The organism is Pandoraea pnomenusa (assembly GCF_040391475.1).
GTDB classification, from domain to species: Bacteria; Pseudomonadota; Gammaproteobacteria; order Burkholderiales; family Burkholderiaceae; genus Pandoraea; species Pandoraea pnomenusa_C.
On sequence record NZ_JBEBXS010000001.1, the window covers coordinates 230,687 to 287,686 of the forward strand.

At 65.5% G+C, this 57,000-nt stretch carries 53 protein-coding genes (1 of these 53 running past the window's edge); 31 read left to right on the forward strand and 22 right to left on the reverse strand.

Annotation, left to right across the window (positions count from 1 at the left end; genetic code table 11):
- Window positions 1-123: 123 nt before the first annotated feature.
- From ABWO90_RS00925 to ABWO90_RS00940, 4 genes are all read left to right on the forward strand, one after another.
- On the forward strand, window positions 124-651 hold the full coding sequence (locus ABWO90_RS00925; protein WP_353189320.1) for a Csu type fimbrial protein: 528 nt from the start codon (window positions 124-126) through the stop codon (window positions 649-651).
- Window positions 652-666: 15 nt separating this feature from the next.
- On the forward strand, window positions 667-1,422 hold the full coding sequence (locus ABWO90_RS00930) for a fimbrial biogenesis chaperone (RefSeq protein WP_353189321.1): 756 nt from the start codon (window positions 667-669) through the stop codon (window positions 1,420-1,422).
- 154 nt (window positions 1,423-1,576) lie between these two features.
- Entirely contained in the window at window positions 1,577-4,108 is a 2,532-nt protein-coding gene (locus tag ABWO90_RS00935; RefSeq protein ID WP_353189322.1) for a fimbria/pilus outer membrane usher protein, read from the forward strand.
- Between the two features lie 23 nt (window positions 4,109-4,131).
- Entirely contained in the window at window positions 4,132-5,100 is a 969-nt protein-coding gene (locus ABWO90_RS00940) for a Csu type fimbrial protein (protein WP_353189323.1), read from the forward strand.
- 9 nt (window positions 5,101-5,109) lie between these two features.
- Here ABWO90_RS00940 and astA read toward each other — a convergent pair whose 3' ends face one another.
- The 6 genes from astA to ilvB form a co-directional block, all read right to left on the reverse strand.
- Window positions 5,110-6,258, reverse strand: coding sequence for an arginine N-succinyltransferase (gene astA, locus ABWO90_RS00945; protein ID WP_353189324.1), 1,149 nt, complete (start codon window positions 6,256-6,258; stop codon window positions 5,110-5,112).
- Window positions 6,259-6,392: 134 nt separating this feature from the next.
- On the reverse strand, window positions 6,393-7,634 hold the full coding sequence (locus ABWO90_RS00950) for an aspartate aminotransferase family protein (RefSeq protein WP_353189325.1): 1,242 nt from the start codon (window positions 7,632-7,634) through the stop codon (window positions 6,393-6,395).
- A 219-nt stretch (window positions 7,635-7,853) separates the two neighbouring features.
- Window positions 7,854-8,576 carry an amino acid ABC transporter ATP-binding protein gene (locus ABWO90_RS00955; RefSeq protein ID WP_353189326.1) on the reverse strand — a complete coding sequence of 241 codons (723 nt, stop codon included), beginning with the start codon at window positions 8,574-8,576 and terminating at the stop codon, window positions 7,854-7,856.
- Entirely contained in the window at window positions 8,560-9,312 is a 753-nt protein-coding gene (locus ABWO90_RS00960) for an amino acid ABC transporter permease (protein WP_353189327.1), read from the reverse strand. Before ABWO90_RS00960 ends, ABWO90_RS00955 begins: the two co-directional genes overlap by 17 nt.
- A gap of 150 nt (window positions 9,313-9,462) precedes the next feature.
- The gene (locus tag ABWO90_RS00965) at window positions 9,463-10,242 is read right to left on the reverse strand and encodes a basic amino acid ABC transporter substrate-binding protein (protein ID WP_353189328.1); all 780 of its coding nucleotides are present in this window, start codon (window positions 10,240-10,242) and stop codon (window positions 9,463-9,465) included.
- Window positions 10,243-10,489: 247 nt separating this feature from the next.
- Window positions 10,490-12,310 (reverse strand): biosynthetic-type acetolactate synthase large subunit, encoded by a 1,821-nt coding sequence (gene ilvB, locus ABWO90_RS00970; RefSeq protein WP_353189329.1) that lies wholly within the window; start codon window positions 12,308-12,310, stop codon window positions 10,490-10,492.
- Window positions 12,311-12,481: 171 nt separating this feature from the next.
- On the opposite strand from ilvB, the gene ABWO90_RS00975 reads away from it, so the two are divergent.
- From ABWO90_RS00975 to trhA, 3 genes are all read left to right on the forward strand, one after another.
- The gene (locus tag ABWO90_RS00975; RefSeq protein WP_353189330.1) at window positions 12,482-12,982 is read left to right on the forward strand and encodes an Lrp/AsnC family transcriptional regulator; all 501 of its coding nucleotides are present in this window, start codon (window positions 12,482-12,484) and stop codon (window positions 12,980-12,982) included.
- Window positions 12,983-13,132: 150 nt separating this feature from the next.
- Window positions 13,133-13,690 (forward strand): peroxiredoxin, encoded by a 558-nt coding sequence (locus tag ABWO90_RS00980; protein ID WP_353189331.1) that lies wholly within the window; start codon window positions 13,133-13,135, stop codon window positions 13,688-13,690.
- A 10-nt stretch (window positions 13,691-13,700) separates the two neighbouring features.
- Window positions 13,701-14,366, forward strand: coding sequence for a PAQR family membrane homeostasis protein TrhA (trhA, locus tag ABWO90_RS00985; protein ID WP_353189332.1), 666 nt, complete (start codon window positions 13,701-13,703; stop codon window positions 14,364-14,366).
- On the opposite strand, the gene ABWO90_RS00990 is transcribed toward trhA, so the two are convergent.
- Window positions 14,357-15,979: a sensor histidine kinase gene (locus ABWO90_RS00990; protein ID WP_353189333.1), complete on the reverse strand. Its 1,623-nt coding sequence runs from the start codon at window positions 15,977-15,979 to the stop codon at window positions 14,357-14,359. The two genes, trhA and ABWO90_RS00990, sit on opposite strands and share 10 nt — an antisense overlap.
- 488 nt (window positions 15,980-16,467) lie before the next feature.
- Between ABWO90_RS00990 and ABWO90_RS00995 the strand changes: the two genes are divergently transcribed.
- Window positions 16,468-18,111 carry a methyl-accepting chemotaxis protein gene (locus tag ABWO90_RS00995; protein WP_353189334.1) on the forward strand — a complete coding sequence of 548 codons (1,644 nt, stop codon included), beginning with the start codon at window positions 16,468-16,470 and terminating at the stop codon, window positions 18,109-18,111.
- A 175-nt stretch (window positions 18,112-18,286) separates the two neighbouring features.
- On the opposite strand, the gene ABWO90_RS01000 is transcribed toward ABWO90_RS00995, so the two are convergent.
- Together ABWO90_RS01000 and ABWO90_RS01005 are read right to left on the reverse strand one after the other, a co-directional pair.
- Window positions 18,287-18,571, reverse strand: coding sequence for an acylphosphatase (locus ABWO90_RS01000; protein WP_353189335.1), 285 nt, complete (start codon window positions 18,569-18,571; stop codon window positions 18,287-18,289).
- 110 nt (window positions 18,572-18,681) lie between these two features.
- Window positions 18,682-21,303, reverse strand: a complete 2,622-nt coding sequence (locus tag ABWO90_RS01005) for a PepSY domain-containing protein (protein WP_353189336.1) — start codon at window positions 21,301-21,303, stop codon at window positions 18,682-18,684.
- 353 nt (window positions 21,304-21,656) lie between these two features.
- Between ABWO90_RS01005 and otsB the strand changes: the two genes are divergently transcribed.
- The 3 genes from otsB to ABWO90_RS01020 all read left to right on the forward strand — a co-directional run bounded on the left by otsB (window position 21,657) and on the right by ABWO90_RS01020 (window position 24,784).
- Entirely contained in the window at window positions 21,657-22,478 is an 822-nt protein-coding gene (otsB, locus tag ABWO90_RS01010; protein WP_353189337.1) for a trehalose-phosphatase, read from the forward strand.
- Entirely contained in the window at window positions 22,475-23,893 is a 1,419-nt protein-coding gene (otsA, locus tag ABWO90_RS01015) for an alpha,alpha-trehalose-phosphate synthase (UDP-forming) (protein ID WP_353189338.1), read from the forward strand. Before otsB ends, otsA begins: the two co-directional genes overlap by 4 nt.
- A gap of 84 nt (window positions 23,894-23,977) precedes the next feature.
- The gene (locus tag ABWO90_RS01020; protein WP_353189339.1) at window positions 23,978-24,784 is read left to right on the forward strand and encodes a crotonase/enoyl-CoA hydratase family protein; all 807 of its coding nucleotides are present in this window, start codon (window positions 23,978-23,980) and stop codon (window positions 24,782-24,784) included.
- 33 nt (window positions 24,785-24,817) lie between these two features.
- Here the strand turns inward: ABWO90_RS01020 and ABWO90_RS01025 are convergent, their stop codons facing one another.
- The 5 genes from ABWO90_RS01025 to mltG all read right to left on the reverse strand — a co-directional run bounded on the left by ABWO90_RS01025 (window position 24,818) and on the right by mltG (window position 29,228).
- Complete coding sequence (locus tag ABWO90_RS01025) at window positions 24,818-25,486, reverse strand: ankyrin repeat domain-containing protein (protein ID WP_353189340.1); 669 nt, start codon at window positions 25,484-25,486, stop codon at window positions 24,818-24,820.
- 86 nt (window positions 25,487-25,572) lie between these two features.
- Complete coding sequence (locus tag ABWO90_RS01030; RefSeq protein WP_353189341.1) at window positions 25,573-26,355, reverse strand: TatD family hydrolase; 783 nt, start codon at window positions 26,353-26,355, stop codon at window positions 25,573-25,575.
- Between the two features lie 29 nt (window positions 26,356-26,384).
- Window positions 26,385-27,425, reverse strand: coding sequence for a DNA polymerase III subunit delta' (holB, locus tag ABWO90_RS01035; protein ID WP_353189342.1), 1,041 nt, complete (start codon window positions 27,423-27,425; stop codon window positions 26,385-26,387).
- A 139-nt stretch (window positions 27,426-27,564) separates the two neighbouring features.
- On the reverse strand, window positions 27,565-28,236 hold the full coding sequence (tmk, locus tag ABWO90_RS01040) for a dTMP kinase (protein WP_353189343.1): 672 nt from the start codon (window positions 28,234-28,236) through the stop codon (window positions 27,565-27,567).
- On the reverse strand, window positions 28,233-29,228 hold the full coding sequence (gene mltG / locus ABWO90_RS01045) for an endolytic transglycosylase MltG (protein WP_353189344.1): 996 nt from the start codon (window positions 29,226-29,228) through the stop codon (window positions 28,233-28,235). The genes tmk and mltG overlap by 4 nt, the downstream gene beginning before the upstream one ends.
- A gap of 197 nt (window positions 29,229-29,425) precedes the next feature.
- Between mltG and ygfZ the strand changes: the two genes are divergently transcribed.
- From ygfZ to ABWO90_RS01145, 20 genes are all read left to right on the forward strand, one after another.
- Entirely contained in the window at window positions 29,426-30,556 is a 1,131-nt protein-coding gene (gene ygfZ / locus ABWO90_RS01050) for a CAF17-like 4Fe-4S cluster assembly/insertion protein YgfZ (protein ID WP_353189345.1), read from the forward strand.
- Window positions 30,557-30,578: 22 nt separating this feature from the next.
- Window positions 30,579-30,893, forward strand: coding sequence for a DUF4936 family protein (locus tag ABWO90_RS01055; RefSeq protein WP_353189346.1), 315 nt, complete (start codon window positions 30,579-30,581; stop codon window positions 30,891-30,893).
- Complete coding sequence (locus tag ABWO90_RS01060; protein ID WP_353189347.1) at window positions 30,884-31,723, forward strand: NRDE family protein; 840 nt, start codon at window positions 30,884-30,886, stop codon at window positions 31,721-31,723. The genes ABWO90_RS01055 and ABWO90_RS01060 overlap by 10 nt, the downstream gene beginning before the upstream one ends.
- Window positions 31,724-32,091: 368 nt before the next feature.
- A complete protein-coding gene (locus ABWO90_RS01065) occupies window positions 32,092-32,937 on the forward strand; it encodes a beta-ketoacyl synthase chain length factor (protein ID WP_353189348.1) in 846 nt (281 codons plus the stop codon).
- Window positions 32,924-33,799 carry a lysophospholipid acyltransferase family protein gene (locus ABWO90_RS01070; RefSeq protein WP_353189349.1) on the forward strand — a complete coding sequence of 292 codons (876 nt, stop codon included), beginning with the start codon at window positions 32,924-32,926 and terminating at the stop codon, window positions 33,797-33,799. The genes ABWO90_RS01065 and ABWO90_RS01070 overlap by 14 nt, the downstream gene beginning before the upstream one ends.
- Window positions 33,780-34,043: a phosphopantetheine-binding protein gene (locus tag ABWO90_RS01075; protein ID WP_353189350.1), complete on the forward strand. Its 264-nt coding sequence runs from the start codon at window positions 33,780-33,782 to the stop codon at window positions 34,041-34,043. Before ABWO90_RS01070 ends, ABWO90_RS01075 begins: the two co-directional genes overlap by 20 nt.
- A gap of 33 nt (window positions 34,044-34,076) precedes the next feature.
- On the forward strand, window positions 34,077-34,322 hold the full coding sequence (locus ABWO90_RS01080) for an acyl carrier protein (RefSeq protein ID WP_353189659.1): 246 nt from the start codon (window positions 34,077-34,079) through the stop codon (window positions 34,320-34,322).
- 8 nt (window positions 34,323-34,330) lie between these two features.
- Window positions 34,331-34,990 (forward strand): COG4648 family protein, encoded by a 660-nt coding sequence (locus ABWO90_RS01085; RefSeq protein WP_353189351.1) that lies wholly within the window; start codon window positions 34,331-34,333, stop codon window positions 34,988-34,990.
- Window positions 34,987-36,882, forward strand: coding sequence for an ApeI family dehydratase (locus ABWO90_RS01090; protein ID WP_353189352.1), 1,896 nt, complete (start codon window positions 34,987-34,989; stop codon window positions 36,880-36,882). Before ABWO90_RS01085 ends, ABWO90_RS01090 begins: the two co-directional genes overlap by 4 nt.
- Window positions 36,879-38,633: a glycosyltransferase family 2 protein gene (locus ABWO90_RS01095; RefSeq protein ID WP_353189353.1), complete on the forward strand. Its 1,755-nt coding sequence runs from the start codon at window positions 36,879-36,881 to the stop codon at window positions 38,631-38,633. The genes ABWO90_RS01090 and ABWO90_RS01095 overlap by 4 nt, the downstream gene beginning before the upstream one ends.
- 92 nt (window positions 38,634-38,725) lie before the next feature.
- Entirely contained in the window at window positions 38,726-40,264 is a 1,539-nt protein-coding gene (locus tag ABWO90_RS01100; RefSeq protein WP_353189354.1) for an HAL/PAL/TAL family ammonia-lyase, read from the forward strand.
- Window positions 40,254-40,712 (forward strand): acyl-CoA thioesterase, encoded by a 459-nt coding sequence (locus ABWO90_RS01105; RefSeq protein ID WP_353189355.1) that lies wholly within the window; start codon window positions 40,254-40,256, stop codon window positions 40,710-40,712. Before ABWO90_RS01100 ends, ABWO90_RS01105 begins: the two co-directional genes overlap by 11 nt.
- Window positions 40,697-41,368, forward strand: coding sequence for a LolA family protein (locus ABWO90_RS01110; RefSeq protein WP_353189356.1), 672 nt, complete (start codon window positions 40,697-40,699; stop codon window positions 41,366-41,368). Before ABWO90_RS01105 ends, ABWO90_RS01110 begins: the two co-directional genes overlap by 16 nt.
- Window positions 41,365-43,788 (forward strand): MMPL family transporter, encoded by a 2,424-nt coding sequence (locus ABWO90_RS01115; RefSeq protein ID WP_353189357.1) that lies wholly within the window; start codon window positions 41,365-41,367, stop codon window positions 43,786-43,788. Before ABWO90_RS01110 ends, ABWO90_RS01115 begins: the two co-directional genes overlap by 4 nt.
- Entirely contained in the window at window positions 43,785-44,996 is a 1,212-nt protein-coding gene (locus tag ABWO90_RS01120) for a beta-ketoacyl-[acyl-carrier-protein] synthase family protein (RefSeq protein ID WP_353189358.1), read from the forward strand. Before ABWO90_RS01115 ends, ABWO90_RS01120 begins: the two co-directional genes overlap by 4 nt.
- Window positions 44,989-45,456, forward strand: a complete 468-nt coding sequence (locus ABWO90_RS01125) for a hotdog family protein (RefSeq protein ID WP_502922518.1) — start codon at window positions 44,989-44,991, stop codon at window positions 45,454-45,456. The genes ABWO90_RS01120 and ABWO90_RS01125 overlap by 8 nt, the downstream gene beginning before the upstream one ends.
- On the forward strand, window positions 45,453-46,178 hold the full coding sequence (locus ABWO90_RS01130; RefSeq protein WP_353189360.1) for a 3-ketoacyl-ACP reductase FabG2: 726 nt from the start codon (window positions 45,453-45,455) through the stop codon (window positions 46,176-46,178). The genes ABWO90_RS01125 and ABWO90_RS01130 overlap by 4 nt, the downstream gene beginning before the upstream one ends.
- Complete coding sequence (locus ABWO90_RS01135; protein ID WP_353189361.1) at window positions 46,178-47,407, forward strand: beta-ketoacyl-ACP synthase; 1,230 nt, start codon at window positions 46,178-46,180, stop codon at window positions 47,405-47,407. Before ABWO90_RS01130 ends, ABWO90_RS01135 begins: the two co-directional genes overlap by 1 nt.
- Before the next feature lie 104 nt (window positions 47,408-47,511).
- Entirely contained in the window at window positions 47,512-47,994 is a 483-nt protein-coding gene (locus ABWO90_RS01140; protein ID WP_353189362.1) for a hypothetical protein, read from the forward strand.
- Entirely contained in the window at window positions 47,994-49,241 is a 1,248-nt protein-coding gene (locus ABWO90_RS01145; RefSeq protein ID WP_353189363.1) for a beta-ketoacyl-[acyl-carrier-protein] synthase family protein, read from the forward strand. The genes ABWO90_RS01140 and ABWO90_RS01145 overlap by 1 nt, the downstream gene beginning before the upstream one ends.
- A 33-nt stretch (window positions 49,242-49,274) precedes the next feature.
- Here the strand turns inward: ABWO90_RS01145 and ABWO90_RS01150 are convergent, their stop codons facing one another.
- The 8 genes from ABWO90_RS01150 to ABWO90_RS01185 all read right to left on the reverse strand — a co-directional run.
- Complete coding sequence (locus ABWO90_RS01150) at window positions 49,275-50,015, reverse strand: class I SAM-dependent methyltransferase (RefSeq protein ID WP_353189364.1); 741 nt, start codon at window positions 50,013-50,015, stop codon at window positions 49,275-49,277.
- Window positions 50,016-50,151: 136 nt separating this feature from the next.
- Entirely contained in the window at window positions 50,152-51,147 is a 996-nt protein-coding gene (locus tag ABWO90_RS01155) for an NADP-dependent oxidoreductase (protein WP_353189365.1), read from the reverse strand.
- Between the two features lie 89 nt (window positions 51,148-51,236).
- The gene (locus ABWO90_RS01160; RefSeq protein ID WP_353189366.1) at window positions 51,237-51,677 is read right to left on the reverse strand and encodes a PaaI family thioesterase; all 441 of its coding nucleotides are present in this window, start codon (window positions 51,675-51,677) and stop codon (window positions 51,237-51,239) included.
- Between the two features lie 109 nt (window positions 51,678-51,786).
- Window positions 51,787-52,392, reverse strand: coding sequence for a bifunctional nicotinamidase/pyrazinamidase (gene pncA, locus ABWO90_RS01165; RefSeq protein WP_353189367.1), 606 nt, complete (start codon window positions 52,390-52,392; stop codon window positions 51,787-51,789).
- A gap of 93 nt (window positions 52,393-52,485) precedes the next feature.
- A complete protein-coding gene (locus ABWO90_RS01170; RefSeq protein WP_353189368.1) occupies window positions 52,486-54,582 on the reverse strand; it encodes a 3-hydroxyacyl-CoA dehydrogenase NAD-binding domain-containing protein in 2,097 nt (698 codons plus the stop codon).
- A gap of 91 nt (window positions 54,583-54,673) precedes the next feature.
- On the reverse strand, window positions 54,674-55,399 hold the full coding sequence (locus tag ABWO90_RS01175; protein ID WP_353189369.1) for an ABC transporter ATP-binding protein: 726 nt from the start codon (window positions 55,397-55,399) through the stop codon (window positions 54,674-54,676).
- Complete coding sequence (locus ABWO90_RS01180) at window positions 55,392-56,210, reverse strand: ABC transporter ATP-binding protein (RefSeq protein WP_353189370.1); 819 nt, start codon at window positions 56,208-56,210, stop codon at window positions 55,392-55,394. The genes ABWO90_RS01175 and ABWO90_RS01180 overlap by 8 nt, the downstream gene beginning before the upstream one ends.
- On the reverse strand, window positions 56,207-57,000 hold the 3' portion of the coding sequence (locus tag ABWO90_RS01185) for a branched-chain amino acid ABC transporter permease (RefSeq protein ID WP_353189371.1). Its footprint extends 463 nt past the window's final position; only the last 794 of its 1,257 coding nucleotides appear in the window; its start codon lies off the right edge, out of view — the gene reads right to left on this strand; its stop codon occupies window positions 56,207-56,209. Before ABWO90_RS01185 ends, ABWO90_RS01180 begins: the two co-directional genes overlap by 4 nt.

Below are 57,000 nucleotides of genomic sequence, written 5' to 3' on the forward strand. Positions count from 1 at the left end.
TTCCTAAACTACGCAGAAAGCGTCTACGGACAGCGAGATTCCCGTCATGAGCTACGCAGTCGTCGTCCATTACCGTCGGTCGAGCCATTCGATTTTCAAATAGGACTCCAAAGGAGTGTAACAATGAACCGATCACTGCTCAGTCTCACCGTCTCGGGCATGGTCTGCCTGATGAGCCAGACCGTCCCCACGCAGGCGGCCGTCTACACCAACGGCTCTGCCACGGCCCAGATGCGGGTGCAATTGACGATACTGCCCGGCTGCACGATTGCGGCCACCCCCATGACGTTCAACGCCGTCCAGGGATCGGCGTCAGGTCCGGTGTCGAGCACGTCGTCACTGACCGTCATATGCACGACGTCGACGGGGTACAACATCGGCCTGAACGCCGGCACCGTGCCGAACTCCACCGAGACCAATCGTCTGCTCGCCGGCACGATCACCGGCAACACCACGACGATTCCGTTCGGCCTGTATCAGGACGCCAGTTACGCCACGCCTTGGGGCAACACGCAGGGCAGCAACACGCTCGGCGACTCGGGCAGCGGCGTCGCAAAGACCTACACGGTCTACGGACAGGCCACGCTATCGGCCACCATGCCGACACCGGACGTCTACTCGTCAACGGTTACGGCGACCGTCTATTTCTGAGGCGCAGGATCGATCATGCGCGCCAACAGACCTGCCCACCGTCTTACCGCGTACGCGTACTACGGCGTGCTCGTCGCGCTGCTTCTACGCTGCGTGACACTCGGCAATGCGGCGACCCTGCAAGTCTCGCCGGTCATTGTCAATCTTCCGCCCGCGCAACCGGCTACCACGCTCACGCTCGGCAATTCCGGCGACGCGCCGATTCACGGCCAATTACGGCTGTATGCGTGGACACAAGATCATGGCGCCAACGTCCTCGCGCCGACCGACGACCTCATCGCGAGCCCGCCCATCGTGCGCATAGCACCCGGCGAGCGACAGATCGTGCGTCTCGTGCATGTGGCCAGACCGCCCGCACGGCAGGAACGCAGCTACCGGCTGCTGGTCGACGAGTTGCCGCCGCTCGACGCGCCGCGCGGTGAAGGGGTATCGATCCGGCTGCGTTATTCGCTTCCCGTTTTCGTTCAGGCTGAACAGGCGAGTGCGCCAGCGCTGCACTTCGGCGTCGACACGAACACGGGCGCGCTGGAGGTACGCAACAACGGCGACCGGCATGCCCAGTTGGGGGCCACGAACGTGCGCGACGCCACGGGCCGAAACGTCGAGCTGAGCCGGGGATTGCTCGGCTACGTACTCGCCGGCCAGACGCGCCGCTTCGCCGTACGCTGGCCCTCGGGGGCGCCGCCCCTTGCGCCCTTCACCGTAGAGTCGCGCATTGACACTGTCCCGATGCGCTTCGCCGCCGACGAAGTGCCGGATGCCGAGCGTTAACGGTGCACCGCTTCGCCGCCCACTGCACCGCGCCGCAGCAACGCCAAACGCCGGCGGTGACCGCCAGTCTTTCCGCAAGCATTCGCGCACGCGGGCCGCAGCCGGATGGCGGCGTGCGATGGCCGGCGCCGCCCTCATGGCCGTCGTCACATCCATGACGCTCACTGCCCCCCTTGCCGGCGAAACGGCACGCACACACGCCACGTCGTCGGCGACCGCAGGGCCTGCCCCATCGCCCCGGACGTCGACATCCGGCCCCGGTCGAGACGCCTACGCGGCGCGGCAGCCATCGAATCCCGCCTCCGGCACTGCCTGGTTCGACGACGGTGCGTTGGCGGCGTCGCCGGGCTCAGCGCCGCAAGCGATACGCACAAGCGAGGCCTTGCGGCTTGACGGGCCCTATGTGCTGGACGTCGTCATCAATGGCGAGCCGACAGGCCGCATCGCACCCTTCACGCGACGTCACGGACGCTGGTTCGTCCGCGCAGGCGATCTGCGTGCCCTGGGTCTGACATCGGCCGCACTGCCTTCCGGCGACACCACCGAAGTGGCGCTCGACGCGCTCGACGGTGTCCGCGCCACGTACGACGCCGCAACGCAGACCCTCGACCTCAAGGCCGACGACGCGTGGCTCGCGCCCTTCGCACTCGGCACGCCGCCGCCGGTCGTCGTGAACGCCACGGCAAGCCACGGCGTGATCGTGAACTACGACGGTTTCGTGCAGCGCGACCGGTTCACCCGCGCCGCAATCTGGAGTGAAGTGCGCGCATTCTGGCCGGGCGGCACGCTGCGTCAGACCGGTCTTGCCGAACATTCCCGATGGCGGCGTGACTATCGTCGCTACGACACGTGGTGGCAGCACGACGACCCCGCGCGCCTGACCAGTTGGACGGCCGGCGATCTCATCACCGGATCGCTTTCGTGGACGCGCTCCCTGCGCATCGCCGGGCTGCAATGGCGCCGTAACTTCAGCCTGCGTCCGGACCTGGTGACGTTTCCGGTTCCGGCGTTGCATGGCAGCGCCGTCGTGCCGTCGTCGGTCGACCTGTATCTCGACGGTGTGCGCCGCATGGGCGGCCGCGTGCCGCCGGGCCCGTTCGTGATTCAGGAAGCGCCGGGGCTGACCGGAGACTTGCAGGCCAGCGTGGTGACGCGCGACGCCCTTGGCCGCGAGCAGATCACGACCGTGCCCCTGTATATCGATCCGCGCCTGCTGGCGCGAGGCCTGTCCAGTTTCTCCCTGGAGGCGGGATTGCCTCGCGACGATTACGGCGTACGCTCGTTCGCCTATCGGCGCCATCCCGTGGCTTCGGTCGCCGCACGCTATGGCGCGACGGACACGCTCACCGTGGAAGCGCAGGCACAGGCCGGGCGTCGCCTTGCACTCGGCGGTGCGGGCGCCCTTTTCGCCATCGGCCGCGCCGGTGTCGTGAGTGTTTCTGCGGCAGCGTCGAGCGGACGTGGCAGCGGCATGCAGGCCAGCGCGGGCTACCAGTACATTGCGCGGCGCCTGAGCTTCGACGCCCAGTTCATTCGCACTGCCGGACGCTTCCGCGATATCGCCACGCTCGACGGCGTGCCCGTGCCACGAGCCAGCGACCGCATCAGCGTTTCCGTTCCGTTCGCCCGCGCGAGCGCCGCGTCGCTCGCCTGGTTCTCGCAACGTTCGCCAGGCCAACCGGCCACGCGTGTGCTGTCGGCGAGCCTCACGTTGCCCGCCGGTACGCGCGGCATGCTCTCCGTCGGCGGCTTTCGCGATTTCGCGCGACGTGGCATCCACGGTGTCTTCGCCATGCTCAGTGTGCTGCTCGGCGGCAACGCACTGGGCACCGCGTCGCTCTCGCAGCAAGACGGTCAGACGCAGGCGTGGGTGGGCGCGAGCCGGGCCCCGGACTACAACGGCGGATGGGGCTGGCAGGTGCTCGGCGGACGTGCCTTCTCGCGGAACACCGCACAAGGCGAGGTGCAGTACCTGGGACGCCACGGTCAGGTGTCCGCGCTCGCGCAACAGGTCGGGCGTCAGTCCGGGGCAGCCCTCGGCATGACCGGGGCCGTCGTCGTCATGGACAACAGCGTGCACGCCACGCGACGCACGTACGATGCCTTCGCGCTGGTGAGTACCGACGGCCAGTCCGCCGTGCCCGTCTTGCGCGAAGCGGTGCCCGTCGGCCGCACCGACGCGCGCGGGTACTATCTCGTGCCCGACCTGAACGGTTTCGAGGCCACGCGCATCGGCATCGACCCGATGCATCTGCCCGCCGATCTGGAAGTCACCACGACGGAACGACGCATTGCCCCGCAGGCCGGCAGCGGCGTGCTGGTGCGCTTTCCCGTTCGTCGCTATCGCGCGGCACTTGTCACGCTCGTCGGCGCGCAGGGGGAGCCGTTGCCTCCCGGGACCGCAGTGCGACATGTGCAAAGCGGATTCGTGACGGTCGTCGGCTACGACGGCCAGGTGTTCATCGACGACCTCGGCATGCGCAACACACTCGAGGCACACGAAGGCAGGCAGCGATGCCTCGCGTCCTTCGATTGGGCGCCACCGCCACACGGCGAGATCGCGCGCATCGGTCCATTGGAATGCGTGGCATTCGGCACGCTTGCCGACGACCAGCCCGCCGCCCGCGAACCTGCGCGCGGGCCCTCGCCCCGACCCTCGGGCGCACCGACGGCGGATCGGTCATGACGCGCGGCAGGCAGTGCTCGCCAATGCCCCGGCGCTGCCGGCGGTTCGCAGGTGCCGCCACGCTCGTTGCCGCAGGCGCCATCAGCGCCCCCGCAGCGGCACAGACCTGCTCGCTCGGCACACCGACGCTCGCGTTTCCCGCGTTCAGCCCGATCTCCGGCGCGGCGCTCAACGCCACGGGCACCCTCCCCGTGACCTGCAACTGGCCAGTGCTGGGCGCCAACCCGAACGTCAAGCTCTGCCTGGCCCTCAACGCCACGCAGCCGCTCACCCTCACCAACGCGGGCAATGCGATCAATTTCGGACTCTTCACCGATGCGACCTATGGGAACGCGTGGGGCCGCAGCCCGGGCAACGTGATCTCGATCACGATGACAAGCCCGTTGCTGGGCGGTTCGCTGACACAGAACGTCAGCTTCTACGCGAGGATCGCTTCGGCGCAGCCCACGGTACCCACGGCGGGCAACGGCAATACGGTCTATTCGAGAACCTTCAGCGCGGCCGACACGTCGTTGCAATACGCGTCGTATGGACTGCTCGCCCCCGCGCCCGCGTGCGGCACCGCCATGACCGTGGTACCCGGCACGCCGTTCACCACGAACGTGACGGTCATCAACAATTGCACCATCGCCGCCACCGACATTACGTTCGCCTCGCAATCGACGCTCACCAATGCCGTCGCAGGCAGCGGGCAACTGAGCGTGCAATGCACGAATAACGATGCCTTCCGCGTCAGCCTGTCCGGCGGCTTGCAGGGCACCGTCGCGGCACGCCGCATGACGGGCCTCACGGGAAGCAGCGTCAACTATCAGCTGTATCTCGACGGCGGCTACACCACGATCTGGGGGGACGGTACGGCGGGTACGTCGCAACTCACAGGCGTCGGCTCCGGACACGTTCAGTCCATTCCGATCTACGCGCGCGTGCCCGCGCAGTCAACGCCCGCACCGGGCGTCTACACCGACGCGGTCACCGCGACGATTCAGTTCTGAGCGCGCACGTCAGACCGCCTCGGCACGCGGTGGCTTGAGCGGCAGCACCTGAATGCGATCGCCCTGCTTCACGCCGAGCGCTTGCGCCGCTTGCGGGTCAAGCGTGAACGCCCGACGCTCGGGGCGCCCTGTGACCAACGTCGCGCGAAAGCCCTCCAGGCCGAGACACGCAACGAGGTAAGGTTCCGCATTGGCAGCCGGCGCGGGCGCCACAGTGCCGTCCCCGGCATCCGCCGCCACGTTCACGCTCAGATACCGACTGTCACGCGCAGCGCGAAGGTCGGCCACCCGAGCTTCGAGCACCGGGCCGCTGTCGAAGATGTCGACGTGTGCGCCGGAGCGCATGCCTTCCTGCTCCAGCAGACGCCGCGCGGGCAACGTGTCGCGATGTGTTACGCCGATTGCAGCCTGCGCCTGCGGCGACAGGAAGTCGACATAGATCGGATACTTCGGCATCAACTCGGCGACGAACGACTTCTTTCCGACCGAAGTCAGGTAATCCGCCTGATCGAAGTCGATCTTGAAGAAGTGCTGCCCGAGCGACTGCCAGAACGGGCTCTGGCCGTCGTCGTCGAAGAAACCGCGCAGCTCGGCGCAGACGTGCGGGCCAAAACGCTCGGGAAACTGCGCCATGAACAGGAAACGCGCCTTCGACAACAGCGCGCCATTGCCGTGACCCCGCCATGCCGGATCGAGCAGCAACGAACAGAGTTCGCTGTAGCCCGTCAGGTCGTTGGAGAGCGAGAGCGTGAGCATGCGCGACCACACGCTCAACTCGCGGCTGGCGTGCACGATCGTGTCCTTCCGATACGTGTAGAACGGCTGGTCCAATCCCACCGCGGCCTCGAGGCCGCACACGCCAGCGATCTCGCCCGAGGCCACGTCTTCCATCACGAACAGATACCCTTGCTCGGCCGTGGGCGCGTGTCCTTCAAGCGTCGCCGCCACCCGGGCCAGACGCGCCTCCAGCGCCGCCTGATCGGGCTTGAACGACGTCATGCCCGGCCCCGCCAGCGCCGCGAGCTTCAGCAATGCCGGCAAATCGCCCGGATGCGCGAGCCGGACCACGCGGAGCGACGTCGACGCCTCGTCGGTCGTCGATTCGGGTATGCCGGCCGGCACTCGGGACTGCGTGGTCATTTTCGGTTGGCGGGTCATGGGCGAGTCCGGCGAAGAGAGAGAAACGAGACCGCAGGTGAAACAAGGGCCGGAGCAGCGTCATCCGCCGGTCCGGCCCGTGATCCCGAGCATCGGGGGCTCAGGTTGGCTCAAGTCGTCGTGTCGGGCGCCGTTCAGGCCGCCTTTGCCGTCGCGGCGACCGTTGCCACTGCCTTTTCCAGCGACGCAAGACCCGCATCGATGTCGGCGAACGGAATGTTGAGCGACGGCGCGAAGCGCACCACGTCGCCACCGGCCACCAGCAGCATCAGGCCGTTCTTCTCGGCTTCCGCGACGATGTCCTTGGCGCGACCGGCAAACTCCGGCTTGAGCACGGCGCCGATCAGCAGGCCCATGCCGCGCACTTGCGCGAACACGCCATGACGCGCGTTGATCGCTTCGATGCCCTTGATGAAATGGTCATGACGCGACTTCACGCCGTTCAGCGTTTCGGCCGTGTTGATCAGCTCGAGCACGCGCCCGGCGATCGCCGTGGCCAACGGATTGCCGCCGTACGTGCAACCGTGGGTGCCCGGCGAGAAGCTCGCGGCGATCTTGCTCGTGGTCAGAATGCCGCCGATCGGATAGCCATTACCCAGCGCCTTTGCCGTCGTCAGGATGTCCGGCGTGACGCCGTATTGCTCGTAGGCGTAAAGCGTGCCGGTGCGACCCACGCCGGTTTGCACTTCGTCGAAAATCAGCAGCGCGCCGTGCTTGTCGCACAGGGCACGCAGGCCCTTCAGGAACGCCGGATCGGCGGGCAGCACACCGCCCTCGCCCTGCACCGGCTCGACGATGACGGCAGCCGTGGCGTCCGAAATCGTGGCTTCGGCGGTCTTCAGGTCGTTGTACGGCAGGTGCATGATGCCGGCCGGGATCGGACCGAAACCTTCCGTGTACTTCGCCTGACCGCCCACGCTCACGGTGAACAGCGAGCGGCCGTGGAACGAGTTGTAGAACGAGATGATCTCGCTCTTTTCCTTACCGCCGCGATCGGCGGCGTGGTCGTAGGCGTAACGGCGCGCGAGCTTGAGCGCGGCCTCGTTCGCTTCGAGACCCGAATTGCAGAAGAACGCCTTGTCGGCGAAGGTCGCTTCGGTCAGCGCCTTGGCCAGACGCAGCACCGGCTCGTTGGTGTAACCGTTGCCGATGTGCCAGACCTTGCGTGCCTGCTCCTCGATGACCTTCACCAGTTCCGGATTGGCGTGGCCGAGCGCGTTGACCGCGATCCCGCCGGTGAAGTCGACATACTCACGACCCTGCTGGTCCCACATGCGCGAGCCTTCGCCGCGCACGGGCACCATCTGGGCGGGAGCGTAATTGGGCACCATCACGTCGTCGAACGTCTGGCGGGTCACAGCGATTGGCTGGCTCATGACTACCTCGTGAAATCGGAGTGCAATCTGCGATTGCGGTGCAGGCCCGGGCAATGAAGGCGGGTCGCTGCGTGTGAAATAAACCTGGCTGGGGGCACAGGGCGCCGGCGGAATTCTCGTGCTCGCGCCGCCACCCTCGGGCACTCGACGCGCGTACCCTCGCATTGTAATCAGATGCGGCGCGCGGATATACCTCCGCGCGCATGCCAATGGCGAGAATTACAGCACTTTGCGCAAGAATTCTCGCGTGCGTTCGTGCTTCGGTGCCGAGAAGATCTGTTCCGGATGGCCTTCTTCCATGATTACGCCCTGATCGATGAAGAAGACGCGGTCGGCGACTTCACGGGCAAAACCCATTTCGTGCGTCACCACGACCATCGTCATGCCTTCCCCGGCGAGCGACTTCATGACTTCCAGCACTTCGCCCACGAGTTCCGGATCGAGTGCCGAGGTCGGTTCGTCGAACAGCATCACCGTCGGCTTCATCGCGAGCGCACGGGCAATGGCCACGCGTTGCTGCTGGCCGCCCGAGAGCTGGTTCGGGAAGGCGTCGATCTTGTCGATCAGCCCGACCTTGCGCAGCAGTTGCTCGGCGATGGTCACGGCCTCGGCGCGCTTGATTCCGTTGACCTGCATCGGCGCGAGAATCAGGTTCTCCAGCACCGACATGTGCGGGAACAGGTTGAAGCGCTGGAACACCATGCCCACGCTCGCGCGCATGGCGTTCATGTCGGTTTTCGGATCTTCCACATGGAAGCCGTTCACGAGCACTTCACCGCCGCTGATCTCTTCGAGACCATTCAGGCAGCGCAGGAAGGTGCTCTTGCCCGAGCCCGACGGCCCGATCACGCACACGACTTCCTTCTCTTCGATGCGGCAGGAAATGCCGCGCAGTACGTGCGCATCGCCGTACTGCTTCTGCAGGTTATTGACGACGATCACCTTTGCCGTACCTCGTTTCCAGATGTTGAACAAATGCCGACAGCACCAGCGTGATCACCCAGTAGATGAGCGAAATCGTCAGATACGGCTCCCAGTAACGCGCATACGCCCCGGAGACGGTACGTGCGGCGTAGGCCAGTTCCGCCAGGCCGATAGCCGACGCCAGCGACGAGTCCTTCACGATCGCGATGGCGTTATTACCCAGCGGCGGCAGCATGCGACGGAACGCCTGCGGCAGCACCACCTTGCGCAGGGTCTGCATGTACGTCATGCCCAACGAGCGGGCCGCCTCGGCCTGACCGCGATCGATCGACTGAATCCCCGCGCGGAAGATTTCGGAGACGTACGCACCGGCGTTGAGCGAAATGGCCAGCACCGCCGACATGAATGCGCCGTACTGCGAACGGATCTCGCGCGCGAGATCGCCGCTGATGAGCAGCCCTTCCGAGGGATTGATCAGCACCGGCATCAGCGCGAAGTGGATCAGCAGAATCTGAACGAACAGCGGCGTGCCACGGAAGAAGCTGACGTAGAAGCGTACGGGGTACTGAACCGCGTAGCGAAGGAAATACTTGTAGAAACCGTGACGCGCCTCGGCCAGACGGCCAACGCCAAGCACGAGCCCAAGTAGCGTACCGGCGATCACGCAGATCACCGTGCACTTGAGCGTCATCAGCGTGCCCTCGACAAACAGGGGCATGTACTCGCTGATGATGTTCCACTGGAACCCACCCATGAAGCACCTTTCTCACAAAATGAAACAAACCGGCTGCCCGGCAGAAAAACGCTCGCGGCCCGGGGGTTGACGTCGGGAGTCGACGGTCAGCTCACGGGCCGCGAGAGGCCAGATTCCTGGCGCGCGTGGCGCGAATCTTACACGCGTTGCTTATTGTTGCGGCAGCGTCGGCACATCGGCGTCGAACCACTGCTTGTAGATCTTGGCATAGGTGCCGTCGGCCACGATCTTCTTCAGACCCGTGTTGATCTTGTCGAGCGCGACCTTGTTGCCCTTCTTCACGGCAATGCCGAAGTACTGACGCTTGAACTTGTTGTCGTAGACCAGCTTGAACGGCTTTTCCGGGTGGCTCTTGATGTAGAACTTGATCACGCCGACGTCGCCCACGGCAGCGTCAACACCACCGCGATACAGCTCTTCGAGCATGAGCGGCGTGTTGTCGAAGCGGCGGATCGAGGTGCTTGCGCGGCCCAGTTCCTCCGACACGGAGATGTCACCCGTGCTGGAGTTGACCACGCCCACCTGCAGCTTCTTCAGGTCGGTCAGACCGGTGACCTTGGCGCCCGGCGAGGTGATGATGACCTGATCGGCCGGGAAGTACGGCGCCGAGAAGTCGACCATTTCGCGACGCTTGTCGGTAATGGTGATGCCGGAAATGATGATGTCGCGATCGCCCTGGTCAAGCGTGGCGAAGATACCTTCCCACGGCGTGCTGATCAGCTTCACGTTGAAACCGCCCGCCTTGCCGATTGCCTTGATGACGTCGATATCGAAGCCGACGAGTTCCTTCTGCGGCGTTTCGAACTCGAACGGACGATACGTGCCGCCCGCGCCCACGGTGTACGTGGGATCAGCGGCCTGCGCGGCAGGCACCGCGGCGAATGTCGTCAGAAAACAGGCGGCAGCCAGCACGAGGCGCTTCGTCAACATGTTGATTTCCTTGGCGAGAATTCTTGAAAGAGCGCAATGATACTCCTCGGCGTCAGGGAAACGAAAAAAACCCGCCGGAGCGGGTTTTGCCGTTGCGATCTCGCGACGAGCGCAGCAATTCTCAATGGATGGGAATCAAAGGCTGGCGCGGTTTGGCATCGTGCCCCGATCCGCCGCGCCTGCCGCCTGCCGCCTGTCGCCTGTCGCCTGTCGCCTGTCGCCTGTCGCCTGCCGGGCGAGCATAACCTCAGAATGCGCCCGCAGCGATCGGTCCTGCTGCCTGGCCCGGACCGAAAACGACGTCCCGATAGGTCTTGCCTGCGGGAATCATCGGATAGACGTCGTCTTCGCGCGCCACGAGCACGTCGAGCAGATACGGCTCGCTCGGGTCTGCCAGCATGCGCGCGAGCGCCGCAGGCAGCTCGTCGGCACGCGTGACGCGCGCTCCGGCCACCCCGTAACCCGCCGCAATCGTGACGAAATCCGGGTACGGACGGCCGTCGTCGGCACCGTCGGGCGCGCTCGGATCCACCAGCGACGACGCCACACGATTGCGCGCGTAGATCATGTCCTGCCACTGCCGAACCATGCCCAGCCATTGATTGTTGATGACCAGCACCTTGACGCCCAGACCATAGCGACGGCACGTGGAAAGTTCATTGACGGACATGTTCAGGCTGCCATCGCCGTCGATATCGATCACGGGCACGTCAGGCAACGCGACCTTGGCGCCGATGGCGGCGGGCAGGCCGAAGCCCATCGTGCCGAAGCCCGCACTCGACAGGAAGGTACGCGGCGCACGCAGGCGCAGATGCTGCATGGCCCACATCTGATGCTGGCCGACGCCCGTGGTCACGACCGCCTCGGGGGGCAACAGCGCCGCCAGTGCAGCAATGACGTCGACACCCGTGAGCACACCGGGGGCATCGGTCGACGTCGGTGCCGGCGCGCGCAACGGATGCGCCTCGCGACGTTCTCGCAGGTAGGCATGCCACTGCGGCACGTCACGACGCTTCGCGTGAGCGAGCAGCCCGGCGAACGCATCGCGCAGATCCGCGTGCACGCCGAGCGTGACTGGCTTGTTCTTGCCGATCTCCGCAGCATCCACATCGATATGCACGATTTTCGCGTGGCGCGCGAACGACGCCGGGTCGCCGATCACCCGGTCGTCGAAGCGCACGCCGAGCGCCAGCACGAGGTCGGCTTCGTTGACGGCGACGTTTGCCGCATAGGCGCCGTGCATGCCGAGCGGGCCGAGGAACAGCGGATGGTCGTCTGGCATCGCGCCCAACCCCATCATGGTGAGCGCCACCGGGCAATCGAGTGCCTCGGCAAGCGCCGCGAGCCGTGCGCCGGTGCCCGACGCGATTACACCGCCTCCGGCATAGATCACCGGGCGCTCGCTCTGTGCCAGCAGCGCGGCGATGCGCTGGGCCGTCTCGTCGCTCATGCCTGCCGGGACCGGCGCGGTGAAACGCTTGTCGGTGGGCTGGTCCGGGCGCGCCTGCTGGATATCCTTCGGAAAGTCGAGCAGCACCGGACCGGGACGGCCGGCCAGCGCGCACGCTGCGGCTTCGCGCAGCGCCGCCGGAATATCGCGTGCCTCGCGCACCTGGCGCGCGAGCTTCGTCACCGGCTTGGTGATGGCGACGATGTCGACTTCCTGAAACGCATTCTTGCCGAGCCAATGGGTGGCGACGTTACCGGTAATGGCCAGCACGGGCACCGAATCGCTGGCGGCGTCGGCGATGCCGGTCACAAGGTTGGTGGCCCCCGGCCCAGAAGTGGCAAGACAGACGCCGAGCTTGCCCGTGGCGCGGGCGTAACCCTGCGCACCGAAGACCGAGCCCTGTTCATGCTCGGTACGCACCAGCGTGATCGCCACGCGCGAGAGCGCATCGAGCATTTCGAGGTTGGCCCCGCCCGGATAGCAGAACACCGTATCGACACCGATCTCGACCAGCGTAAGCGCAATGAGGTCGGCACCCTTGGCTGACAAGGGGGCGACGGGCTGGGCAACGGCCCCGGTCGCGGCTTCGGCGGCGGGCAAGGTCAGGTCGAGTTTCATGGGTTCGTGTTTCCTGCAGATTCCGTCGAACGGCGACGGATTGTTGCGGCAAATGCGCCTAATAGATACCAAGCTTACGGAAATTCGCCGGTAAATGCTTCGCGTATCGTTGACAATTTCCCTCCGATTTCACATGATTCATTCCCATACAAGGCTTTCGAGGAATAAATCATGCACCTCGATGAATTCGACGAAAAAATCCTCGCAATTCTGCAGGAAGACGCCTCGCTTTCGGCGGCCCAGGTTGGGGAGCGGATCGGACTTTCGCAGTCGCAATGCTGGCGACGAATCGACCGGCTCGACGCGGAGGGCGTCATCGAACGGCGTGTAGCCCTTGTCGACCGGAAGAAGGTCGGGCTGAACGTCATGCTCTTTGCGCACGTGAAGCTCGCCGGGCATAACCGCAACGCCCTGCCGGAATTTTCGAAGGCGATTCAGGAATTCCCCGAAGTCCTCGAATGCCATGTGCTCATGGGCAACGTTGACTTCCTGCTTCGCATCGTCACGCGCGATGTCGATGCCTACGAGCGCTTCTTCTTCGAGCGCCTGTCCCAACTGCCCATGGTGCAGGAGGTGAACTCGATGATCGCGCTGTCGCAGATCAAATCGACCACGGTGCTGCCCATTGGCAATGCTACGGCGAGCGGCCTCACTGCATCGCCCGGCACGTGATGACAGCACGCTGACCGCTGCCTGGCACGAGCCTGACCCGTCAGCCCGACCGGTTGGAGAATCGTGATACGCGCGCCACACATGACGGCGGCGCGTTGGACAGTGTCATCGCAAGCCTCTATGCTTAATCATTCACTCCGGGAGCCCCGCATGAAACGTTGGTTCGGACTGACCGCCGCTGCTGCCATCGTCGGTATCACGGCCTGGTGCTTTATCCCCGCTCACGCCGCGCTCAAGAATGGCGCGCCCGCACCGGACTTCTCGGCGCAGGCCTCGCTCGGCGGTAAAGTCTTCACGTTCTCGCTCGCCGACGCCCTCAAGAAGGGCCCCGTCGTGCTCTACTTCTATCCGGCGGCATTTACGCAGGGCTGCACCATCGAGGCCCACGACTTCGCCGAAGCCACGGACACCTTCAAATCGATGGGGGCGACCGTGATCGGCGTGTCGCACGACAACATCGATACGCTCAACAAATTCTCCGTCTCGGAATGCCGCAGCAAGTTTGCCGTGGCCGCCGATACCGATCAGCACATCATGCGCGCCTACGACGCCGTGCTCTCGCTCAAGCCTGACTATGCCAACCGCGTCTCGTACGTCATCGCGCCCGACGGCAAGGTGATCTACAGCTACGTCAGCCTCGATCCCGACAAGCATGTCGCCAACACGCTGGAGGCCGTGCGCCAGTGGCGCAAGTCCCACCCTGCTTGAGGGTGGGCGCATGTTGAACGCCGAATCCCGCGCAAAGGCGTTGGCCCGCGCGCAAACCCGTAGCGAAGAGCTCGCCAACAGCGTCAGTCACGGCATTGCCTGCCTCGCGGCGCTGGCCGCCATTCCGTTCCTGTTCGGCGCCGCCCGTCCGCCACTGCCCAGCACCGTCCAGCAGATTGGTCTCGGTGTGTTCGCCGTCACGATGGTGGTCGTGTATCTGGCGTCGGCGCTGTATCACGGGCTGCCCGATGGCCGGGCAAAGCGCTTGTTCATGCGCGTCGACCACTGCGCCATCTTTCTCTTCATTGCCGGCACGTACACCCCTTTCACCATCAAGATCCTGCACGACCCGTGGGGCCTGCCACTGCTCACCGGCGTGTGGACGATGGCGATTGCCGGACTGCTGGCAAAGGCGTTCGGCCTGCTCGACCGCCCACTCGTGTCCACGTTGCTCTACATCGGGCTGGGCTGGATGGCCGTGCTGGTGGCAGGCCCCGTGCTCGCGGCCATCCCGGGGCCCGGGGCCGGATGGCTCTACGCGGGAGGTGCCGCGTACACCGTCGGTGCGATCTTCTATTCGCTCGACGGCCACATCAAGTTCGGCCATCTCGTGTGGCACCTCTTCGCCATTGGCGGCACCGCCTGCCACTACCTCGCCGTCTGCCGCTATCTGTGATCGTCCGCAGGATCGGTCACTGGTTCGGCGACCGGATTTGCCGCCGGTTTTGCCCAGCCAAGGCGCTGCCGACAATTCGCCAGCTTCTCGGCGAGCCGGTCGCACCGGGCGGTCAACGCCGGATCGCCGAACATCCGGCAGGCGCCGCGCATTCGGTGCAGCAACCGCTGCGCGGCATCGGGGTCGTGCCCGACCAGCCGCCGGAAGCGCGCCAGATCTTTCGCCATTTCCTCCCGCATCAGTCGTCGCGCGTAGGGGTCCTCACGCAATGGCTGACGAACCGGCTTCCCTCCCGTCGCCTCGGCGGTCGGCCACGCTGACGGCCCAGGCGGCCGTGCGCGTTCCATAAGGTCGCGTGACGCCGATATCCCATGCGGGCGAGGGACGTTGTCCGGCGCCACCCCGTCGTCCGGCCATCGCACTGCCAGTACCTGCGCAAGACGCTGGCCCGTCACCGGCTTGGTCAACACCTCATCGATGCCGGCCTCCCGTGCGCGGCGCGCCGATACGACAGATCCCGTCAGCGCGAACACGACGGGGCGCGGCCGACCCAGTCCCTTCGACAGCACGTCGAGCGCCCTGGCCAGCGTCAGCCCGCAGGCACCGCCGAGCTGAACGTCCGTGAGCACGACGTCGTAATCGCCCACCGCCCAGCGTGACAGCGCTTCCGTGAGGTCTTGCGCCTGATCGACGACGCAGCCCAGCGACGACAAGCGCTCCGTCACGACCACGCGATTCATGATGTGATCGTCCACGACCAGCGCGCGCAATCCCGGACGCACGTCGACGTGCGCAACGGGCACCGGCACGGGTTCGGCCGCGTCGACCGGCACTTTCGGCGGCATCGCGCCCTGCGCGCCAACCGTGTCAGGCCTGTCAGGCGTGCCAGGCGTGCGGAATGGCACCGACAAACGGAACCGCGCGCCGGACGCGGGGGATTCCGCCCGGAGCGAGCCGTGCATGCGTTGCGCCCATTGCCGGGCGATCCACAGCCCCAGTCCGCTGCCCGCTACCGAACGATCCACGCGGGCGAATGCCGCGAAAACGGCGTTCTCCATGCCGACCGGTATCCCCGGTCCCGTGTCGCTGACGTAGAGCACGAGCCGGCCAGTTCGCGCGGCGTCATCCCCCGACGCGCTGTGCGAATGCAACGGTGAGCCACCACCGCTGTCCTCTGCGGCCGCCCCGGCGTGCTCCCGGCGCCACGACACCGTCACCGCAACACCGCCGCATGCGGTGAACTTCAACGCGTTGTCCAGCAGCGTGCGCAGAATCTGCCCCAATCGCACGGCGTCCCCATGCAGCAACGCGGGCACGTCGTGGGCAATGTCGCAGGTCAGGCAGAGCCCCTTCGAATGCGCGGCACCCGCGAATGCGACGACCGCTTCATCGAGGCAGGCGCGAACCTCGAAGACGGCCTCACGCAGCGACAGCCGCGAAACGTCGCCGTCCCCGAGTCGGAGCACGTCTTCCACCGCGCCGGTCGCCAGATCCAGCACATGCCGCATGGCACGCAAACGGTCCCGGGGGGCCAGCCGGGCCTCCTGCACCATGCCGCTCACGGCGGCCGGCGACGCTTCGTGTGCCAACAGCGCCTCCAGATGTCCCGACATGATCTGAAGCGGCGTGCGCAGCTCATGCACCAACGCAAGCCGAAACGTGCCGATATCCGAATCGCCGGTCCTTGCCTGACCTTTACGGGGCTCATTTCCGCAGACATGCGCCCACGCATTCGCGTCTGGCGCAGTCGCCCCGTGCGGCAAAACACCCTCTTCGTGCCGCCCGGTATCGGCATGCCCGCGCCGGGAATTGGATTTATCGAGATTCATCGCATCGTTGACGCCGCGTCACGATTCACGCGTTTCGGCGTACTGAGGAAAGCTGAAGAGTCTCGAAGTCTGGCCTTTTGCCGGCTTTCTGCGAGTGCGCAAATTCCGATCTTCATTTCTAGACACAAAGTTTTCGGAATCGTCCGAACCGAATGGCTCAAGTTCTGCCTCTCATCTGCCGATAATCCCTATGCCCCGCTTTGCACACTCCGATCGGCGGGGAGGCCGCACGCTCTCACTTCGCGACCCGGGCATTCAATCCATCGATCCATATGTATAAGAACATTACGATTCGGACCAGCCTGACACTGGTCCTCGGTTTGCTTGGTGCATTACTCGTTCTCGTCAGCGTTCTGGGCCTTCAGGCGCTGAGTTCGAGCAACGAATCCCTCAGCAAGATGGCCGAGGAAGACACCCCCGCGCTGGCCGAACTCAAGGGGACCGGAGAGCAGATCCTGCGGACCCGCTTGTCCATGGCGACCTACGCGTCCTACGTCAGCCTAGGCGCCGATCCGGAAGAATCCGAAAAAGTGCTCAAGCGCGGCATGCAGTACGTCGCCGCATCGGACGCACTTTGGAAGGACTATCTGAATCGTCCCAAAGAAGATGCGCACGAAGCGGAGGTCGCCAAGGCCGCCGACGAGAAGCGCCGCGCGTTCTTCGACAAGGTCATTACGCCCGCGCAAAACGCCCTGAAACAAGGCGACGTGGCCGGCTTCCACCAGATTCAGGCACGCGTCGCCCCGGCCGCCTACAACGCGGTCGATACGCTGATCCGCGAGTTGCAGGACATTCAGGTGGCTCGGCAGAAGGCCCGCTTCGACGCTGCCCAGCAGCGTTACAACGTCATGCGCATTGCCCTGGGCGCCACGCTCGCCGCCGCGCTGCTGCTCGCCCTGTGGGGCCGAGCAATGCTCGCTCGCGCCGTGTTGCGTCCGATTCGCGAAGTCATCACCCATTTCGAACGCATGGCTGCCGGGGACCTGAGCCAACGCGTCGAACAACACACCAACAACGAGATGGGCCAGCTTTTCGGCGCCCTCGGACGCATGCGCGACGGCCTTGCGAGCACCGTCGGCACCGTGCGCGAAAGCACGGAAGCCATTCACGGCAGCGCCCGCGAGATCGCCGACGGCAACGCCAACCTGTCGCAGCGCACCGAATCGCAAGCATCGTCGCTGGAGCAGACGGCTGCGAGCATGGAGGAGCTCACTGCTGTCGTGAAGCAGAACGCCGAGAACGCGCGTGCCGCCAGCCAACTGGCCGTGACGGCATCGGAGACTGCCTCGCGAGGCGGCGAGGTGGTGCAGGAAGTCGTGACGACCATGCGTGACATTGCCGATGCGTCGCAGAAGGTCACCGATATCCTGACGGTGATCGACGGCATCGCCTTCCAGACGAACATCCTGGCGCTGAACGCCGCCGTGGAGGCCGCGCGGGCAGGCGAACAGGGGCGCGGCTTTGCAGTGGTCGCCGGCGAAGTGCGCACGCTGGCGCAACGCAGCGCATCGGCCGCCAAGGAGATCAAGGGATTGATCGAAGCGTCGGGCAATCGCGTGGAGACGGGCACGCGCCTCGTGGAGCGCGCGGGCGCGACGATGACGGAAGTCGTGCAGTCGGTCAAACGCGTGACCGACATCATGGGCGAGATCTCGGCGGCCAGCGTCGAGCAATCAAGCGGCATCGAGCAAGTCAACCGCGCGGTCACACAGATGGATGAAATGACGCAGCAGAACGCCGCGCTGGTGGAAGAAGCCTCGGCTGCCGCCGCTGCACTCGAAGCACAGGCGGCCCGCTTGCGCGAGTCGGTCGCGCTGTTCCGCCTGTCTGCTCACGAAGCGTCGTACGCCCCGGCTTCCAGCCACGGCGAGCCCACGCTGACGGCGGCACCGGGCGCCCTCGCCCTCGCCGCCTGATCGCCCCGCGCGCCACGGCGCGCCTGCCATTCAACCGGCGGGGATCCCCCGCCGCATCTCGATGTTTCTCGCCTCTGGCATCCGGCAGCCTCCTTTGACGTCACGTCGCGCGCAAAGGGGGCGGTCCCCGGGACGGTCATGTCCTTGACGGGATGTGTCCCCCGCCCGACGCCCCTCAAATACTGGCGCGCTGCTCGAAGCCCTTGAGCGGCGTTTCCGCCACCCACGCCCGATCCACGTCGCAAGACGATACCTGCGCCCCCGGCGGCCCCTCACGCATCCACTCGCACAGCGCGAGCAACTGGTCGGCCTCGCCCTGCGCGATCGCCTCGACGGTCCCGTCGCGCCGATTTCGCACCCATCCGGCCAGCCCGATCTTGCGTGCCTCGACCACGCACGCGGCCCGGAAGCCAACGCCCTGCACCAACCCGTGCACCACGATTTGCCACGTTGCCGTCATTGCCCCTCCTGCCGTGATGTCTGTCTGAAGCGTCGCGCCACGGAGGCACGGAAAAAGGGCTCGATCAACGTCGAGCCCTTTCACTACGTTAGCACACCCTCAGTACACGTCTAATAGATATCGCGACGATAGCGGCCCTGTGCCGACAGATCGAGCAGGACATCGGCGCCGATCGCGTCAGCAAGGGCGGCATCCACTGCCGGCGCCATGCCGGCAAGACTGCCGCAGACGTAGATCGATGCGCCGCCGGCAACCCACCGAGCGATATCCTGCGCGACTTCGCGCACGCGATCCTGAACGTACACGCGCTGCGCCTGATCGCGCGAGTACACGCGGTCCAGACGGGTAATGCCGCCCTGCGCTTGCCACTCGCGCAACGTGGCGTCGTGGAAGCTGTCGTGCGCGGCCTGACGTTCACCGAAGATCAACCAGTTGCGCACGTGTCCCTGCGCGATCCGCTCGGCGAGATGCGCACGCAGCCCGGCGAGGCCCGTGCCGTTACCGATCAGGATCATGCCGTTCGCGTCCGCCGGGCCGTGGAAGCCCGGATTCGGCCGCACGCGCATCATGAGCGTTTCGCCCAGTGCGGCGCCATCCGTCAACCAGCCCGAACCCAGCCCCAGCGTGCCGTCGGAATTGCGAGTCTGTCGCACGAGCAACATCAGCTTGCCTTCGGCAGGCGTCGAAGCGATCGAATATTCGCGCTCGGGAAGCGGCGCGAGGCGCGAAAGCCAGTCCTGCAGATCGATGCCGGCCGGCGGCGCGGCGTCGGGCAGGACACGCTCGCGCAATGCTTCGCCCAAGGTCGCCTCGCGACCGGCCACGCTCACGCGCACGTCCGCTGTCCAGACACTGCCCGCGAGGAAGGCGTCGATGCGCGCCGCCGTGTGACGCGGGAGCACTTCCACGAGATCCCCGGCGACCCACGTCGCCCCGGCGGGCGGTGTGAACGCGAGATGGAAGGCAGGCAAACCGGTGCTTCCGGGGTTGAGCATTTCGCGCTCGGCCAGCACCCACGGCGCGAAACGCGGCGCCTCGTCCGTCTTCGAGGCGGCCAGCGGGCGCCCCAGCCATTCGCCAAGACGCTCCTGCCAGTTGGCCCATGCGCCCGGGTCGCCCCGGTCGACTTCGATCGGCTCGAACGCCGCGACACCGCCCTGCGCCCGCAGCCAGCCATCGAGCTTCCGCCCGAAACCGCAGAAGCGGTCGTAGTGGCTGTCGCCCAGCGAGAGCATGGCGAAACGCAGCGTCGGTAGCGCCATCGCCTGATTCATCAGTTGTTGCGAGAAGCGTCGTGCGCTGTCGGGCGGCTCGCCGTCGCCGAATGTGCTGACGATGAATAGCGCGCGTTTGGCTGCACCGAGCTGCGCCTGACCGATACGCGCCAGCGGTTGAATCTGGGCGGGCACACCGGCGCCCTGCAGCATGCCGGCAGTCTGCCAGGCGAGTCCTTCGGCCACGCCACTCTGGCTCGCGTAACCGATGAGCACACCTTCGTCGAGCGATGCGCCCGTCGGGGCCAGCGAATGGTCCTTCGCGTCAGCGGGACGAGCGGCGGCCAGCGCGCGCTTCTTCTTGCGACGGTCCAGATAAAGCATCCAGCCCGTCACGAAGAACACCGGCATCATCAGGCTCGAGAGCAGCATGACGATGATGCCCACCTGACCGAAGTAACTGCCGCGATGCAAGGCGTAGATGCTCGTCATCAACTGGCCACCGGTCGTCTTGTCGGCGTAGCGCTCCTCGTTGCGAATCTCGCCGGACGCCGGCTCGACGTCCATGCGGCTGAACGCACGCTCATGCGGCACCGACGTATCGAGCCACGTCATTTGCAGCGACCCGCCCGGCTTCTGGGCCGGACGCAGATACACCTTTGTGTAGTCGGGGATGCGCGCGGTGAAACTGCCCCATGCCGTTGTCATATCCGTCGTCGGCGTGGCGGCCAGATCCGGCAATGCGGGCTTCTTGCCCCCGCCCCTCTCGCCCTTCACCCCCTTCTCACCGCGCTCGCCCTGCTTGGCCATCTTCGGCTGCGCGGCGGGTTTGTTCCGCACCGGCTGCTGCACGCCGGCGATCGAGAACAGCATGCCGCGCCACCAGTCATACGACCAATAGAGGCCCGTCGTGGCCGACAGCAGGTACGGCACCAGCACCACCGTGCCGATCACCGCATGCAGGTTCCACAGGAACGGTCGGCCCTTCTTCTTGAAATCGATATGCAGCCAGGCCCGCCAGTTGCCGATCCGGCGCGGCCAGCGCAGGTAAAGACCACTCAAGGCGAGCAGGAACAGCAGGAGCGTGGCGGCGCCCGTGATTTGCTTGCCGATCCCGTCCACCGTCAGGAAGCGGTGGATATCCATGATGAACCGGAAAACGACGTCGGCCGTGGAGCGACCGAGCATTTGTCCCGTATAGGGGTCGACGTAGTAGGTCTCCCCGCGCGGTCCGTCACCGATCGACAGGCGCACGCCCACCGCATCTTCGGGGTTACGCATGACGGTCATGAGCAGGATGCGGCGATCCGGCACGGCTTCGTGCACACGCGCGACCAGCTCCGGAACCGTCAACGGCGCCGTGTCGCGCACGGCGACCGTCATGACGCCCGGGCTGAACGCCCGCGTCAGTTCCTCGTAGTAGGAAAGCAGCGCGCCGGTCAGTCCGACCACTGCCAGCACCAGCCCGGCAGTAATGCCGAAGAACCAGTGCAATTGAAACCACAGTCTTTTCATCATTGTTGTCGTCCGACGCACGTCCGTGCGCCAGGGTGGCGCGTGCGTGGCAGGTGTGCCGTACCGCAATCCCCGATGGACCACTTTGCGGCAATTACCGAATGTTATTGCAAACGATTCTCATATTCAATATCAACTTACCTTTCCGATCGTTGTAGGCCCCGTCCGACAGCAATTTCATAGATCGGACGACGCCCTACCGTTATTTATCCGGTTAGGATGAACTCATCCGCGCGGATGTCCGCGCTCCCGCCTACCGAATCGCCGCAAGTCACACCCCGTATTCCTCCCCCTGCGCCTGACGCTCGGCCCCGGATATGACCTGTCGACCTGCGGCATGACAGCGACGGAGAGCCATGCAAACCCCTGCGTCTTCCCCGCCTGCCACGCTTGCAACCACGCCGGCCGATCATTGTGACGTCGACGTTGCCACGGTGGCATTCTTCTTCGACCTGGACGGCACCCTTGCGCCGCTGGCGCCCCGTCCGGACGCCGTTCGATTGCCTCGCGATACCGCCCGGGTCCTGGCGGGGCTGATCGAGAGCACGCACGGCGCCGTCGCCGTTGTCTCGGGCCGCGCCATCGACGACATCGACACGCTGCTCGCGCCGCTTCGCGTGGCCGCTGCCGGGCTGCACGGCGCGGAAATCCGCCATACGGGCGGTGGCGTGGTGCGCGCCGACGGCCATACGGCCGACACCGCAGAAATTGCCGCAATGGCCGCGCCGTTGCAGGCGCTCGTTGCCCAGCACCCCGGCCTGCTGCTCGAAAACAAGGGCAGCGCCCTGGCGCTGCACTATCGCGGCGCCCCGGAACTGGCGGGCGTCGCGCGCGACACCATGCAGGCGCTGGCCGCGCTGCACGAGAAGCGTTTCGCGCTGCAGCCGGGCAAGCTGGTCTTCGAGCTGCGTCCGCGTCATGTCAGCAAGGGGCGCGCAATTACTACCTTACTCAAGGAGGCCCCGTTCGCCGGGCGTACGCCGCTTTTTGCCGGCGACGACCTGACCGACGAGACTGGCTTTGCCGATGTGAATGCGCTAGGTGGCATCACGATCAAGATCGGCGAGGGTGAAACGTGTGCCCACCACCGTCTGCCCACACCGGAGGCGCTGACCGCGTGGCTGCTGACTTTACGTCACGCGCCGCCGCGCCATCCCCAACAGGAGGAAGAAGTATGAGTCGCCTAGTCATCGTGTCGAACCGGGTCGCCCCGATCACCGAGGGCAAGCCCACCGCCGGCGGCCTCGCCATCGGCGTGTTCGACGCGCTCAAGGACACCGGAGGCATGTGGTTCGGCTGGAATGGCGAGATCAACGCCGAACCCGCGAGTGCGCCGGAGATCGCGCATCGCCAGAACGTCACCTTCGCCACCGTGCCGCTCACCCGCCGCGACTACAACACGTACTACCGCGGCTTCTCCAACGCCACGCTGTGGCCCACGTTCCACTACCGCGACGACCTCACGCGCTATCAGCGCGACGATTACAACGGTTACCGCCATGTCAACGCACGATTCGCCGCGCTGCTCGCCCCGCTGCTCAAACGCGACGACCTGATCTGGGTACACGATTACCATCTGCTGCCCTTCGCACAGGCCTGCCGGCAGATCGGCATACAACAGCGCCTGGGGTTCTTTCTTCACATTCCGTTTCCGTCGCCGCAGGTACTGATGACGGTGCCGCCCCACGAAGCGCTCGTGCGCGCCATGTGCGAGTACGATCTTGTCGGCTTCCAGACGGAGACCGACCGCACCGCCTTCACCGACTATCTGGTGCGTTACGCCAGCGCCACACTGGACGCCGACGGGACGATCACGGCGTACGGACGCACCTTGCGCACGGGTGTCTACCCCATCGGCGTCTATCCGGACGAGATCCAGCAGCAGGCCACCGCACGCGCCACGGTCAAGCACATCCTCGATCTGAAACAAGGCTTGCAGGAACGCAAGCTCATCATGAGCGTGGATCGTCTCGACTACTCGAAGGGGATGCTCGAGCGCTTTCGCGCGTTCGAGCGACTGATGGAGCTATGGCCGAACCAACAGGGCACCGTGAGTTTCGTGCAGGTCGCACCGCCGAGCCGCTCCGATGTGGCGGGTTACGGCGAGATTCGTCGGCAACTGGAGACCGAAGCCGGCCACATTAACGGACGCTTCTCCGACCTGGCGTGGACGCCGCTGCGCTATATCAACAAGCGCTACGATCACGAAGTGCTGATGTCGTTCTTCCGAGCGTCGCAAGTGGGTTACGTCACGCCGCTGCGTGACGGGATGAATCTCGTGGCCAAGGAGTATGTTGCCTCGCAAGACCCGGCGGACCCCGGCGTGCTGGTGTTGTCGTGTTTCGCCGGCGCGGCGCAGGAGCTCGACGGCGCGTTGATCGTCAACCCTTACGACATCGACGGCATGGCCGAAGCGCTGCGCACCGCGCTGAACATGTCGCTCTCGGAGCGCCAGGTGCGGCACGAGAGCATGATGGCGACGTTGCGCGAACATGATCTTTCGTCGTGGCGCGACCGGTTCATCGCCGATCTTCGCGCGCCGAAGACCGCCACGCCGGCGCTGTTGCGCTGCGCGCAACCTGCCGCCGCCTGAGGTCGCCAGGACGGAGACCGGGCGGCCGATGGCAGGAACGACATGGACCGCAGGGATCGCAGGTCCATCGCAAGGAGAGATGCCATGCGCCAACCTTCCTCATCTGCCGCCCCTTGCGTCGAAGTCGAGACGGACGGCCCCGTGACCCTCATCACGCTCGCGCGCCCGTCACGGCGCAATGCCGTGGACCGCGCCGTGGCCGATGCACTGCGCGATGCCCTCCTCGCGTTCGAGCGAGACACGCAGGCCGATGTCGCGGTGTTATGCGGCAAGGGGGCCTCGTTCTGCGCGGGCGCCGACCTCTCCGCCTTCGACGATCCCCAGCGCCGCAATGTCGTCACCCCCGACGGCAGCGGCGACGGCCCGATGGGCCTTACGCGCCGTCACCTGGACAAGCCGGTGATCGCCGCCGTCAGCGGGCACGCGGTGGCGGGAGGTCTGGAGCTGGCGTTGTGGTGCGACCTGCGCGTCGCGGATGTTTCCGCGACGTTCGGCGTGTTCTGCCGCCGCTTCGGGGTGCCACTCATCGACGGTGGCACCGTACGCCTGCCGCGCCTGATCGGCATGAGCCGCGCGCTCGACCTGATTCTGACCGGCCGCGCCGTCGGCGCGCAGGAAGCGTATGAAATCGGTCTGGTGAACCGGCTGGTGCCGGAAGGCATGGCGCGCCCGGGCGCGCTGGCGCTGGCGCAACAACTGGCTGCGCTGCCGCAGGGAGCGTTGCGTGCCGACCGGCGCGCCGCCTATGCGCAGTGGGATCTGCCACTGGACGCGGCGTTGCGCCAGGAAGGCGCCGCCGGGCATGACGTGGTGTTCTCGGAAGGGCTCGCCGGGGCCCGCGACTTTCTCGCCGGGGCCGGCCGTCACGGCGCGCCACGCAACACGCCCTGACCAGGCCTGCCACGACAGCGCGCAGACATCGCGTTACTGGCCGTTCGGACGTTCCCGATTGACCTGTTCCAGGCGCTTGCTCAGACCGTCGGCAATTTCCTTCTGATGCGCCTGATTGGCGAAGTCGATGGCCGACATGCCGATCTGGTTCTTGAGACGGACGTCCGCGCCGCCATCGAGCAGCACCTTGCACGTGGTGATGTGACCGCCCCGCGCCGCCATCATGAGCGGCGTGGTGCCGTTCGGCGATTCGGCGTCGACATAGGCGGACGCGTCGAGCAGGATCTGCACGATGTCGTCGTGACCGTTGGTGGCCGCGTAGTGCAGCGGCGCCCAGCCCTTCTTGTTGACCTCGGCCTCCTTGTCGATCAACAGCTTGACCATCGGCGTCAGGCCTTCGAGCGCCGCCATCATCATCGCGTTCTCGCCTGCGGCGTTGGTGGCATCGAGGTCCGTACGCTTGTCGTTGATCAACAGCTTGGCCACGTCCACCGACTTCTCGCGCATGGCGATCACGAGCAGCGGATTCCCCTTCTCGTCCTTCGAGTTCGGATCGACGCCGGCCTTGAGCGCCTTGGCGATTTCCTTCGTGTCGTTGAAGACGACGGCCTTGATCAGCGCCGGGTTGGAGGTCGCGGCCGTGGCGCACGCGGTGAGCGTCATCGAGAGCACGCTGAGCAGCATCCAGGTTCGAACCATCATGAATTTGCGCATCGGGGGCTCCTGTCGGTAGTCCGTTAAATTACGTGTGAGTGACGAGTCAGGTCAGTGCGTCGATCGCAAGACATTCAGTGCTTCGCGGTGGCAAACAGCTTGAAGAAGTTCTCTGTGGTCGCCTCCGCGATCTTCTGCAACGGCTCGCCGCGCAGATCGGCAATGAATTCGGCCACGTGACGCACGTAGCCGGGCTGATTGAGTTTGCCGCGATACGGCACCGGCGCGAGATACGGCGAATCGGTTTCGATCAGCATGCGCTCGAGCGGCACACGGCGCGCGACGTCCTGCAGATCGCGAGCACTCTTGAACGTCACGATGCCCGAAAACGAGATATAGAAGTTCTGGTCGAGTGCGCCTTTCGCGACATCCCAACTCTCGGTAAAGCAGTGCATCACGCCGGCGGGCTCGCCCGCCTGTTCCTCGCGCATGAGACGCAACGTGTCGTCGGCGGCCGAGCGTGTGTGAATGATGAGCGGCTTGCCCGTGACACGTGCGGCACGGATATGGGTGCGAAAGCGCTCGCGCTGCCACTCCATGTCTTCGATGCTGCGGCCTTCGAGCCGGTAGTAGTCCAGCCCCGTCTCGCCAATGGCCACGACCTTGGGCGTAGCGGCCAGACGCACGAGATCGTCGACGCTCGGCTCCGGCGTGTCTTCGTAATCGGGATGCACCCCGACGGACGCGTACACGTTCTCATGCTGCGCCGCGATCTCCAGCACCTGCGGCAGCGTCGGCAGATCGACGGACACGCAAAGCGCGTGGCTGACCTTGTTTTCACGCATGCGTGCGAGCAGGTCGGGCATCTGCTCGGCCAGTTCGGGGAAATTGATATGACAGTGCGAATCGATGAACATGGTGTGCGATCGGTTGTCGACGGCCCGCGTCAAAGCGACGCCGGCCCGCCGAACAACTGTTTGTATTGCAGGAAAAGCGCCTCGAGCAGCACGCGCGTGTTGAGCGGGTGATTCTGCACCTGACGCTGTTGTGCGAGCTCACGCAGGAAACCGAGCAGACGAACGTCGTCCGTCGTATCGCCACAGCGGCGAAGCGCTTGCGCCTGCCCCGGGAAGAAGCGGACCGTGCCGGCCATGCGCTCGGCGAGCACGTCGAAGCACCAGCGTTGCAGCGTATCCAGAATGCCCGGCAGATTGCCCTTGTGCAGTTGTTCGGCGCACGCGAACGCATCGATCGCCGCCCCCTGCGCCAACTGACCGAGCAGCCAGTCGCGCCAGCCACGCTCGTCGGGATCGGCCAGTGCGCGTGCCGCGAGCGGCGCCCCGCCCGATTCGGCCAGCACGGCCGCGGCGGTGGCAGCATCGAGTCCCGCCTCGCCCATCAGCCATTGCGTGGCCTGCGGCGCGTCCGGGCGCGTGAGCACCAGGCGGCGGCATCGCGACAGAATCGTCGGCAGAAGGCGGTCTGGCTGAGTCGTCACGAGCAGGAAGACCACGCCCTCGGGCGGCTCCTCCAACGTCTTGAGCAAGGCATTCGCCGCGTGCACGTTGAGCGCCTCGGCGGGCCAGAGCAGCACCACGCGGCGCCCCTGACGATGCGAACCCAGGCTGGCGAAGTCGATCACCTCGCGCACCTGCTCGATCTTGATTTCCTTGCTGGGTGTCTTGGTCTTCTTGTCGCCGTCGGCTTCGGTGCGCGCTTCCGCGCCCGGCAGGCTGTCGGCGAGCGCCTCTGGGCAAATGGCGCGGAAGTCCGGGTGGTTGCCGCCGGCGAACCACTGACACGCGCCGCAGGTGCCGCACGGCAGATGGTCGGCGCGCGGCGATTCGCACAGCAGGCCCTGGGCGAACGTGCGGGCGAGTTCGACCTCGCCAATACCCGGCACGGCCTGCAACAGCAAGGCGTGCGGCATCTGGGCGCGCAGGTCGTTCAGGCGTGTCCAGTCTTGTGACTGCCACGGATACAGCATGTGGGCTCCTTGGCCGGAAGCGGCGCCGGATGCGGCGCCATACGGGGCGGCAATGCCCGAGGTCACGCCCCGGCTGCCCATCCCGTCGACAGTACGGGGGCGCCCGACGGCATCGTCGGGATAGCCGGATTATCGCGCGTCAGCGTGGCGCGTGCCCAGGCAAACCCAACCGGGCGAAAACACCGGCGAGCTGGGCCGTAATGGCGTCAATGCTCTGGGCCGCATCGATGACGACAAATCGCCCGGCCGATTCCTCGGCACGGCGCAGATATTCTTCGCGCACCCGCGTGAAAAAGGCGGCCGACTCGCGCTCGAACTTGTCCGGCGCCCGCGCGCCGGCCAGACGTGCCGCGGCAATGGCCGGGTCGAGATCGAACAGGATCGTCAGGTCGGGCTGGCGGGTGCCCTGCACCCAGCGCTCGAGAATCGTCAACTTCTCGCGCGACAGGCCGCGTCCGCCCCCTTGATACGCAAACGTGGCGTCGGTGAAGCGATCGGACACGACCCAGTCGCCGCGCACCAGTGCCGGCTCGATCACCTTGGCCAGATGCTCACGGCGGCCGGCGAACATCAGCAGCGCTTCGGTCTCGAGATCCATCGGTTCGTCGAGCACGAGCTTGCGCAGCGCCTCGCCCAACGGCGTGCCACCCGGTTCCCGCGTGGCGACGACACTGCGCCCGACAGTGGCCAGGCCCTGGCGCAACGTGTCGACAAAGGCGTTCACGTGCGTGCTCTTGCCCGCACCGTCGATCCCTTCGAATGTCACGAACTTGCCCGGCACGGCGGCCGGTGCTTCGGCGGAATGCGTCATTGTTCACCTCGCTGATATTTGTCCACGGCGCGATTGTGTTCCTGCAGGTTCGTCGAGAAATGGCTGGTGCCGTCGCCACGCGCCACGAAGTACAACGCGTCGCTCGGCGCGGGATTCAGCGCAGCGGCCAGCGAGGCCACACCCGGCAAGGCGATCGGGGTCGGCGGCAAACCGGCGCGCGTGTAGGTGTTGTACGGCGTGTCCGTCTGCAAATCACGCTTGCGCAGACGCCCCGTGTACAGGTCGCCCATGCCGTAAATCACCGTCGGGTCGGTTTGCAGCAACATGCGCTTGCGCAGGCGATTGACGAACACGGCCGCGACCTGGGAGCGCTCGACGGCCTGCCCCGTCTCCTTCTCGACGAGCGACGCCATGATAAGCGCCTCGTAAGGCGTGGTGTAAGGCAGTCCGGGCGCACGCGACGCCCACGCTTCGTCCAGGCGCTTCTGCATCAGGCGATAGGCACGCTTGTAGATATCGAGGTCGCTCGTACCTTTCGGAAAGAGGTAGGTATCGGGGAAGAACATGCCCTCGGCTTCGGCACGTTCGGCGCCCACGAGTTGCATGATGTCGGCGTCGGGCAGCCCGGCGGTGTCGTGACGCAGCGCTGGATTGGCGTCCATCTCCATGCGCATTTTCTTGAAGGTCCAGCCTTCGATGATCGTCACGACGTACTGGTTCACGTCGCCGCGCGCAAGCTTCTCCATCACTTCGATGGGCGTGATCCCGGTCGCGAACTCGTAGTTGCCGGATTTGAGCTTGGTGCCCACGTCCATCACGCGCGCGAGCAGATTGAACAGCAGCGGGTGCACCGGCACACCGCCGTTTCGCAGTTGCGTGGCCACGCTGCGCACCGAGCTGTAGGGCTTGATCGTGACGTCGAGCGTCGGCTTGCCCAGTTGCAGCGGGGCTTGCGCCCAATAGTAGAAGGCACCGCCCGCCGCCAGCGCAGCGACTATCAACAATACGAACAGGCGTTTGATGAAATACATGAATTGCTTGAGTAAGCCGCATGCACCGCGCGAAGGCGGCAGCGGGTTCGGGGGACTCGGTCAGCCGGATCCGGGCGATGGCAACGGCGTCGATGGGCGCATTTCGCGCATCGAACCGGGCTCGCACGTCCTGGCGGAAGACCCAATATAATACTTTGACTTGCCGAACCCTCACAGATTGACAGGCACTCTCGTTTATGACTTCTCAATGGCGTGAACTTCTGCCGCAAGCGGCAGGCGCTGCTTCCCCTGAAACCGATCTCGACGCGAGCGCTCGCGCCGCGCAGTTCGACGCGATGCGCGGCGGCAGTTTCGCTTCGCTCGCGAGCGACACCGGGCTCATCGCCGTGAATGGCGCCGACGCTGCGACCTTCCTGCACGGACAACTCACCAACGACGTGGAACGTTTGTCGCCCGCGCAGGCGCGTCTGGCCGGGTACTGCTCGGCCAAAGGCCGCTTGCTCGCGACCTTCCTGATGTGGCGCGACGCCTCGCCCGACGCCACGATCTATCTCGCCTGCGACGCCAGCGTTCAGGCGGCCGTGCAAAAGCGGCTCTCGATGTTCGTCCTGCGCGCCAAGGCCAAGCTCACCGACGGCACGGCCACCCATGTACTACTCCAGGCTGGAGGTCCGGCGGCCGAAGCCGTGCTGGCAAAGACATTTGGGTCATTGCCCGCTTCGGCGCTGACGGCCGTTCACGGCACACTCGGCGACGCGCCGACCAGCCTCGTGCGCCTGCCGGACGCCGGCTCGGCCCGTTCGCTGTCTCGCTTCCTCTGGAGCGTGCCGGTCGCCCATGCGGCCGCAGTGTGGGCATCGCTCGTGCAGGCACCGGGTCTTGTGGCCGTCGATCCCGCCCTTGCGGCGTGGCTCGAGGTACACAGCGGTGTGGCGCGTGTCACCACGGCCACGCAAGAGCAGTTCGTCCCGCAAATGATCAATTGGGAAGTCGTGGGCGGCGTCAGCTTCCGCAAGGGCTGCTATCCGGGTCAGGAGGTGGTCGCGCGCAGCCAGTATCGCGGCACCATCAAGCGACGCCTGCATCTCGCGCATGTCGCCGGCGAGCGTCCGTCACCGGCGCAGGAACTGGTGGAAGCGAGCGATCCCGACCAGCCGTGCGGCATGGTGGTGCAAGCGGCACCCGCACCCACCGGTGGCTACGACGTGCTCGTCGAGCTGAAGCTTGCCGCGCGCGAGACCGACGACGTCCGGCTCGGCAAGGCCGACGGCCCTGCGCTGGCCTTCGCGGCGCTGCCCTACGAGATCGTCGATCCGACCGAAGCGCCCTCACCGTCGTCGCAGGCCTCGTCTGCCGCAGCGTCCTGATCCGGACGCCACGCGAGCGCCGATGGACTGCTACGTCTACTACCGCGTCTCGTCATCTGACACCGACGCCGCCCGGCTTGCCGTCGCGCAACTCTTTGCGCTGACGGCAACGCGCTTTGGCGCGAAGGGCTGCCTGCAATGGCGCGTCGATGCCTCTGCCGGTGACACCGCATCCGGTGTCACGACGTGGATGGAACGATACGACAACGTGAATACCGCCTTCGTCGCTGCGCTCCCCGGACTGGTCGCCGAGTGCGGCCTGGGGGCATGGGTGCAAGGCGAGCGTCACGTGGAATGCTTCGCCAACGCCCCCGACATGCCGACCCCATGTGCCTGATCGTCTTCTCCTGGCAGCCCGACGCACCGATACCGCTCGTGTTGCTCGCCAACCGCGATGAATTCTTCGAACGACCGGCCGAGCCCTTGCACTGGTGGCACGATCGGCCGGATGTGCTGGCGGGTCGGGATTTGCGGGGCGGCGGAACGTGGATGGGCGTCAATCGCCGCGGCCGCTTCGCCGCATTGACGAATTTTCGCGACGGACGGGCGCCGATGGCGCCGAAGGACGCGCCCTCACGTGGCCTGCTGGTCTCGGCCATGCTCGACGCCACCGCTTTCGACAACGATCTGGCCCGCGTGGAAGCGCACGCGCATGAGTACGCGGGCTTCAATCTCCTCGCGGGCGATTTGCCAGCGGGGAAGCTGTATTGGTTGGGGAATCGTGCCGCTCATGTCGGCGGCCTTCCCGTCGAGGCGCCCGCACGCCCGGCAGCCGTTCCTGTTGCTCCCGGTGTCCACGGCCTGTCCAACGCCGTGCTCGATACCCCGTGGCCGAAGTTGGTCAGCCGTCGCGACGCGTTTGCCAGCGCCCTGTTGCACGAGGCAGACGACGCCACCCTTTTGCGCGTCATGCGCAATACCACCGAGACGCCTGACGACGAACTGCCGCAGACAGGTGTCACCAGAACATGGGAGCGCACGCTCTCCGCCGCGTTCATCGCCTCCCCCGCCTATGGCACGCGCTGCACGACATTGCTCCGGTATCACCACGACGGCCGCGTCGACCTGACCGAGGTCACGGTCACGCCAGGCCAATCTCCCGAAACACTGTCGGACCAGCGCAATTTCTCATTCCATATCGACGCGCCCAACGTCGAACTGCGCTGACGAGCGCACCGGGTCTCGAATCACATCGCACCCCGACCCATTCTCAGCTTTGAAACAATTCTGAGAAAAATCTGAAATTCTGGCTTTATCGACAGCACCGGAAACAAGCAATATTCCGTTGATTTGTCACGAGACTTGTTCCGGTATCCGGCAAAAACGCCACATCCGCTGGCGGACAGATATTTCAAATCCTTACATTTGGCTATAATGCACGCCAAACTTTTTGGGATGCTATTAAAAGCAAGGCACGGGACAGTGTCGGCTTTTTGACCAGATGCGGCCGCATGAAGTCGTGGCCGAAAAACACATTAAAGCAATCCGCAAGTGGCATAGCAAAGCGGCAATCGCTTTTTTTCCAATCAATAGCCATGCCAAAGAACATCGACGCGCGAGCGACACCTCGCGCGCCACAATGGGCTTCGGGGGAGGTCACCATTGTGGAAACGTCGTCGGCACCCGGGGTGTCCGCGCAAGCGGCTGCCGCAGCATTGTCCGACCCCGTTGCCCGCTGGACACTACCCGTACGCCGTTGGGCTTACCGCCAGATGGGCGCCGCATCGACCGCCAAGCCGGAGACAGGCATTGTCGATCCGATGCTGCGCCGTCGACTGAGCCCGCTTGCCCGGCTGGCATTGTCGGCCGCGATGGCTTGCGGCCCGTTGCCGGCGGCATGTCGCGTCGTGTACGCGTCCCAGCATGGCGAAATTCAGCGCACCACCCAGATGCTCGAGGCACTCGTGCGAGGCGAGCCGCCCTCGCCGACCGCCTTCAGCCTGTCGGTATTGAATGCGACGCCGGGGGTACTCAGCATTTCGCGCGATGACCATTCGGCCATCAATGCCATCGCGGCGTCCGACGACACGCTCGGCTACGCATTGCTCGATGCGTGGACGCAGCATGCCGAGTCGCCCGACGCCCCATTGCTTGTCATCCACGCGTTCGAAGCGCCCCCCGCCTGCTATGGCCCGACCGCACGCCAGAGCGGCGACAGTCCTCATGCGCTGGCGCTCCTGATCGAGCCCGGCGCGACCGCCCGGCTGACCTGCACCATGCGCCTGCCCGCCGGGCGGGACACGAGCGCCGAGCCCCGAGTTCAATGCGACAGCCTTGTCACGTCGCTGTTGGGGGGCGGCGCCGACACGTGGCACGGCGAGCGCCATGACTGGCAATTTGAATGGTACGAGCAAGAGGGCACGCCGCATGCAGATCGCTGAATCTTCGCGCCGCTGGGAACACGCCCGGCGGCGTGCCGCATCGTTGCTCCTCTGGTTCTGCTTCGCCGCCGGTGGCCTGGTCTTCTCGCTGCTCGTCTTTCCCGCGCTCCTCCTGCTTCCGTTGACGGAGCGCCGGCGCCGACGTTGCGCGATGGCCATGGTCCATACCTGCTTCGCATCGCTGGTTGCGGTGTGCCGGGCTCTTGGCGTCATGCGCTTCGACATCGCCAATGCCGACAAGCTGCGACACCTGGGACGCGCCATCGTCATCGCCAACCACCCGTCGTACCTCGATGTCGTGGTACTGCTCTCGCTCATGCCGCGCGCCTGCTGCATCGTGACGAGCCGACACTGGCGCAATCCGTTCCTGGCGGGCATCGTGCGCTCCGCCGGCTATCTTCGCAACGATGGCGGCCCGTCGCTGGTGCGCGCCAGCGAGTCAGCGCTGGCCGATGACGTGCCGCTCATTGTCTTCCCGGAAGGCACGCGCAGCCCGTCCCGAGGACGGCTTGGCAAGTTTTCACGCGGCTTCGCCCACATTTCGCTCGCGCATGACTGCCCGATCCTGCCGGTGCTGATCGATTGCGACCCGCCCGCCTACACGAAGCAACACACGTGGTACTCGATCCCGGCGACCCGACCCACGTTGCGAATCCGTGTGCTGGACGTCGACCTCAGCCCGACCGTCGTGGCGACGGAGGCTCTGCCTGCCGCTTCGGACGACCGGCAAGCGCCGGGGATGCCGACGGCTGCCGAGACAACGCCCGACACCCTGACGCCGCTCGCTGCACGACGGCTGACGGTATTCGCGGAACACTTTTTCATCGATCAGATTTCCCAACATGGCTTCACTAGAACTTGAGATCAAGCAATTGATTGTCCAGGCGCTCGAACTGGAAGACATCGGCGTCGACGACATTACGGACGACATCCCCCTTTTCGGTGACGGGCTTGGCCTGGACTCAATCGACGCGCTCGAACTCGGCATCGTCCTGCGCAAGCGCTACGGATTGCAGATCGAATCGAACGACGAGACGGCACGCGCGAAGTTCCGCAGCGTTGCCACCCTTGCCCAGTTGCTGCGCGAACGCGGTTGCGCCCAATAAGGAATTTCATCGATGAGCACCCTGACATTGCCCCTGTCCGACGAGGACATTCTTTCCCGCCTGCGCACCATTCTTCATGACACGTTCGAGATTGCGCCGGAACGCGTGACGCTACAGGCCCAACTGTTCGAGGAACTCGATCTCGACAGCATCGACGCCGTGGACCTCGCGATCCAGTTGCAGCGCATGACGGGCAAACGCATCAAGCCCGAAGAGTTCAAGAGCGTTCGCACCGTCGAAGACGTCGTCGGCGCCGTACGAACGCTGCTTAACGGCTGACCTGCGGCATGCCCCGTCTCCCTGTCAAGGCTCCGGCATCGGCGTCGGATGCCCGACACCCCCGGGTACGCTGGCAGTCCGCGATGCTCGCACTCGGCTACCCGGCGCTGGTCCTCGCCGGGATTACGCTGCTCGCGCCGCGCTACCTGGCACTCCTGCTGCTGCTGACGCTGTGGCTGCGCTATCGCAACAATCTGCGCGGCCAGCGCCTGCTCATGCCAGTGGAATGGGCGGTCGGCGCCGGCCTGGCTGCGCTTGCCTGCGCCACCGCGATCAGTAATAGCGAGTTGCTCCTGCGCTGCTATCCGGTGGCCGTCAACGTCGGCATGGGCATGACGTTTGCCGTATCGCTGCGCGCGCCGATGTCGATGGTCGAGCGCATCGCGCGGCTGCACCAGCCCGATTTGCCGCCGGAGGCGGCGCCCTATCTGCGAAACGTCACACGTGTCTGGATTGGCTTCTTCATCGTGAACGGCATTGCGGCGATGGTCACCGCGCTTTGGACCTCGCGCGAGATCTGGTCGCTGTACAACGGCGGCATTGCCTACGTGCTGATCGGACTTCTGTTCGCAGCCGAATGGTTGTGGCGCCGTCGCATGCTGGCACGCAAGGCTGCCAACACGTCGGCCAATGCAGCGGCGTTGACGCATCCGGAGGCGTCCGCATGACGATGAACGCTGCGTTGGCCCCGATCGACGATCGCGGGACCTGGCATGCGGCGCCGTGCGTGCCGCTCCAGGCGCGTTTGCTCACCCCGCCTGTGCCGTCGCAAGCCGTATGTGTCGACGCACATACCGCATCCGACAAGGCGCGCGTGCTGTCCGGCGCGGACTGGCTTGCCAGTGTCGAAGCGTTGCACGCGGCGTTCGCAGCGAGTCCCGCCACGCGATTGGCCTTGTGCCTCGACGATCCGTTCGATCTGAGCTGCGCATTGTTCGCGGCGTGGGCGGCAGACAAGACGCCCGTCATGCTGCCCAATACCCTGCCCCAGACGCGTCGCGACTTCGCCTATGCGTATGACGAAGCGATCGACGCCAACGCGCTGAGCGCGTACGGGAACCGTCGTGGCAACACGGCCCTCACTGCGAACGACGCCGCCCCGCACGCCAGCCGTTTGTTGTCCTCGTCGTGCCGCCTGGTCATTTACACCTCGGGAAGCACGGGTGAGCCGAAGGCCATCATCAAGTCGCTCGCACAGCTCAACGACGAAGTCCAGACACTGCACCGGCACTGGGGCGCGCACTTGCGCGATGCGCTTGTCGTCGGGAGTGTGCCGTGCCACCACATCTACGGACTCTGGTTCCGCATGCTCTGGCCGTTGGCCGCAGGCGTGCCCTTTGCCCGGCAGACGTTTGCCGAGCCGTCGCAGGCGCATGTGTGGCGGACATGGCCCGCCGTCGTGTGGATTGCAGGCCCCGCGCAACTCACGCGCTGGCCGGCACTGCTCGGCGTGGATCGTTGGCTCGATGCCCCGCGAATGACGTTTTCTTCCGGCGGCCCGCTGCCTGAAGACGCGGCCCATCGGTTCGTCGACGTCGTCCGCGCGGCCCGGCCCGATGCCGAAGGGAGCCGAGCCGTTGCGCCCGTCGAAGTCTTCGGCAGCACGGAAACCGGGGGCATCGCCTGGCGACAGCAGGATCTGACGTCCCAATGGACGCCCTTCGACGACACGCACATACGTGTGACCGATGCCGGTGCGCTGGAAATCCGCTCGTCGCGCGTGAACGACGGCCAATGGTGGCAAACGGACGACGGTGCCGTCCTGCATGCCAACGGTGCGTTCACGCTGACTGGCCGGCTGGACCGGATCGTCAAGATCGAGGGCAAACGCCTTTCGCTGCCCAGCGTGGAAGCGGCGCTGTTGCGACACATCTGGGTGAAGGATGCGTCCGTCACCGTCATTGCCGGGCGCCCGGCGGCGGCAGTCGTTCTTGAGAGCGAAGGTTGCCAGGCCTGGCGCGAGCAGTCGCTCAACGCGGTTCGCAAGACACTGCGCGACGCCCTGGCGGAAACGTTCGACCCGACGGTTCTGCCGCGCCGTTGGCGTTTCGTGATGGCACTGCCCGTCAATGAGCGGGGCAAACGTACGACAGCCGACGTGGCGGCACTCTTCTCGCCCGCGTCGCCCTGGCTGCCCTCGGTCCTCGGCATTCGATGTGACGACGTCGGTGCGACGCCCGGTCCCACCGGCGTCATGGTCATATCGATGCGCGTCCCGCCAGAACTGGCCCATTTCGAAGGTCACTTCCCGGGACTACCGTTGTTGCCGGGGGTCGTGCTCGTCGACTGGGCCACGCGATTCGCCAGGGAACACGCCGCCCGGATGCCCGGCTCTCCAGTCTTCGCTAACGCGCCGACATCGTTGCAGCAGGTCAAATTCTCCGCCCCGGTCATGCCGGGCGCACGCCTCGAACTCACGCTGTCGTTCGACCTCGCCCGCCTTCGCGTCCACTACGTCTACGAAGGGCCACGCGGGACGACGGCAAGTGGCTACCTTGGCTACGTTGCCCCCGCAACGAGCGCAACAGACGCGCCCGACACGGGAGACGCGGCGCGATGACCCGGCCTATCGACTGCGGCATCGCACCCGCCCGTTTCAAGCCCTGCATTCTGATCCCGGTGTACAACCACCCGGCGCACATCGACCGGATCGTCGACACGTTGCGGGCCCAGGATCTTCCGGTGCTGCTGGTTGACGACGGAAGCGACGCGCCCACGCGCATCACGCTCGAAGCGATTCGCGACCGTCACCCCGGGGCAGTCACACTTGCGCAGTTGCCCCGCAACCTCGGCAAAGGCGGCGCGGTCTCGCACGGGTTGCGGCTCGCCCTGCAGCTTGGCTACACCCATGCGCTGCAAGTCGACGCCGATGGGCAGCACAACCTTGACGACGTTCCTGAGTTCCTGGACGAAGCCAGACGGCGCCCCGGCGCCGTGATCTGCGGCACCCCGCGCTACGATGCGTCCGTGCCCAAAGGACGGCTGTACGGGCGCTACGTCACGCATTTCTGGGTGTGGGTCGAAACGCTGTCATTCGACATCGTCGATTCGATGTGCGGCTTCCGCGTCTACCCGCTCGAGGCCACCGGCGCGCTGCTGGCCCGTCATCGGCCATCGCCGCGCATGGCGTTCGACACCGATATTCTGGTCCGGCTGTATTGGCGCGGGGTACCGGTCCATAACCGTCGCACCCGTGTCGTCTATCCCGAAGACGGCGTATCGCACTTCCAGATGTTCCGCGACAACGTGGGCATTTCGTGGATGCATACGCGGCTCGTTTTCGGCATGCTTGCGCGCGCACCGATGCTGTTGTGGCGAAAACGCGATCGCCATTCCTCCGCCGTCTCGACGTCACCCGACACGCGTGCCGTCGATTCACGCCAGTCCTGGTGGCGGCGCCCGGAACGCGGCAGCCTGCTCGGCATGCGCGTGCTGGCGCTCGCGTGCCGATGCTTCGGGTTGCGCACGGCACGCCTTTGCCTGATTCCCGTGGCGGCCTATTTCACCTTGAGGGACACCCAGGCGTGCGCGGCTTCGCGCGAGTATCAGCTGCGGCTCGCCGCCGCTGCGCCGGAGCTCGGCATGCGCACACCGAGCCGTTGGCGCACGTTCCGGCACCTGCTGGCGTTCGCCAACGCGGCGCTGGACAAGTTCGCGGCATGGCGCGGACTCCTCGGCGAGCGTCATGTCCGTATCGACGATGACGCCACCCTCGATGCTGCCGCCAGCGACACGCGCGGGGCACTCGTGATCGGCTCGCATCTGGGCAACCTCGAAATGACTCGCGCGCTGGCGCGATCGCGCGGCATCGACCGCATTCATGCGGTGGTCTATACGCGTCACGCCCAGCGATTCCGCTCGATGATGGCGGGGGCGAACAGCGACTTTGCGGCGAACCTCATCGAAATCGACGACATTGGTCCTGCCACGGCCATCATGCTGCGCGAGCGCATCGACCGAGGAGACTGGCTCGTCATCGTGGGCGATCGCGTGCCACCGGCCGACGCGGGCCGGGTCGTGCCGGCCCCCTTCCTGGGCACCCCCGCGCCGTTCGCGCAGGGGCCGTTCATTCTGGCCGCACTGCTGGAATGCCCCGTGTACCTGCTCTTCTGCCTGCGCGACAAGACATCCTATCGGCTGTATTTCGAGTCGTTCGCGGACGCCATCGCATTGCCGCGTGCAACGCGCGAATCCGCCCTGCGGACATACGCCGAACGTTACGCGCGCCGTCTCGAGCACTACTGCCGCCTGTATCCGATGCAGTGGTTCAACTTCTTCGATTTCTGGCAAGGCAAGTCGCCAAAGCTATGACGCAATCCTCAATTTCCAACATCCGCGCCGATGACAGCGCCTGCGGGCAGCTTGCCGCGCGCGATCGGTCGCCGACACCTTCGCCGGATCCCATGCGCGCACCTGCCGTAGTTTTTGGCGAACGCCGCCTGACAATCGAAGACATCCTGGCGCTGGCCGAGCGGACCCGCACGGCCACGTTGTCGACGAACCCGGAGTGGCGCGATCGCATTCGTCGCGGCGTTGACGCCTTGCACGCGCATCTCGCCGCGGGCCGCCCGGTGTATGGGGTCACGACCGGCTACGGCGACGCATGCGTTGTCGACGTGCCGCCTGCGCTGATTGAAGCGCTGCCTGCCCAATTGACGCGCTATCACGGCTGCGGCATGGGCGAATGGCTCGACGACCCTGCCGTTCGCGCAGTCCTCGCGTGCCGGCTCGCGTCGCTCGTGCAAGGTTACTCCGCCGTGCGCCCCGAGCTGCTCGAGGCGCTCGTGCATCTGCTGTCGCACGACGTGCTGCCTCGCATTCCGGCCGAAGGCTCGGTCGGCGCGAGCGGGGACCTCACGCCCCTGTCCTATGTGGCCGCCACCCTGATCGGCGAACGCGACGTGACTTTCCGCGGCCGCGTGTGCCCGGCCGTGGAGGCGTTGGCCGCGACAGGCGGCGCGCCGATCATGCTGGCGCCGAAAGAGGGGCTTGCGTTGATGAACGGTACGGCGGTGATGACCGCGCTGGCGAGCCTTGCGTTCGCGCGCGCCCGCACGCTCGCGCGTCTGGCATCGCGGCTGACGGCACTTACGACCATTGCGCTCGACGGGCGCGCTGCCCACTTTCACCCGGTGCTCTTCGACGCCAAGCCTCACGAAGGCCAACGCGACGCCGCCCGATGGATTCGGGAGGACCTGGCGGGCCGTGCGGAGCCGCCCGAAGCCCGCCTTCAGGATCGGTACTCCCTTCGCTGTGCCCCGCACGTCATCGGTGTACTGGTGGATGCCCTCACCTGGGTGCGCCGCGACGTCGAGAACGAAATCAACAGCGCCAACGACAACCCGCTCATCGACCCGGAAACCGGCGAAGTGCATCACGGTGGCAACTTCTACGGCGGCCACATCGCCTTTGCCATGGACAGCCTGAAGACGGCAGTCGCGAACATCGCCGACCTCATGGATCGGCAATTGGCCTTGCTGGTGGACGACAAGTTCAACAACGGCCTGCCGCGTAATCTCAGCGGCGCGACCGGCCCCCGCGCCCCGATCAATCACGGCTTCAAGGCCGTGCAGATCGGCGCTTCCGCCTGGGCCGCAGAAGCGCTCAAACATACGATGCCTGCCAGCGTATTCTCGCGTTCGACCGAGTCGCATAACCAGGACAAGGTCAGCATGGGCACCATCGCTTCGCGCGACTGCCTGCGTGTGCTGATGTTGACCGAACAGGTCGCGGCCGCGCATACCCTTGCGGTCGCTCAGGCGGTCGCGCTGCGCGCCCGGCAAACGCCCGGCGCGGCACCGCTGCCCGATACCATGCGCCAGTGGCTCGACGAGATCGCCGCGCAATCGCCGTTCGTCGTAGAAGATCGCCCGCTCGAACATGAATTGCGCGCCGTGCGTGCCTGGATCGCCGACGGAGGCGCCCTGTCCCATGACGACTGACACGATGGGCCTGCGCCCGCAAAAGGCACCGTGGCTGGTCGCGCATGCCGACGTCGACATTCCGTTTCACGATGTCGATGTGATGCATGTCGCGTGGCACGGTCATTACGTCAAGTACTTCGAAATCGCCCGTTGCGCGCTGCTGCGCCGTTTCGACTACGACTATCCGCAAATGCAGGCTTCGGGCTACCTCTGGCCGATCGTCGAGTGCCATCTCAAGTATGTGCGTCCGGCACGATACGGACAGCGCGTGCGCGTGACAGCGTCGTTGACGGAATTCGAAAATCGACTGCGCATCGCCTATGAAATCCATGACGCAATCAGCGGAGAACGTCTGACCAAGGGCTATACGACCCAGGTCGCCGTCGACGCCAGCAACGGCGAACTGCAATTCGTGAGTCCCGCCGTGGTACTCGACAAACTGGAGGCCGCATGGGCCGTCCGGTGATCTTGCGCGCGGCCTGTGTCGTGGCCCTGATGACGGGCATCGTGCCGATGCCTGCGCGCGCCGACGGCACGGTGCCTGCCCGAGAAGCGTCGGCGTCCGGGCTCGCTCTGCTTCAAGGCATCGTGTCGCAGGTCGGCGCGCACAGCGTGGTGCACGCCGATTTCGTGCAGACGCGAACCTCCGCGCTACTGAGCACGCCGCAGGTCACACGCGGCTCGCTGGTGTCCGTGCGCGAGCGCGGGATCGTCTGGCAAGTCCGTTCGCCGCAACCGCAGACCCATGTCTACGGCCGCCAACGCAGCGCACGCTTCGATGCCGAAGGCGTCTTGCTCTCGCTCGACGCGCAGCCGTCGGCCGTCACCGCGCAGATCAACGAGTGGGCGAACGCTTTCATGCGTGGCGACACCAGTGGCCTCGCCTCGCAATTCGAGATTGTCGTCACCGGAAGTCTGAATCGCTGGCAGATTGCGCTAACCCCCTCCCAGCCTCAAGTGGCGCAGGTCATGCGACGGCTCACGCTCGCCGGTGACACCGTGGTGCGCACCGCAACGCTTGAGACTCGCCGAGGCGAATCTGTCCGTTGGCAGTTCGACAAAGTACGCACGGCCGATCCCCTCGATGCCAATGAGCAACGTCTGTTGCGAGCCGTGGAATGACGCCCCGTTCCCGTACGCTTCGTCGCCTGTTCACGCTCGGACTGGTCGTCGGTCTTCTTGCGCTGGGTCTGTGGCTGCTGACCGTTCGCCATCTCCCGCTTCAGACCAACGTGCTCTCGTTGTTGCCGGCTACCGAACGTAATCCCGTGGCCGAAGCGGCGGTCGACCATCTTGCCGGGAGCGTCAGCGATCGCGTCGTCGTGCTTCTCGGTGCGAAAGACGCCAACGCTGCGCGCTCGGCCGCCGCACGCTTCGACGCGTTGGCTCGCGCCAGCGGCGACTTCGTCAGCGTTCAGGGACAGGTTCCCGCCTTCGACCCCGCCTTCCTCACGGACTTTTACCAGCCCCACCGCTTCCAGTTGCTCAGCCGCGAAGACCGGGCAGCGCTGGAGGCGCAGACTCGGCGAGCCGTCGCCGACGTCGGGCTGCCGCCGTTGTCACTCGCCAACTCTCCGTTCGGACTCACAGCGCCCGATGACGACCCGTTCGGCTGGCTTGACCGATGGCTCGCGCAACTGCCGTTCGGTCAGCTCCGGATGCTGCCCGACAACGGCTGGATCAGTGCGCGGCAGGACGACAGGACCTGGGTGCTTGTCGTGCTCCAGACGCGCGGCACCGCATTCGACAGTCAGGTACAGCAACGCGTCGTGCGCTTCTTCGACGCCGCCCAATCGGCGCTCCGCAAGGAAGCGCCTGAGGTGCAAGTCTTGCGCAGCGGGGCAATCTTCCACGCGGCTGCCGCCAGATCGCAAGCCGAGATGGAGCTGCATCGCATTGGTATCGTCGCCACGCTCGGCGTGGCACTCCTCACCCTATGGGCATTCCGCTCGTGGCGACTGCTGGCGATGGGTCTGGGGACGATCGCTTTCGGCACCCTGAGTGCCGCCGTCGCTACACTGCTGATCTTCGGCGAGCTGCACCTGCTCACGCTGGTTTTCGGCGCCGCGCTGATCGGGGAAACCGTCGATTACGCGATTCAGTACTTTGTCGGCGTTGGCGGCCTGACGCGCGACGCAGCACAGCAAGCCTTGCCGCACATCCGTCCTGCGCTGCGTATCGCGCTCGCCACCAGCGTGCTCGGGTATGCGATTCTCGGCGCCGTGCCGTTCCCGGCGCTGCGCCAGATTGCCGTGTTTGCCCTCGCCGGGTTGCTTTCGTCGTACGGCTTTGTCGTCTGGGTGCTTCCTGCCTTCCTGCCGCGAAACGTGCCCGCCCTGCGCCCGCCCGTCGTCTCGCTCGCGCATCGATGGTTGCTTGTCTGGGGCGGCGCACTCGCCGGACGGCGGGGCACGGTCGCGGCATGTCTGATCGTGCTGGCCTGCCTGCCCGGATGGTGGCGTCTGAGCGCTGACGACGACATTCGCAGGCTGATTGCCCGCGAACCCGAGCTGGTGCAGCAGGAACAGGCCATCGCACGCATCACGGGCATCGACGGTGCAACGCAGTTCTGGCTCGTGCAAGCGGACAGCGAGGAAACCCTGCTTCGCCGCGAAGAACAACTGGGTGCGCGTCTCGACCGCGCTGCGGCCCAGACCGACGCCCCCTTCGACGGCTGGACGGGCGTGTCGCAATTCGTGCCCTCGATGCAGCGCCAGCTCGACGATCGGGCGCTCCTCGGTGCTGCGCGCTTCGACAACCCGAATGAACTGGTCATGGCCATGACGCGCGCCGGTTTCCGCAACGACTTCGCGCAGACGTACGCCAATGCCTACCCGGCGGAGCGCGACATTGCGCCGCTTCGCGTCGGGCAATGGCTCGCCTGGCCGGGCTCAACCCCCTTCCGCATGCTCTGGATGGGCGAATTGCCAACGCAGGCAGACGCGGCTCAGGCGCCGAAACCGCCCGACAGGTTCGCCAGCCTCGTACGCCCGCGCGGCCTTCGCGACAGCGCTGCGGCGGCAACCGTCGCAGACGGCATGCCGGGGGTCACGTATGTCGACAAGGCCGCTTCGGTCTCCCGTTTGTTCGCCCGCTACCGCATTGCCAGCGCGTTCTGGTTCGTGGCCGCTTTCGGCGTGGTCGCGTGCCTGCTGGCGCGCCGATACGGATGGCGAGGTGCACTCGCGACAATCACACCGACCCTTTTGGCCACCGCAGTCGTATTTGCCGCGTTCGGCTACCTTGGACTGCCACTGACACTATTCGCGCAGATGGCCCTGATGCTGGTGCTGGGCGTTGGCGTGAACTACGCCATTTTTCTGCGCGAGGGCGAGCTTCGTGCCGGTGACGACGAGCGTCTGGCAGCAATCGCGGTGGCCGGCACATTGATGTCCGCGGCCACGACCCTGTTGTCGTTCGGCCTTCTCGCCTTCAGTGGCGTGCCCAGCCTTCACGCCTTCGGCCTGACGCTGACGATCGGCATTGCCCTCTCGCTGCTGCTCGCGCCGTACAGCCTGCGCTTTCCGGAACTGCGCCAATGAAGCCCCCCGTCTACCTCCACGCGCTCGGCATGATCAATGCGCTGGGCCACGAGCTTCCCGATATCGCGTCACGCCTGTTTGCCGGTGACACCAGCGGTATGAGAACCCGTGACGCCTGGCCACAGGCCAGCCCTTGCCCGCCGCCGCTGGTCGGCGCCGTGCGCCTGGCCGACCACGAACTTCCGCCGCTTCCCGCGCGATTGCAGCGCTACGACTGCCGCAATAACCGGTTCCTCGTGGCCGCCACGCAGCAGTTGCATCCTGCGCTGACACGCCACGTCGAGCGGTATGGCAAAACCCGCATCGGCGTGGTGATCGGGACCAGCACATCAGGCATCGACGCCGGAGAAGCCGCACTCAGAAGGCTGAGCGATAGCGGCGCGTTGCCCGAGCGATACCACTACCTCCAGCAGGCGCTCGGTTCGCCAGCCCAATTCGTGGCGGAATGGCTCGGTGTGCAGGGTCCGGCCTACACCATCTCCACCGCATGCACGTCGAGCGCCAAGGCGTTCGGCGCGGCGCGACGACTCATCGACAGCGGCCTGTGCGACGCCGTCGTGACAGGCGGTGCCGACGCATTGTGCGACCTGACGCTCGGGGGATTCGGATCGCTCGAATCGCTCTCTCAAGGACTGTCGCGCCCCATGAGCCGCCATCGCGATGGCATCAACATCGGTGAAGGCGCCATGGTCTGTCTGATGTCACGTGAGCCCGGCGACGTCGTTTTCTCCGGTATTGGGGAATCCAGCGACGCGCACCATGTCTCGTCGCCCGCCCCCGACGGTCACGGCGCCATCGCCGCCATGCGTGCCGCGCTGAGCGACGCCGGAATGCCGGCATCGCAGATCGAGTACGTCCACCTGCACGCGACAGGCACCCCCAAGAACGATGAGATGGAAAGCCTCGCGACACATCAGTGCTTTGGCGCGCAAACCTGGGTCAGCGGCACCAAGCCGATGACCGGCCATCTGCTCGGTGCGGCGGGGGCGACGGGCATCGGGTTGTGCTGGCTCACGCTCCTTGCCGATGGTCACCTGCCGCCGCATATCTGGGATGGCGACACCGACCCGCTGCTGAGTCCATTGCGGCTCGTCAACCCGCAGACACGGCTTGAGCAGGCGCCCCGGCATGTCATGACGAACGCCTACGCGTTCGGGGGCAACAACGTCAGCGTGATTCTTTCGCGCTCGGGGGCTGGCAATGCATAACCCCAACCCCTGGCCGCCCATTGAAGATCTGCTGCCGCATCGCGTGCCCATGCTGCTGATCGACGCCGTGTGCGAGCACGATGCCGGGGCGATCTGCGTTCTGGCGACACCCGATCCCCAAGCCTGGTACGCCGACGCGAACGGCGACATGCCGATCCACATCGTCATCGAGCTGATGGCACAGGCGATCGCGGCGCATGAGGCGCTCACCCGTCGACTCAGCGGCCTGCCACCCGCCCCCGGTGTTCTGCTCGGCACGCGCCGTCTGGAGGCCAATGTGCCGTCATTGCGATCCGGTGAAACCGTCCGGATACGCGCCGCGTGCGTGCTGCGAGACGAATCCGGTAACGGTGCCTACGACTGCTGCGTGGAAGTGCGCGGCGAGTCAGTCGCCAACGCCACGATCAAAGTTCATCAACCTACCGATTTTTCAGCGTTTTTGTTGGAGCACCTTTCATGACTCGACGCGTTCTCGTCACGGGCAGCAGCCGAGGTATCGGGCGAGCCATCGCTCTGCGCCTTGCACAGGACGGTTTTGCCGTCACCGTCCATTGCCGCGAGCAGATTTCGCCGGGCGAGGCCACCGTGGCCGACATTCGCGCCAACGGCGGTACGGCGGCCCTCCTGCAGTTCGACGTGCGCGATCGCGCAGCCTGCCGCGAGGTGCTCGAGGCCGACGTTGCCGCGCATGGCGCCTACTACGGCATTGTCTGTGGGGCGGGTATCACGCGTGACAACGCGTTTCCCGCACTCTCGGACGACGATTGGGACAGCGTGCTGGACACCAGCCTCGACGGCTTCTTCAACGTGGTGCACCCGCTCACGATGCCGATGGTCCGGCTGCGCGACGGCGGCCGGATCGTGACGATCGCCTCCGTCTCCGGGGTCATGGGCAATCGCGGGCAGGTCAACTACAGCGCGGCCAAGGCGGGATTGATCGGTGCCACCAAAGCGCTGTCGGTCGAGTTGGCGTCGCGCCGGATCACGGTCAACTGCGTGGCGCCGGGTCTGGTGGACACGGGCATGCTCGAAGGCGTTGCCATGGAAGAGGCATTGCGCATGGTGCCAATGAACCGGGTGGGAACGCCCCAGGAAGTCTCGCATGTGGTGTCGTTTCTCATGTCCGACGGCGCGAGCTACGTCACCCGCCAGGTGATCGGCGTGAATGGAGGGATCGTCTGATGACGCGTGTGGTGATAACCGGCTACGGCGGCGTGACCGCGCTCGGCAGCCGCTGGGAAGACATCGAACGGGCGCTGCGCGCCGGGCGCAACGCCGTGCGCCGAATGCCGGAGTGGGACTACTTCGAAATGCTCAACGGCCGCCTCGCGTGCCCGGTCGAGGACTTCGCGCCCCCGGCAAACTGGCCTCGCAAGCAATTGCGATCCATGGGACGCGTGGCACAGCTCGCCCTTCGCGCCACGGAGCATGCCCTTGCGAGCGCAGCGTTCGACGTAACTGCCGCCGACCCCGGCGATATTGGCGTGGCCTATGGGTCATCGTCCGGCAGCATCGCGCCGATTCAGGCATTCGGTGCCATGGTCGACACCGGTTCGATGGCGGGCGTGACCTCGACGAGCTATATCCAGATGATGCCGCACACGACGGCGGTCAATATCGGTGTGCATTTCGGCTTGCAGGGACGCATCGTTCCGACATCCAGCGCCTGCACCTCGGGAAGTCAGGCGATCGGCTACGCCTACGAGGCCATACGGTTCGGTCGCGCCAAGGTCATGCTGGCGGGCGGCGCCGAAGAACTGTCAGGTCCGGGAAGTGCGGTGTTCGACACGCTTTACGCCACCAGCACACGAAACGACGAGCCTGAACTGACGCCCCGGCCGTTCGACGCGTCGCGCGATGGGCTCGTGATCGGCGAAGGCGCCGCCACGCTGGTGCTCGAGTCGCTCGAATATGCACAGGCGCGGAACGCGCCGATCCTTGCGGAAGTCGTCGGGTTTGGATGCAATACCGACGGCAACCATGTCACGCAACCGACCGCCGCCACGATGGCCCGCGCCATGCAGCTCGCACTCGACGACGCGGGACTCCCACCGAACGCCATCGACTACATCAGCGCGCACGGCACCGCCACGGATCGCGGCGACATCGCCGAGAGCGAGGCGACCGGCAGCCTCTTCGGCAGCGGCGTGCCGATCAGCGCGATGAAGAGCTATCTCGGCCACACCCTTGGCGCTTGCGGCGCGATCGAAGCGTGGTGGGCCATCGAGATGATGCATCGCAACTGGTTCGCGGGCACGCTCAACCTCGACGCGCCGGATCCCGCCTGTGCCCCGCTCGATCACATCGCAGGTGCCCGGGGAAGAACGCTTGAGGCACAGCGAATCATGAGCAACAACTTTGCCTTCGGCGGCATCAACACGTCGCTGATTTTCCAGCGATTCGTCGCCTGAACGCAGTCGTTTTCGCAGTCACCCCGAAGTTTGACGAACGCCCCGGTTGGCGCTGGCAAGCGCAAGTGCCAGGCCGGGGCCCTTGAAACCGAAACGGAGAAACCATGCAGACCCGTCGACGCATCCTGATCGCATCGCTCGCCATCACCGTCAGCGCCATGATCGCGCCCGCAGCCATGGCCGCACGCGCTGCGGTACCCATCGTGCCGCACGACAACATCGCCATTGTCTCGGGCACCGGCAAGACCCCCACGCTTGATGAGGTCCGCGGTGCCATCACGCGAGGCGCAGCCATTCACGACTGGAGCATCAGCGTGGTGCAACCGGGCGTACTGATGGCCTCACTCAACGTGCGCAACAAGCACTTCGCGTCGGTCACGATCAAGTACAGCGAAACCTCGTATTCGGTCACCTATCGCGACAGCACGAATCTGGAGTATCAGGTGGCAGGTGAACGGGTCGCCGCAACGCGCCGCGAGGACTTCCCGTCGACGATCTCGCCCAGCACGCCGATGATCCATCCGAATTACAACCGCTGGGTCGATACGTTGATCCACGACATCAATGTGGAGCTTCGTCGACTCTGATGGTCCACCTTCATCGCCCCGACGGGTTACCTCGCGTCGTCGTCACCGGCATCGGCATGGTGTCGGCCGTGGGGCACTCGCGCGACGCCGTGATCGAGGCACTTCGCGATCAGTGCAGCGGCGTGCACGAGGCGCCCGACTATGTGGCGCACGGCTTGCGCACTACGGTGACAGGCCGCCCGCATGCCGACTCGCTCGACGACCTGGCGCTTGCGCGCAAGTTGCGACGCTTCATGGGCGACACGGCGCGCTACGCGTGCCACGCCGCTCAGCGTGCCGTTGCCGATGCCGGACTTTCCCCTTCGGCATTGAGCAACGAGCGGTGCGGTGTCGTTGTCGGGTCCGGTACCGGGGCGATGAAAGACTTCGAAGACGCACTGGACACCGCACGGCATGGCGGCGTCACGCGTGTCTTGCCCTACGTCGTGCCGCGTGCGATGTCGAGTACGGCGCAGGCTGCGATTTCCGCGCTGTTCGACCTGCGCGGTATCGGCTACGCCATTTCGTCAGCATGCTCGACGTCCATTCATTGCGTGGGGCATGCCGTGGATTTGCTGCGCCTCGGACGACAGGACGTCATGCTGGCCGGGGGCAGCGAAGAGGCGCCGTGGGGCGCCGCGTTGTGCTTCGACGCCATGGGCGTGCTCACTCGTGGACACAACGCCACGCCGGCACGCGCGTCACGACCGTTCGATGCCGATCGCGACGGCTTCGTCCTCGGAGGCGGCGCGGCCATCTTCGTCCTCGAGACCCTGGCGCATGCGATCTCGCGAGGCGCCCGGCCGCTCGCAGAAATCACCGGTGTAGGCGTTGCCACGTGCGCTTCTCATGCCTTCGGCGTCGATGCGCACACGATGAGCCGCGTCGTCCGAAGCGCGTGCAGCGACCTGCCGGCGCCCCCCGATTTCATCAGTGCGCACGCGAATGGGTCGACGCAGGGCGATATCGCAGAACTTGAAGCGCTGGCGTTGGCTTTCGGTGGCGTGCATGCGCTGCCCGACGTCACCTCGATCAAGGGTCTCACGGGTCATACCGTGGCTGCCGCCGGCGGCATGCAAATGGCATGTGCAATCTGGGCGATGCAGGAGCGCTTCATCCCGGGGGCCGTCAACGTCGAACGCCTGACGCCGGAACTCGACGGTTACCCGATCCGGACCGACTGCCGGGAGGCGCAGGTGCGTCGCGCCCTGATCAACACGTTCGGCTTCGGCGGCACCTACGGGGCGCTTTCGCTCGCCAGCATCTAGTCGACGCGAGGCCCCGGCGGCTTCGCGCTGCCCTTACGCCAACGGCTTTCGGGCCACGACGTTGACCAACGTTTCCTCGCGCTCGCCAAAGGCCGGACGTCGCTGCAGTTTCATGCGCTCGAGCAACCCGAAATCCTTGGCTCGACTCCACCAGAGGTACGGGTATGACACGTTCTCGGCGTCGAAGACAAAACCGGCCTGGCGAATCATGTCGAGATAACCCGCGGCGCTCCGCTGGACTTGCATCGGATGGCGGAACAGGAGTCTGATCACCCACGAGCGGATATAGGCCTCCGTCGACTCGGCGAAACACAGCACACCGCCCGGCTTCAGCACCCGGTAAAACTCCGCGAGCGCCGCTTCCTGATACACCAGATGATGGAAGGTCTGATGACAGAACACGACATCGCAACTGGCGTCCGGCAGCGGAATCTCCGAACAGTCTCCCGGCAGCAATTCCACCGGAATCCCCGCGCGACTGGCCTCAGCCTGAGCATCCGCAAGCGCCGGGGCATAGCAATCGAACCCGATCAGGCGCGCCGGCGAGAAGAACTGGTGCAATAGCGGCAGCGACTTCCCGTGCCCGCACCCCGCGTCCAGCACGACCGGCGCCTCCGGGACAGCGCCATTGGCCAGTTGAAGCAGATCCTCGATGGCAACACGCAGAACGTGATGGCGCCAGGTGTACGTTTTCAGGAACCAGTTCCCGAAACGCGTTTCGGGAACAAATGCCTTTGCAGACGAGAGATGAGGCGAATTGGCAGCAGTGGTCACAATAGCGATTGCCGCGCCGGCGGCCGTTCTGATGGATTGTCGCTATTGTGCCAACTGTCCTTTCAAGTGAAAAGTACGGAATGCACAACACCCCTGAAATTCAGGGATACTGAATAACTATGCGTCGAATCCCGAATTAAACCAACCGCACGATCTGTTTGCCGAAGTTTTCGCCCTTGAGCAAGCCAAGGAACGCCGCCGGCGCGTTCTCGATGCCTTGCGCCATCGTCTCGCGATAGCGCAATTCCCCCGCCGCGATCGCGTCGGTCAGCTCCTTGAGCGCCTGCGGCCACACATCCATGTGTTCGGTCACGATGAACCCCTCCAGACGCACCCGATTCGTCAGCAAGAGCGCCGGGTACTTCATCGGAATCGGCTCGCCGTTGTAACCCGAAATCATGCCGCACAACGCAATGCGCGAGTGAGCGTTGAGGTTTCGCATGACGGCATCGAACACCTCGCCACCCACGTTCTCGAAATAGCCGTCGACGCCGTCCGGCGCCGCTGCACGCAAGGCGTCATGGACATTCCCCGCCTTATAGTCGACGCATGCGTCAAAGCCGAGTGTTTCCACCACATAGCGGCATTTCTCCTCGCCGCCCGCAATGCCCACCACGCGGCACCCGGCCCGCTTGGCCAATTGACCGACCACGCTCCCCACCGCCCCCGACGCGGCGCTCACGGCGACCGTCTCCCCCGCCTTCGGCGCGATGATCCGATTCAGGCCGTACCATGCCGTGACGCCCGGCATGCCAGCCGCGCCAAGGTATGCGCTCATCGGCACGCGGCTGTCTCGAAGCCGCTGCAGATTGCTGCCGTCCGAAATCCCATACTCCTGCCAACCGAACATGGCGGTAACCGCATCGCCCGGCTGCCAGTCGGGGTGACGCGACTCGATCACCTCACCGACCGTCGCGCCGATCATCACGGTGTCCAGCGGCTGCGGCGGCGCATAGGACTTCGTGTCGTTCATTCGCCCGCGCATATACGGATCGAGCGACAGGTAAAAGTTGCGAATCAGTACCTGCCCGTCGCCCAGTTCCGGCAATTCAGGCGCGGCAAGGTGGAAATTGTCGAGCGTGGCCTCGCCCTTGGGGCGCGAGACCAGCAGAATCTGTCGGTTGATCGTCATGGCATTTCCTCCACAAGGGTTGTCGATAGTCGTTACCGGCCGCGCTCAAACGCGACGGATCCCGTACGCCGCCCTACAACGTTGTCGAATCAGTCGCCGCGTGGCGCGTCGGCATGGCGCTGCTCGCGCACGTCGCGCCCCACGGCAAGACGCCTCAGGTACTTGAACGTACCCATCGCCTTGGCGACCAGCTTGCCGTTCGCGTCACGCACTTCACCCTCGCAATACGCCATCGTCGTGGAGCGATGCAACAGTCGCCCGAAGGCCCGCATCTCGCCGGACCCCGGCTGCATGAAACTGGTCTTCATCTCGATGGTCACGACCCCGGTGCCTTCCGGCGCCACGCTTCGCCCCGCCACGCTCAGCGCGACATCGAGCAGCGCCATCGTCACGCCACCGTGCATGACTTCCCAACTATTGAGATGCTTGGGTGCCAGCGGCAGTCGCAACTCCGACTCGCCATCTTCGGCACGAAGCAACTCAATACCGAGAAGATCGATAAAACCTGATTGAATCTTTACCGCGCTCATTGTGAACTCCGGCCACTTCGGCCATCACCGTTAATGCTGTTCAGCATCGAGTATTCCCCATACGGCGCAGCACCTTGCCCGCCGCGCCTGACAACTACCGCTCCCGGCATCACTCGCGCGACACACCGACCGCCGACAGCGACGCCCACGCGGCGGCCAGCGACCCGTTGAGGTCGATGGCACGGCAGGCATGCTCGATCACGCAGACGTCGAAACCTGCAGCCTTGGCATCGAGGGCGCTCCAGGCGACGCAGAAATCCGTCGCAAGACCCACGCAATGCACGCGACGCACCCCCTTGTCGCGCAGATAGCCGGCAAGTCCGGTCGCGCTCTTTCGATCGGCCTCCAGAAATGCCGAGTAACTGTCGACACCCGCCTGATATCCCTTTCGCACAATCGCTTGCGCGTGCGGGACACGCAGGTCTTCGTGCAACGCCGCACCGTGGGTGTCCTGCACACAGTGCGTTGGCCAGAGTACCTGTTCGCCGTATGGCAGCGCGATCGTCTCGAACGGCTTGCGCCCTTCGTGGTTCGCCGCGAACGAAACGTGCCCGGCCGGGTGCCAGTCCTGCGTCAGCACCACGTGCGAGAACTGGCTCGCCAGTGCATTGATGGCGGGCACCACTTCATCGCCGTGCGGTACCGCCAGCGCGCCGCCCGGCATGAAATCGTTCTGCACGTCGATCACCAGCAGGACTTCGTCCATCGGCTTCATATCCTTGCCCCCAATCATTGTCACGATGGCGGCAGAACTGCCGGGGCGCTCCGCGTCGCCATCGCCTCACTTGCTTCACTTGCTTCAGCCGCGTCAGCCGTTGAAACGCTTGCCCGCATCTGCCAACTCCACGAGCCGTGCTGCCGGCGCCCAGTCTTCCCCATGCTCGCCTTGCGCGAATTCGCGCACGCGTGCGAGCACCTTGTCGAGGCTGATCGTGTCGGCGTACAGCATCGGGCCACCGCGCCACAGCGGGAATCCGTAGCCGTTCAGATACACCATGTCGATGTCCGACGCGCGCGCCGCCGTACCGTCGGCCAGAACCTTGGCACCTTCGTTCACCAACGCATAAACGAGACGGTCGACGATCTCCTCCTCCGAAAAGGCTCGCGGCGCAATGCCGTTGGCCTTGCGATAGTCGTCGAGCATTTGCGCGACCTTGGCCGATTCGCGCGGCGTGCGATCGCCTTCGGCGTAGTCGTACCAGCCGGCGTGCGTCTTCTGACCGTAACGCCCTGCCTCACACAGTACGTCGGCGATCTTCGGATACTTGATGCCGGGATGTTCCGCGTGACGACGCTTGCGGATCGCCCAACTGACGTCGTTTCCGGCCAGATCGCTGGTGCGAAACGGGCCCATCGCAAAACCGAAGCGCTCGATGGCGGCATCGACCTGCGCAGGCGTTGCCCCCTGCTCGACCATCCATTGCGACTGCTTGAAATAGGGCTCGAGCATGCGATTGCCGATGAAGCCGTCGCACACGCGTGCCACGACCGCCAGCTTGCCGATGCGCTTGGACAGTTTCATGACGCTCGCCAGCACGTCCTTGCCGGTGTGTGCCCCTCGCACCACTTCCAGGAGCCGCATGACGTTCGCCGGACTGAAGAAGTGCATGCCGACGACGTCCTGTGCACGCGAGGTCGTCTGTGCGAGCGCGTCGAGATCGAGCGTCGACGTGTTGGACGCCAGAATCGCGCCGGGCTTCGCCACCTTGTCGAGTTCCCGGAAGACCACCTGCTTGATGGCCATGTCCTCGAAGACCGCCTCGACGATCAGGTCGGCATCGGCAACCGACGCGAAATCGGTGCTGCCCTGAATCCGCGCGAGCCGCTTCTCGGCTTCGTCGGCCGCCAGCTTGCCGCGCGTGACAGCACGAGCGTAGTTGCCTCGCATCGTCTCCAGACCCCGCGCGAGTGCGGCATCGGTGGTGTCGACCAGCGTCACCGGGATACCGGCATTGGCAAACGTCATGGCAATGCCGCCGCCCATCGTGCCAGCACCGATGACGGCCACCTTGTCGATGGTGCGCACCGGCGTGTCGTCGGGCACATCGGCGATCTTGGCCGCAGCGCGCTCGCCGAGGAACGCGTGGCGCAAGGCCTTCGATTCCGGCGAACTCACCAATGCGACGAAACACTCGCGCTCGAACTTCACGCCGTCGTCGAACGGGCGCTGCAGGGCGGCCTCCACGGCAGCGACACATTTATGCGGTGCCGGGAAATGCGGTTGCTCGCGCTGCACCTTCTCGCGTGCGGCGTCGATGGCGGCCTTCGCCGAGCCGTCGGCATCTTCGATCGCCACATCGCGCAGGCGCGGCAGCGGGCCACCCTGCGAAGCGATCTCCTGGGCGAAGCCGATGGCGCCCGTCAACAAGTCATCGTAATGGCCGTCGAACAGCTTCGAGAAAAGCGTGCCGACGAGCGACTCCGACTTCACGACGCGACCGGTCACGACCATATCGAGGGCACGTGCCACACCAATCGCGCGCGGCAAGCGCTGCGTACCGCCCGCACCGGGCAGCAGCCCGAGCTTGACCTCGGGCAACGCGATCTGTGCGCCGGGCAACGCCACGCGATAGTGGCAGGCAAGCGCAAGCTCCAGACCGCCCCCCATCGCCACCGCGTGCACGGCGGCGACGACAGGTTTCGTGCAGGTGTCGAGTGCCGCAATGACATCGACCAGCAACGGGCTCTGGGTCGCTTTCGGCGTATTGAATTCACGGATGTCGGCGCCACCGGAGAATGCCTTCCCCCCGCCGATCAGCACGACGGCGCGCACTTGCGCATCGGCCTGAGCGTTGGCCAGCCCCTCGGCAATACCGGCACGCGTTGCGTGACCCAGACCGTTGACCGGGGGATTCTCCAGCGTAATGACGGCTACGCCGTCACGAACCTCATAAGCCGTGCTCATCGTTGTCTCTTTCCTAATATTGTTTGCGTCGTTGGGGGCACCGCGTGCGCGCCTGGCCGCGGCAAGACGATCGTTCGATTCTAGCGCAGCGCTACACCTCGAGCCATTCACGACGGATCTCCGGCGCGGCAGCCAACGCGTCCGGCGTCCCTTCGAAGACAAGCGCGCCCCTGCCCATCACGGCAACGCGCTGCGCACACGTGAGCGCAAGCGACAGCTTCTGTTCGATGAGAAGAATCGCCACACCCGTGGCGCGCAGCTCGGTGAGAATCCGTCCGATACGCGCCACCACCCGGGGCGCGAGACCTTCGGTCGGTTCATCGACGATCAGCAGCGAAGGCCCTGCCATCATCGCCCGACACAACGAGAGCAATTGCTGCTCGCCCCCCGACAGTGACCCCGCAGGCGCGTCGCGGCGCGGCGCTAGCTCGGTAAAGCGCTCGAAGGCCTGCGCAAGCGTCATTGATCGCTCGACATCGCGCTTTGCCGACGCGAAGCCAAAACCGCGCCGCTCACGCTGACCGAGCCGCAGATTTTGCGCGACGGTCAGTGGCGCGAAGACGTCGCGCGTCTCCGGTACATAGCCAACGCCCAGCCGCGCAATCTGATGCGGTGCCAGCGACATCAGCGACTGCCCTTGCCAACGGATTTCGCCTTCACGTGGCAACTGTCCCATGATGGCGCGCGCAAGCGTCGAGCGTCCGGCGCCGTTGCGCCCGAGCACCGCCACAATCTCCCCGGGGGCGACGCGCATCGTCACCGCTTGCAGCACACGGCTACCCGCATAGCCTGCGCTGACGTCGTTCAGTTCAAGCATCGGGCACCTCCCCGGCGCGGGCATCGTGCAGCGCGTCTGCATACTCCCCCAGGTACGCGGTGCGCACGTCCGGGTGCGCGCGTATCCGGGCGGGCGTGTCGCAGGCAATGATCGAACCGCGCGCGAGCACGGCGATCCGATCGGCCAGTGAGAAGACAACACGCATATCGTGCTCGATCATCAATAGCGAGCGTCCCCGGCTGAGTTCGGCAATGAGCGACACCATTCGCGACGATTCGGACTGGCTCATTCCCGCCGTCGGCTCGTCGAGCAACATCACACTGCCCGTCGACGCCGCACACAGGCCGACTTCGAGCACTCGCTGCTCGGCATAGCTCAGCGCGCCCGCGGGCACATCGCGACGCGCTTCCAACCCGAGACGCACCAGCCACGCGTCGCTGCGTTCGGTCACGTCCCGAAGTCCCCGCATGCGCCGCCAGAACGTGTAATGGTGACCGCTCGACCAGAGTGAGGCGCATCGCAGATGATCGATCACGCTCATCTGCCCGAACAGTTGTGACGTCTGGAAGCTGCGCGACAAGCCAAGACGGCTGATAACGTGCGGGGCGTATCTGGTGACGTCGCGGCCACGCATCACGACTCGGCCACGATTCGGTCGCGCCTTGCCGCTGATGACATCGAACAACGTGCTTTTTCCCGCACCGTTCGGACCGATGATGGCGAGCCGCTCCCCGGGCGCCAGTGTCAGATCGACGCCGCAAAGCACCTGCGTGCGTCCGAACGATTTTTCGACGCCTCGTACGCTCAACACCGGTTCGGCACCGTCCGCCGAAATGGCCACATCGCTCATTGGCAAACCTCCGCGGCATGTGCGTCGACACGCCTCGCTTGCGCCGCCGCGTGACGCAAGCGGCGTCCCGCGCGCATCAACACGACGAGCCCCACGAGAGTTGCGGCGATGGCCAGTCCCCATGGCATTGTCGCCGGGTGATTCACCTCGCCCGGTGTGGCCAGTCGCGCGCCATAGGTCATCTCGACAATGGCGATCAGCCCGATGACGAACAACGTCAATCCCGCACAGGCGACCGCGTACGGCTTCCACATCACGCGTATCGCCCCATCGCGCCATGCCTGCCAGTGCATGGCCCACAGGCCGGCGATGCCCCCCGGGGCGAAAACGACGACAGCCAGAAATCCCAGCCCAAGGTAAAGCTGCCACGCGCGGGTATACGTCGCGAGCACGACCGTAGCAAACACACCGGCCACGGCACCGAGCATCGGGCCGGCAAAATAGGCCGTACCGCCCAGCACGGTGAAGACGAGCACCACGCCCGAACGCTCGAGGCTGAACGTATCGGCACTGACCAATTCGAAATTGAGTGCGCCCAATGCACCGGCCACACCGGCGAAGGCCGCAGCCAGAATCTGCATCCGGTAGCGCACCGATGCCGGCGACTGTCCGAGGAACGCCACTCGGCCCGCGTTATCGCGCACCGCGCGAGCGAGGAAACCGAGCGGCGTGCGGGTGACGCCATACATCAGCGCAGTGCAGACAAAGAGCCAGACGGCCACGAGCCCGTAGATCTCGCGTTGCGTTGCAAATGTGATGCCGAACCACGCCGCGCCCAAGGTGCGGTCCG

Coding starts and splice junctions, on each gene's coding strand:
- ABWO90_RS01085 (WP_353189351.1), top strand. CDS start 34,331: ATGCCCCGTCTCCCTGTCAAGGCTCCGGCATCGGCGTCGGATGCCCGA.
- ABWO90_RS01145 (WP_353189363.1), top strand. CDS start 47,994: ATGGTCCACCTTCATCGCCCCGACGGGTTACCTCGCGTCGTCGTCACC.
- ABWO90_RS01055 (WP_353189346.1), top strand. CDS start 30,579: ATGGACTGCTACGTCTACTACCGCGTCTCGTCATCTGACACCGACGCC.
- ABWO90_RS01110 (WP_353189356.1), top strand. CDS start 40,697: ATGGGCCGTCCGGTGATCTTGCGCGCGGCCTGTGTCGTGGCCCTGATG.
- ABWO90_RS01170 (WP_353189368.1), bottom strand. CDS start 54,582: ATGAGCACGGCTTATGAGGTTCGTGACGGCGTAGCCGTCATTACGCTG.
- ABWO90_RS01095 (WP_353189353.1), top strand. CDS start 36,879: ATGACCCGGCCTATCGACTGCGGCATCGCACCCGCCCGTTTCAAGCCC.
- otsB (WP_353189337.1), top strand. CDS start 21,657: ATGCAAACCCCTGCGTCTTCCCCGCCTGCCACGCTTGCAACCACGCCG.
- ABWO90_RS01070 (WP_353189349.1), top strand. CDS start 32,924: ATGCAGATCGCTGAATCTTCGCGCCGCTGGGAACACGCCCGGCGGCGT.
- ABWO90_RS00930 (WP_353189321.1), top strand. CDS start 667: ATGCGCGCCAACAGACCTGCCCACCGTCTTACCGCGTACGCGTACTAC.
- ABWO90_RS00940 (WP_353189323.1), top strand. CDS start 4,132: ATGCCCCGGCGCTGCCGGCGGTTCGCAGGTGCCGCCACGCTCGTTGCC.
- ABWO90_RS01065 (WP_353189348.1), top strand. CDS start 32,092: ATGCCAAAGAACATCGACGCGCGAGCGACACCTCGCGCGCCACAATGG.
- ilvB (WP_353189329.1), bottom strand. CDS start 12,310: ATGAAACTCGACCTGACCTTGCCCGCCGCCGAAGCCGCGACCGGGGCC.
- ABWO90_RS01025 (WP_353189340.1), bottom strand. CDS start 25,486: ATGATGGTTCGAACCTGGATGCTGCTCAGCGTGCTCTCGATGACGCTC.
- ABWO90_RS00965 (WP_353189328.1), bottom strand. CDS start 10,242: ATGTTGACGAAGCGCCTCGTGCTGGCTGCCGCCTGTTTTCTGACGACA.
- ABWO90_RS01140 (WP_353189362.1), top strand. CDS start 47,512: ATGCAGACCCGTCGACGCATCCTGATCGCATCGCTCGCCATCACCGTC.
- ABWO90_RS01115 (WP_353189357.1), top strand. CDS start 41,365: ATGACGCCCCGTTCCCGTACGCTTCGTCGCCTGTTCACGCTCGGACTG.
- ABWO90_RS00925 (WP_353189320.1), top strand. CDS start 124: ATGAACCGATCACTGCTCAGTCTCACCGTCTCGGGCATGGTCTGCCTG.
- ABWO90_RS00995 (WP_353189334.1), top strand. CDS start 16,468: ATGTATAAGAACATTACGATTCGGACCAGCCTGACACTGGTCCTCGGT.
- ABWO90_RS01105 (WP_353189355.1), top strand. CDS start 40,254: ATGACGACTGACACGATGGGCCTGCGCCCGCAAAAGGCACCGTGGCTG.
- astA (WP_353189324.1), bottom strand. CDS start 6,258: ATGACCCGCCAACCGAAAATGACCACGCAGTCCCGAGTGCCGGCCGGC.
- ABWO90_RS01125 (WP_502922518.1), top strand. CDS start 44,989: ATGCATAACCCCAACCCCTGGCCGCCCATTGAAGATCTGCTGCCGCAT.
- ABWO90_RS01175 (WP_353189369.1), bottom strand. CDS start 55,399: ATGCTTGAACTGAACGACGTCAGCGCAGGCTATGCGGGTAGCCGTGTG.
- mltG (WP_353189344.1), bottom strand. CDS start 29,228: ATGTATTTCATCAAACGCCTGTTCGTATTGTTGATAGTCGCTGCGCTG.
- ABWO90_RS01075 (WP_353189350.1), top strand. CDS start 33,780: ATGGCTTCACTAGAACTTGAGATCAAGCAATTGATTGTCCAGGCGCTC.
- ABWO90_RS00935 (WP_353189322.1), top strand. CDS start 1,577: ATGACGCTCACTGCCCCCCTTGCCGGCGAAACGGCACGCACACACGCC.
- ABWO90_RS01020 (WP_353189339.1), top strand. CDS start 23,978: ATGCGCCAACCTTCCTCATCTGCCGCCCCTTGCGTCGAAGTCGAGACG.
- ABWO90_RS00960 (WP_353189327.1), bottom strand. CDS start 9,312: ATGGGTGGGTTCCAGTGGAACATCATCAGCGAGTACATGCCCCTGTTT.
- pncA (WP_353189367.1), bottom strand. CDS start 52,392: ATGAAGCCGATGGACGAAGTCCTGCTGGTGATCGACGTGCAGAACGAT.
- otsA (WP_353189338.1), top strand. CDS start 22,475: ATGAGTCGCCTAGTCATCGTGTCGAACCGGGTCGCCCCGATCACCGAG.
- holB (WP_353189342.1), bottom strand. CDS start 27,425: ATGCTGTATCCGTGGCAGTCACAAGACTGGACACGCCTGAACGACCTG.
- ABWO90_RS01180 (WP_353189370.1), bottom strand. CDS start 56,210: ATGAGCGATGTGGCCATTTCGGCGGACGGTGCCGAACCGGTGTTGAGC.
- ABWO90_RS01100 (WP_353189354.1), top strand. CDS start 38,726: ATGCGCGCACCTGCCGTAGTTTTTGGCGAACGCCGCCTGACAATCGAA.
- ygfZ (WP_353189345.1), top strand. CDS start 29,426: ATGACTTCTCAATGGCGTGAACTTCTGCCGCAAGCGGCAGGCGCTGCT.
- ABWO90_RS01090 (WP_353189352.1), top strand. CDS start 34,987: ATGACGATGAACGCTGCGTTGGCCCCGATCGACGATCGCGGGACCTGG.
- ABWO90_RS01120 (WP_353189358.1), top strand. CDS start 43,785: ATGAAGCCCCCCGTCTACCTCCACGCGCTCGGCATGATCAATGCGCTG.
- ABWO90_RS00990 (WP_353189333.1), bottom strand. CDS start 15,979: ATGTCGGGACATCTGGAGGCGCTGTTGGCACACGAAGCGTCGCCGGCC.
- ABWO90_RS01160 (WP_353189366.1), bottom strand. CDS start 51,677: ATGAGCGCGGTAAAGATTCAATCAGGTTTTATCGATCTTCTCGGTATT.
- ABWO90_RS01000 (WP_353189335.1), bottom strand. CDS start 18,571: ATGACGGCAACGTGGCAAATCGTGGTGCACGGGTTGGTGCAGGGCGTT.
- ABWO90_RS00980 (WP_353189331.1), top strand. CDS start 13,133: ATGAAACGTTGGTTCGGACTGACCGCCGCTGCTGCCATCGTCGGTATC.
- ABWO90_RS01030 (WP_353189341.1), bottom strand. CDS start 26,355: ATGTTCATCGATTCGCACTGTCATATCAATTTCCCCGAACTGGCCGAG.
- ABWO90_RS01130 (WP_353189360.1), top strand. CDS start 45,453: ATGACTCGACGCGTTCTCGTCACGGGCAGCAGCCGAGGTATCGGGCGA.
- ABWO90_RS00975 (WP_353189330.1), top strand. CDS start 12,482: ATGCACCTCGATGAATTCGACGAAAAAATCCTCGCAATTCTGCAGGAA.
- tmk (WP_353189343.1), bottom strand. CDS start 28,236: ATGACGCATTCCGCCGAAGCACCGGCCGCCGTGCCGGGCAAGTTCGTG.
- trhA (WP_353189332.1), top strand. CDS start 13,701: ATGTTGAACGCCGAATCCCGCGCAAAGGCGTTGGCCCGCGCGCAAACC.
- ABWO90_RS01155 (WP_353189365.1), bottom strand. CDS start 51,147: ATGACGATCAACCGACAGATTCTGCTGGTCTCGCGCCCCAAGGGCGAG.
- ABWO90_RS01135 (WP_353189361.1), top strand. CDS start 46,178: ATGACGCGTGTGGTGATAACCGGCTACGGCGGCGTGACCGCGCTCGGC.
- ABWO90_RS01005 (WP_353189336.1), bottom strand. CDS start 21,303: ATGATGAAAAGACTGTGGTTTCAATTGCACTGGTTCTTCGGCATTACT.
- ABWO90_RS01060 (WP_353189347.1), top strand. CDS start 30,884: ATGTGCCTGATCGTCTTCTCCTGGCAGCCCGACGCACCGATACCGCTC.
- ABWO90_RS00950 (WP_353189325.1), bottom strand. CDS start 7,634: ATGAGCCAGCCAATCGCTGTGACCCGCCAGACGTTCGACGACGTGATG.